Raw genomic sequence first — 55886 nt, 5'->3', positions numbered from 1 at the left:
CTGGGTCAGGAAATCGGCCATCGTGCGGGGGGCAAGGCCGCCGATGGGTGGGTTGCGGTCAAGGTTGGTCGGGAAGGGATAGCCCTCGGCTGTGGCGGCGATGACATTCGCGACATCGATCCCCTTCCCGCCCTGGCGCAGGACGGCGAAGACGGCGCGGCTCATCCTGGCGCGGTCAACCGATTCCATCGCCCGTCCGAAGGCCGAAGAAACCTGGAGGAGGTTGACCATCCGGAAGCGGTCCGTCGTGCGGTTGGTCCCTGCCCCGTGCATGACGGCCGGGTTGAAGAACAAGGCATCGCCTTTCGACAGCGGCAGCTGGACATGGTGCTTTGCGAAGTGGTCCTGAAATTCGGGCCGCGAGAAGGCGAGGTAGCCTTCGTGGAACTGTTGCGAAAACGGCAGCAGCATCGTCGGCCCGGTTTCCACCGGCATGTCGCAATGCGCCACGGCCCCTTGCAGGGTCAGGACCGGCGAGATCGAATGGATATGGGCGGGGAATCGCGCCATCTGTTCGGGCGACATGAAGCCCAGGTGGTAGTCGCGATGCGGGACCTGCGCCGCGCCGCCGGGGTTCACCCGGTTGACCTGTGCGGTCATCTGGTACGCCGGGCCAAGCCAGGCCTCGGACGCCAGCGCAAGTGCATTGGCGCTGTAGTAGGCGGCAAAGTTGGCGGGGTCGGCCAGGCAGTGCTTTTCCAGCGAGTTCCAGATCCTGTCGTTCGCCCCGGGTTTCGCGAAATGGTCACCGCCGCCGAGGTTGGCGGCCTTTTCTTCGGCAATGATCGTCTCGAAGATCGCGGAGGCGCGGTCGACCACGGCCGCATCGGGAAGAGCGTCGCGGATCACGACGATGCCGGGGCCGTCCGAGAAAGCCCAGGCCCATTCGGTGGTCAGCGCGCGGCAGGCCTGCGGATCGCGGGCCGCGCTGGCGACGGCTTCGCCGGTGTAGATCGGGATGTTCTGCACCACCTCGGCGGCCTGGTGCACATCTTCGGGCGCGGTCCGTTGTGCGACCTGGGCCTTGAACTGGTGGAAATCGCCGCTGTCGGCGCTGATCCAGACCGGGCGGCGGGCGGGGCGGGAGGGGGCGTTCATGGCTGCGGTCCTTTGTCGGGGCTTTGCAGCACACTGCCCTTCGCAGGATGTTTCGCACAGTTGCGATTCACCTCAAAATCACCTCAACTGCAGGGATGACCCGCCGCTTCGGCATCAAGGAAATCGCGTTTCAGGCGGGCCTCAGCCCGGCGACGGTCGACCGCGCGCTGCACGGTCGGGACCATGTCCGCAGCCTGACGCGGGAAAGGGTCGCGGCGGCGCTGGCCGAACTGGAGAGCCAGCATGCCGCCAGCCTGGCGCAGGGCCGCCGGTTCACCATCGACATCTTCATCCAGTCGCCCGACCGGTTCTCCACCGCCGTCCGCGCGGCCTTCGAGGCGGAACTACCGCTGGTCCGGCCCGTGGCCTTTCGCGCGCGGTTCCACCTGGCCGAAGTGATGGAGGAACGCGAGATCGTCGCGCGCCTGACTGCCATAGCCCGGCGGGGCAGCCACGGGATCGTGCTGAAGGTCCCTGCCACACCGGCAATCGAGGCGTGCCTGGCCGCAATCAAGGCGCGGGGCATCCCGGTCGTGACCTACGTCACCGACATCGCCACGCCCTTGCGGCTGGCCTATGTGGGGATGGAGAACCGCCGTGCAGGGGCGACGGCCGCCTATCTGCTGCAACGGATGCAGCGGCAGGAAGGGGCGCGGGTGCTGGTCACCCTGTCCTCGCAGATGTTCCGGGGCGAGGATGAACGGCGGATCGGTTTTCTTGACCATCTGGCGCGCCACGGCCCGGTGCTGCCGACGCTGACGGTCTCGGAAGGGTTGGGGGTGGACCGCACGACGCGGCAGTTGGTGCTGGAGGCGCTGCGGCGGCATCCCGATATCGGCAGCGTCTATTCCATCGGGGGCGGCAACCGCGCCATACTTGACGCCTTTGCCGAGGCGGGGCGCGGGATCGACGTCTTTGTCGCGCACGACCTTGACCGGACCAATCGCCAGCTTCTGGCCGAGGGCAAGCTGACCCTGGTCCTGCACCACGATTTTCGCCAGGACGCGCGGCAGGTCTCGCTGCATTTCCTGCGCTTTCATCGGCTGGTCCCGCCTGATGCAGCAGTCAATCCGACCGACATCCTAATCGCCTGTCCGACCGATCTTTAGCCATTTGCCCGGGCGGCGGCGCGCAAAGGCTTCCGCCCCGGGGCTTTGCGGCCTAGATAGGGGGCATGTCCCTTGGCCTGACCATTGCCGAACGCCTGACCCGCGCCCGTGGCGATCTGCGCATGGGGGTTCCCGTGGTGCTGTGCGGGGCGGGTGAGGCGGTGCTGGTGGCGGCTGTCGAGACGCTGGATGCCGCCCGTCTGGCCGACCTGCGCGGGTTTGGCGCGCCCGTTCTGGCGATCACCGAACGGCGCGCGACGACGCTGAAGGCGCGGGCCTATGACGGCGACCTTGCACGGATCGTTCCTCCGTCAGACGCCGATCTTGGCTGGCTGCGGTCGGTGGCAGACCCGGCGGATGACCTGCGGATGCCGATGAAGGGCCCCCTGCAATCGCTGCGTGACGGCCAGGCCGATCTGGCGCGGGCTGCGCTGGGGCTGGCGAAGTCGGCGCATCTTCTGCCAGCCGCCCTGATGGTGCCGGTCGAGAACGCGCTGGCGCTGGCAGGGTCACATGGCCTGACACTGTTGGCGCTGGACGAGATTGCCCCCGCTTTGGCCGCTTTGCCGCCGATGGAAGAGGTCGTCTCGGCCCGGGTGCCGCTGGTGGCAGCGGCTGCGGGCCGGGTGCATGTGTTCCGCCCCGATGACGGCGGCGAGGAGCATTACGCCATCGAGATCGGCCGCCCGGATCGCGACCAACCGGTGCTGGCGCGGCTGCATTCGGCCTGCTTTACCGGCGATGTCCTTGGGTCGCTGAAATGCGATTGCGGGCCGCAACTGCGCGCCGCACTGGCGCAGATGGGCGAAGCGGGCGCGGGCGTGCTTTTGTACCTGAACCAGGAAGGCCGCGGGATCGGTCTGGCGAACAAGATGCGGGCCTATTCCCTGCAGGATCAGGGCTTTGACACGGTCGAGGCGAACCATCGCCTGGGGTTCGAGGACGACGAGCGTGACTTCCGCATCGGGGCGGAAATCCTGCGCAAGCTGGGGTTCCGGTCCGTGCGGCTGTTGACCAACAACCCGAAGAAGCTGGCGATGATGGAAGGCTGCGGCCTTCAGGTGACAGAGCGTGTGCCGCTGCGGGTGGGCGAGACGGTCGAGAACCGGGCCTACCTTGCGACCAAGGCCGCGAAGTCCGGGCACCTTCTGTAGGTCATTCGAACCGCGGCTCCTCCAGCCTGCGCTTGCGGACATGGATTTCCGGCGCGGTGCCGCCGCCTTGGGGCGGACGAGCGTTGAAATAGTGCTTCTGCCAGCCCTGCCGCAGGGTTTCGGGGTTCTTCTCGGCGTGCAGTTTCAGGAACGTATCGCGCGCCCCGCGCCAGGCGTCGTATTCGGCCTTCAGGTCCGGGGCGTCCTCCAGCTTGCGGATCACCGGCTCGACCGCATCAAGTTCGTAGTGCTGGATCAGGGTGATGAAGCAGAACGGCTCGCCCTTCTTGAACCGCGCGCGCCCGGGCCGCGTCATCCGCCAGTTCATCGTGAAGGGAAACGGGAGCCAGTCGGTCTCGATCAGGCCGGTCAGCGGCTGGATGGCGTCCTTGACGTGGTTCGGCGCGCCTGTGGCCCAGATCGCCCAGCCGGGGGGCGTGCGGAACAGGTAGCCGGGGTGAAAGGTCAGGACGCCGCCGCCGAAATGCGACAGGGCCAGACCTTGCGCCTCTTCTGACACCTTCAGCGCGTCGATGCTGGGGCTTCCGTCCCATTCGACCTGAAAATCGGCGGTGCAGCGGATTTCCCAGCCCGAGGTGTTGGCCATGGCCAAGGGCAGGCAGCGATAGGGGAACCGCTGGTTGAAGGCATCCATCCAGTCGCGATCGGGAACCCCCGGCACCAGCGGTGGTGGCGAAGGCTTCACCATGTAGCAGTCCAGACGCATGCGCTTGCCTCCTGCAACCCGGGCGTGTTGAAGCGAGCTTATGGGATAGCAATTGACCGCACCACCGTTTCGAATAGATCACCGGCATGACATCGCTTGACCTGGTCATCACGCCGATGGGCGCCCTGTTTCGCGGTCGCCGCTTTGCCTGCAGCGTGGGGCGTGGTGGCATCGTCCCCGCGTCGTTGAAGCGCGAGGGGGATGGGGCCACGCCCGCGGGGAAACACAGGCTGGTCGGGATGCTGTATCGCCCCGACCGGCTGACCCGGCCCGCCGACTGGGCGCTGCCGATCGGGCCTTTGGATTTGTGGTCGGATGACCCGGAGGACGAGGACTACAACCTGATGGTCCGCGCTCCGCACCAGTTCAGCCATGAACGGTTGCGGCGGGCTGATCCGATGTATGACCTTGTCATCATCACCGACTGGAACTGGCCCTATGCTGAACCGGGCCGGGGCTCGGCGATCTTCATCCACCAGTGGCGCAGGCCCGGCGCGCAGACGGCGGGCTGCATCGGCCTGTCGCGCCGCGACCTGCACTGGATCGCCCCGCGCATCACGCATCAGACGCGGTTGATCGTGCAGGGCTGACCCCTTCCCAAAACGCTTTGACCTGCATAAACTGCGGCAAGTTTGGGGGGAAGCCATGGCCAGAACGACCAGCGCAGACGATCAACTTTTCGAATTGCGGCTGGCCCGGTCCGCACCCGACCTGTTCCCGATGCTGGAGGCGCTGTATGGCGCGCGGCCGGACTATCCAGTGTTCCGCGACAAGCTGGTGAAAGCCCTGCGCAAGGGTTGGGGCGACCGGCCAGAGGATCTGAAGCGGCTGGATCTGCAGCGCGATCTGGAGCCGGACTGGTTCCAGCGCCCCGGCATGGCGGGCTATGTCTTCTACATCGACCGCTTCAACGGCACGCTGGAGGGCGTACTGGACCGGCTGGACTATCTGGAAGACCTGGGGATCACCTATGTCCACCTGATGCCCTGCCTCAAGCCGCGCCCCGGTGACAGTGACGGCGGCTATTCGGTGATGGACTACCGCCAGATCAACCCGGCCTTCGGGACGATGGCGGAGTTTGAGGCGGTCAGCGCCGCCCTGCGCACCCGGGGGATGTCGCTGTGCGTCGACCTGGTGCTGAACCACACGGCGAAGGAGCATGCCTGGGCGAAGAAGGCGGCGAAGGGGGATGCGACCTATCAGGACTACTACCTGATGTTCGACACGCCCGACATGCCGCGCCTTTATGAACAGACGCTGGTCGAGGTCTTCCCCGACAATGCTCCTGGCAACTTCACCCATTACCCCGAGATCGGAAAATGGGTCTGGACCACCTTCAACGAACACCAGTGGGACCTGAACTGGGCCAATCCGGCGGTGTTCCTGGAAATCGTCGAGGTCATGCTGTTCCTTGCAAACAAGGGCGTCGACGTGCTGCGGCTGGATGCGGTGGCCTTCATGTGGAAGCGGCTTGGCACGCGCTGCCAGTCGGAACCCGAGGTCCACATGATCCTGCAGGCGCTGCGGGCCTGTTCGCGCATCGCCTCGGCTGCGGTCATCCATTTGGAGGAGGCGATCGTCTCGCCGTCCGAGATGCTTCCCTACCTTGGCCGGGGCAAGCATGACGGCAAGGAGGGCAACCTTGCCTACCACAACAGCCTGATGGTGCAGTTCTGGTCCGCACTTGCGACGCGCGACACCCGGTTGATGACCCATGTGCTGGCCACGCATTTCCCCGACCGGCTGACCAATGCGACCTATGCCAACTACATCCGCTGCCATGACGACATCGGCTGGGCGGTGACGGATGAGGACGCGGCGGCGGTCGGTCTGTCGGGGCACTCGCACCGCAATTTCCTGTCGGATTTCTATGAGGGGACTTTCCCCGGAACCTTTGCCAAAGGCGCGCTGTTCCAGGTCAACGAGCTGACTGGCGACAAGCGGATTTCCGGCAGCTTCGCCTCTCTGGCCGGGATCGCGCAGGACCCGGAGCTTGCCGTCCAGCGCATCCTTATGGGCCACGCGCTGATCGCGGCCTGGGGCGGGATCCCGCTGATCTACATGGGCGATGAACTCGCCCTGCCGAACGACGAGGGTTATCTGGCGAACCCCGACCACGCGCATGACAGCCGCTGGATTCACCGGCCCCGGATGGACTGGGCGCTGGCAGATGCACGACATCAGGGCGACACGCCCGCGGCCCGGGTGTTCCGGGGGACGAAGGCCATCCTGGCCCGTCGCGCGGCGACCCCGGCCCTGCACGCTGCGGTGCCGGTGCGGGTCGTGGCCGCGGGAAACGACGCGGTTCTGGCCTTCCAGCGGCTGGCGCCGACCGGGACGCTTCTGGGCCTGTTCAACTTTACCGAACACTGGCAGCACCTGCCCGAGGCCGTCGTCCGCTCGCTGGGGGTCAGCGCATTCCACGACGAGCTTTCCGATGCCCATGTCGAGGCGCACCACGGCCAGATCGCCCTGCCGCCCTATGCAAGGGTCTGGTTGACCTGACGCCCCCCGCGTCCGGAAAAGCCGACTGGACCGGCCACGGGGAACGGAACATTCTGTGCGCGGGACAAATGAAGGGTGCCATATGGCGCTGACAAGACGAGCCGCGCTGGTCGGCGCGGGGGCTGCAGTGGGCGCTTTGGGCGGCCGTTGGATGGGGGCATCCCTGCCCTCGCTGGATGGGGTGACGGTGATCTCGCCTGTGGGCGGGGAGACCATGTTGAACGACGCCTCACAGCTGTCGGAAACGCCGATCTTCAAGCATGTCATCGTGAAGGAGCCGCCCGGCGATGCGCTGGTGGCCGCGTTGCGGGCAGAGCTGAAAGAGGCCGAGGCCGCCGGTCGCCCGGTCAATCTGGCCGCCGCCCGACATTCGATGGGTGGGCAGGCGATCCCGCGCGATGGTCACGCGATAACCTTCGACTATCCCTTCGTCAGTTTCGAGCCGGGGGCCGAGACCTATACCGTGCAGGCCGGGACGCGCTGGCATCAGGTGATCTCGGCGCTGGACCCCTTCGGGATGTCGCCCAAGGTCATGCAGTCGAACGCCGATTTCGGGGTGGCTTCCACCTTCTCTGTCGGCGCGCATGGTTGGCCGATGCCCTTTGGGCCGATGGGGTCCACGGTGCGGTCGGTGAAGATGGTGCTCGCGGATGGCAGTCTGGTGACCGCCTCGCGCAGCGAAAACGCCGACCTGTTCGCGGCAGCGATGGGCGGCTACGGCCTGATCGGCCTGATCACCGAGCTGGAGGTGGAGGCGGTGCCGAACCAGCTTCTGGAGCCCACCTTCCAAACCCTGCCCGCCACCGATTTCGCCACCGCTTTCGTGGCCACGGCCAGCGGTGACGTGCCGATGGCCTATGGCCGGTTGAACATCGACCGCGAAGGGTTCTTCGACGACGCGCTCCTCGTCACTTACCGGCCGGTTGAGGGCGAGATTCCTCCTGCCGCCGGGTCCGGGTTCCTGTCCAAGGCCTCCCGCGCGATCTTCCGGGCGCAGCCGGGCAACGAATGGGTGAAACGCCGCCGCTGGGGGATCGAGACTGGGGTCGGCGCGATGCTGGCGGGGGCTTCCAGCCGGTCGTCCCTGATGAACGAGCCGGTGATCACGCTGGACGACCGCGATCCGACCCGGACGGACATCCTGCACGAATACTTCGTGGCCCCGGACCGCTTCAACGATTTCATCGCTGCCGCCAAGGCGATCATCCCGGGCAGCTATCAGGAGCTTCTGAACATCACCCTGCGCTGGGTGGCGCAGGACCCGACTGCTATGCTGTCCTATGCCCCGCAAGGGCAGCGCATCGCCTCGGTGCTGCTGTTCAGCCAGGAGATGACGGCGCGGGCCGAGGCTGACATGGCCCGGATGACGCAAGAGATGATCGAGGCGGTGCTGGCCATTGGCGGCAGCTACTATCTGCCCTACCGGCCGCATGCGACGCTGGACCAGTTCCGCCGCTGCTTTGCCCGGTCGGCGGAATTCGTCGCGCTGAAGCGGCAGGTCGATCCTGGCCTGCGGCTGCGCAATGCCCTTTGGGACAAGTACATGGTGGAGGCCTGAGATGGTGCTGCAACGGAAAGTGGCCTTTGCCTATGCGGTGATCCTCGCGCTGGTGGCCAGTCTGAACTACCTCCCTATCCCCGGGATCGTGGACGCTGAGGGCCGGACCTTCGGCATCTTCGCGCTGGATATTTTCGACGATGCGCTGCACCTTGCCTCGGCGCTTTGGGCGCTGGCGGCGGCGGTGATCTCGGCCCGGGCCAGCCGGATGTTCCTGATCCTGTTCGGAACGCTGTATTTCCTGGACGGGATCCTCGGTTGCTTTGCCGGGTCGGGGTTCCTGGACCTTGGCATCTTCACCTGGGGCTGGCTGGACATTCCCGTGACGCTGAAAATCCTGTCTTCGGTACCGCATTTGGTGCTGGGCGGGATCGCGCTTGCCGTGGGGTTGCGGCGGTGAGGGTCCTCTTCCGCCTTTTCAAGCGGCTGGTCCTGCTGCTGGTCGTTGTGGTCCTGGGCCTTCTGTTGCCCGTGGCTTACATCGAAACCATGTGTCGGCCCGAAGGCGCGCTGGTGGCGCATGACCCGCTGGTCGGGGCCGACTGGCAGCGGCCCGAGGGGCGGACGTTGCTGACTTACCCGGAATGGCACATCGTGCATGTCTATGGCGATTATGGCGAGGTGATCCGCACCGGCGACCCACATGGCTATGGCTTCCTGTCGGCCATCGGCGGCTTCTGGTCCTCGACCTGCGCGCTGTCGCAGGCGTCGGGGCCGCATGGCGGCTTCCCGTGGGAAACCAAGCAAATGGTCTATACCATCGGCGTCAGTTTTACTGCCGAACTGCTGGCGAAAGCCGCCTATGAGGAAACCGTGGGGCGTGTTGTCGTCGCTCTGCGTGGGGCAGATCGTGCGCCACTGGACGACCTGTCGGCGCGGCAGGCGGCGGACTACGCGGTCTTCCTGCAGCAGGTGCCGTGGTACAAATGGGACTTTACTCGCGATGCCGAGGCGCTTGCGGCCGCCGCAACCGACGCCCAGCGGGACCGGGAACGCCTCTTTGCACTTGGCCTCGAATACCGGGCGAAGGCGGCCTATGCCAAGGTGATCGAGGCTGCCGTGGCCGCCGTCGGTGCCGATCAGCTGCGGCTGCGGGCGGTGGTTGGCGGGCTGTCGGCCGAGGCTCTGGCTGCCCTGCCCGACGTGCAGGTGATCGAGACCTTGCCCGACGGCGTGGTGATCGAGGCCCCGCGCTATCGCGCCTTCACCCGGCTGGCCGAACAGATCGTGGCGGACGGCGGCAGTTTCGTCGAGATCGCCGGGAACGACGACATCCTCTTTACCGCCATCACTCCCGAGGCCACGTTCCCCGGGGCGATCCATTCCTTCGCGCGACAGGGCAATTCCGGTTTCCGGCATCTGGTGCTGGTCCCGGTGGCCGACCTGGACGCGGTGTTGCGCGACCTGCCCCGGGAAGCTCTGGAACATATCCATGACTACTGACCTTGGCCGCTGGCTGATCGCCGTGCCACTGGTGCTGGCAGGATGGGTCGTGGTCCTGGCCCTGGTGGCCTGGCTGGGGGGCGAGGCCCCTGCCCTTCTCGTGCTGTTCCCGCCCGACAACCTTATCGCCACCTTGCCCGACGGGGTGGCCGTGGTCGGACGGGGGCCGGTCAGCCTGACGGTCAGCGGCGGGAGTGACCTTGCGGCGCAGCTGTACCGGCTTGGGGCGCCGCTGGTGCTTCCGGCCGGTTTGCAGGGTTGCCTGCCACAGGGGTAACCTCACGCGCGGGGCGCGTAGCTCCGGGCCCCGAAGATCGCGCTGCCGACGCGGATATGGGTCGCGCCGTGGGCGATGGCGGTCTCGAAATCGCTGCTCATTCCCATCGACAGGCCCGTGAGCCCGTGGTCCGCGGCCATCTGGGCCAGCATCGCGAAATGCGGGGTGGCGTCCTGATCCTCGGGCGGGATGCACATCAGGCCCACAGGTGACAGGTCCATCGCCCGGCAGTCCTTCAGGAACCCCGCAAGATCTGCAGGCAGGACGCCCGCCTTCTGCGGCTCTTCCCCCGTGTTCACCTGCACGAACAGCTGCGGCAGCGCCCCGCGGGCCTGCCCGAGACTGGCCAGCTTCTGCGCCAGCGAGGGGCGGTCCAGCGTGTGGATCGCATCGAACAGATCGACCGCCAGCTTGGCCTTGTTGGTCTGCAGGGGGCCGATCATGTGCAATTCCACCAGCCCGAAGCGTTCGCGCCAGGCGGGCCATTTTCCGGCGGCCTCTTGCACATAGTTCTCGCCAAAGACCCGGTGCCCTTCGGCCAGCACCGCCTCCACCCTTTCAGGCGGTTGCACCTTGGACACGGCGATCAGCCGGACCGAGCCTTCCGCCCGCCCCGCCGCACGTTCCGCCGCGCGCACCCGCGCCTGGATGTCTGCCAGTCCCATGACTTCCCCCGTTTGCAGGGCAACCTAACCGGGTGGGGCGAAAAGAAAAGAGCGGGCAGTGCCCGCTCTTTCCGTATCGTCTGTCCGATTGGATCAGAACGAGAAGGTCAGACCCAGATCGTAGGCCGTGTCTTCCACAGAAGCGGCCGCGCCGATGGTTTCATCCAGGCGAACAACACCGCCCGAGACTGCAGCACCGCCGCCCAGGTCATAGGACGCGCCCAGGCCGAGCGCATCGACCGAGTAGACGTTCCCGGTGCCGTCAAGCGAGCCATCCTTGGACGAGGCATAGGCCGTAAGCGAGAGGGCATCTGCCGTGTAGGTGCCGGACAGCGCCCACTGGTCAAGTTCGTAGGCGAGCACGTTGCTGTCGTTCAGGTCAGCTTGCGAATAGCGCGCCTTGACGGTGACGGCACCGAAGCCCGCGTCCGCACCGACAACCCAGTTCTTGGCGTCGATGAACAGCGGCCCGCCGCCAACAGCATCGAAGTCCAGCTTTTCATAGCCGAGCGAGAACTTGTAGGTGTCGATCGTGTAGGCGCCAGCGACCGAGTAGGCCTGTGCGTCAAAGCCACCACCAAGCGGCGCGACATAGTCAAGCTGCGTCGACGAGGCGTAGATCGAGACCGGACCGGTGGAGTATTCGTACAGGACCGAGGTGTCGGTCGAGTAGTCCACGCTCGGGAACGGAGGCAGCGGGCCGTTGAAGTTCACCCCGCCGGTGGCGATGTAGGTGATCTCGTTGTGGTCGGACAGGCCGGTGTAGCCGACGCCGTCAACCTGGCCGACCGCTGCCGCTGCGGCGCCGTCGACGTCGCCCATGGTCAGCTTGCCGAACGCGCCCGAGATGAAGACGGTGTTGTCGCCGTTCAGGTAGCCGTCGCCCGGAGCATCGTCCTGGTCGTGACGCACCGAAGCGCCGAAGGCCAGGCCGGTATCGGTTTCGCCGGAAGCGGTGAACACGATGCGGACACGGCTGGAGAATTGTGCGTCGGTATCGCCGAAGTCACTGACGATACCCATCCGGGCCGAACCGGAGAGAGCGATCTCGGCCGAGGCTGCGCCTGCGCAGAATGCGAGGATCGCGGTAGATGCAAGGAGCTGCTTCATTTTGGTTTTTCCTGTTGCAAACCTGATTGTGACAGCACCAGAACCGGCGGGTCTTGGCAAGAATCCGCGCATCGGTGTTGCACAATTGGCAGGAGCAGTGTTCCGGACGCCACAGCCCTGCTGCAGAAAAGAAAAGAGCGGGCAATGCCCGCTCTTTCCGTATCGTCTGATCCCGAAGGATTAGAACGAGAACTTCAGGCCGAGGTCGGCACCCATGGCGTCGTCGATGCCATCGTTCTGCTGCGAGATGATCGAGCCAGCAACGGTAGCGCCGCCGCCCAGGTCATAGGCAATACCGATGCCGATGTGCTGGGTGTCGGTCGAAGCCGGGTCGACAAGGTCGTTTGCGTTGAACGTGGTGACGTTCTCGACGTTGCCGTAATCGGTGTAGAAGGCGGTGAAGGTCGTCGCACCGGCCGTGTAGTCCACCGAGAGAGCGTACATCACGTCGGTGTCAGCGCCAGCGACGTCCAGATCAGAAACGCGGGCTTTCACCGTAGCAGCGCCGAAGGTCGCCGAAGCGCCCAGCGACACCATGTCGTTGTCGTTCACGCCGTCATCTTCGTTTTCCCAAGCCAGGGCAACCGAGTAGCCGTCAGCAGCATACTTCACGCCAACGTTCAGCGTGTCACGAGCGGTTTCCTGCTGGCCAGCGCCCAGACCGAAGGTGAACGCGCCCGAGGAGTACTCGTAGTACACTGCGGTCTTGTTGGTGCCGATGAAGTTGATCTCCTGAGCGGCATCCAGCGGGCCGTAGCCGACGCCCGACACTTGGCCAACGAGAGCATCAGCAGCGCCCGAAACGTCGCCCATGGTCAGCTTGCCGAAAGCGCCCGAGATGAACACGGTGTTGTCGCCGTTGCAGTAGCCGTCGCACGGAGCATCGTCCTGGTCATGACGCACCGAAGCGCCGAACGACAGACCGGTGTCGGTTTCGCCCGAAGCGGTGAACACGATCCGAACGCGCGAGTTGAACGTGGTGGACGAGTCGGCACCATCATCGAAGTACACCAGACCCATGCGGGCCGAACCCGACAGGGCGATTTCCGCGGAGGCAGCGCCAGCCATCAGAGCGAACGCGCTGGTCGCGAGAAGAATCTTTTTCATGTTTCCCTCTTTCTTCAAGGTAAGCCCGCCGCAGGGGAATCCGCAGGGGAATGGATCGTATTTCCACCGTGACGCCCCCGATTGCAACGACTGGGAGCAGAAAGGGCGAAATCCCCGGAAAGTTGGTGCAGCTATGCCACAGGTTCCGGACAACCCCTGTCGCCACGGTCGCTGCACACGCGCAAGGCAGGCGCGAAAGGCCTTGGCAGGCCCCGGAGGCTCGGCTAGACAGCAGGCAAGGGTACGAAGGATGGCCGGATGATCTTGCATCAACTCAGCAAAGCGGCGCTGGTAACAGGGCTCGCCTTCACGCTCTCTGCCTGTGGCGGCGGAATTGGCAGCGGCAACCTGTTCGGCAAGCGCGGTTCCATCCCGACCGAAGACCAGATGACCCGCAAGGAACGTGCCGATGCCCAGCGCGCGGCCAACGCGGCGGCGAACCCCGACCGCGAGGAGAAGGGGTCGACGATCTGGGACCTGTTCTCGGCGTCCGACAACCCGAACACCACGGTCGAGGTCAACAAGTACATCTGGCAGGCCAGCCTGGAAGTGCTGAACTTCCTGCCCATCGAATCGGTCGACCCGTTCACCGGCGTCATCGTGACCGGCTATGGTCGGCCTCCGGGGGGCGGTCGGGCCTATCGCGCGACGATCTATGTGCAGGACCCGGCGCTGGATGCCCGCAGCCTGAAGGTTGCGGTGCAGGGCCAGGGCGGCAGTTCGGTCGCGCCGGAAACCGTGCGGGCCATCGAGGACGCGATCCTGACCCGCGCCCGGCAGCTTCGCATCCGCGACAGCAAGCTTTAAGGGCACCCGGTCCCTTTTCCAGTCAATCGCAAGCCGGGAAGGGGTGGACCTTTCCCGGCTTAAATGTGTAATTCCGCGCGGAAATCCGCACGAGGCCCCTGATGTCCCGCTATGACCCTTCGGTGATTGAACCCAAATGGCAAGCTGCCTGGGAGGCGGCGGGGACGTTCACGGCGAAGCGCGACCCGTTGAAGCCCAAGTACTATGTGCTTGAGATGTTTCCCTATCCCTCGGGCCGCATCCACATGGGGCATGTGCGCAACTACACGATGGGCGACGTCGTGGCGCGGACCAAGGCGGCGCAGGGCTATTCGGTGCTGCATCCGATGGGCTGGGACGCCTTCGGGATGCCGGCCGAGAACGCGGCGATGGAGCGGGGGGGCCATCCGAAGGACTGGACCTACGGCAACATCGCGGACATGAAGGCCCAGATGAAGCCGCTGGGCCTGTCCATCGACTGGTCGCGCGAGCTTGCGACCTGCGACCCGGAATATTACGGCCAGCAGCAGGCGATGTTCATCGACATGATGGAGGCCGGGCTGGTCTACCGGAAGGCCGCCGTGGTGAACTGGGACCCGGTCGACATGACGGTTCTGGCGAACGAGCAGGTGATCGACGGCAAGGGCTGGCGGTCGGGCGCTGCCGTGGAACGGCGGGAACTCACGCAGTGGTTCTTCAAGATCTCGGATTACTCCGAGGAGTTGCTGTCGGCCCTGGACGGGCTGACCAACTGGCCCGAGAAGGTGCGCCTGATGCAGGCGAACTGGATTGGAAAGTCGCGCGGGTTGCAGTTTGCGTTTGAAACGGTCGGCGCGCCGGAAGGCTTTGAAAAGCTGGAGGTCTATACGACCCGCCCCGACACGCTGATGGGCGCGTCATTTGCCGCGATCAGCCCGGACCATCCGCTGGCCAAGGCTTTGGAGTCCGATCCGAATGTGGCCGAGTTCGTGGCGCTCTGCCGCAAGGGCGGCACCAGCGCCGAGGAGATCGAGACGGCCGAGAAGATCGGTTACGACACCGGCATCCGAGTGAAGCATCCGCTTGATCCGGCTTGGGAACTGCCAGTCTGGATCGCCAACTTCATCCTGATGGACTATGGCACCGGCGCGATTTTCGGCTGCCCGGCGCACGACCAGCGCGACTTCGACTTTGCGACCAAGTATCGCCTGCCGATCAAGCCGGTGTTCACTGCCGATGGCTCCGATGCCGCGCTGGCCGAGGCCTTCGTGCCCATGAAGTCGGAAAAGGTCCACTACATTCGCGGCTTTGCCGGGGAGAAGGTGCAGACCGGCGAAGAGGGCGTTGCCACGGCCATCGCCCATGCCGAAACGCAGGGCTATGGCAAGGGCGTGACCAAGTTCCGCCTGCGCGACTGGGGGGTCTCCCGCCAGCGCTATTGGGGCTGCCCGATCCCGGTGATCCACTGTGCGACCTGCGGCGTGGTGCCGGAAGACAAGAAGAACCTGCCCATCGAGCTGCCTTATGACGTCAGCTTTGACGTCCCCGGCAACCCCTTGGACCGTCACCCGACCTGGCGCGACTGCACATGCCCGAAATGCGGCGCGAAGGCCCGGCGCGAGACGGACACGATGGACACCTTCGTCGATTCGTCCTGGTACTACGCCCGCTTTACCGCGCCCCGCGCGACGACTCCCACGGTGCTGGAAGATGCCGATTACTGGATGAACGTCGACCAGTACATCGGCGGGATCGAGCATGCGATCCTGCACCTGCTGTATTCCCGGTTCTTTGCCCGGGCGATGCAGAAGACGGGGCATCTGCCGCAGAAGGCCATCGAGCCGTTCAACGCGCTGTTCACCCAAGGGATGGTGACGCACGAAATCTACAAGACCACCGACGCGCAGGGCCGCCCGGTCTATCACCTGCCCGAGGACGTGACCGTCTTCACCGTGGCTGACCGCCGGATCGTCGTGCTGGGCGATGTGCCGCCGCCGGTGGACATGATCGACGACGTCGACGCCTTCATCCGCGCCCTGAGCGACGAGGGAATTCTGGTCGAGGTCATCCCCTCGGCCAAGATGTCGAAATCGAAGAAGAATGTCGTCGACCCGATGAACATCATCGCCCAGTTCGGCGCGGACACCGCGCGCTGGTTCGTGATGTCGGATTCCCCCCCCGAACGCGACGTGGAATGGACCTCCGCCGGGGCCGAGGCCGCGTTCAAGCACCTTTCCCGGGTCTGGGGCCTGTGCGACCGCATTAGCCAGATGCCCGCCGACCATCAGGGCGAAGGGGACGCAGCACTAGTAAAGGCCACGGCCAAGGCGATCGACGAAGTCACGAAGGGAATCGAGGGCTTTGCCTTCAACAAGGCCATCGCCGCTCTGTATGGGTTCACCAACACCATCGCGAAGGCAAATGCCTCGACGCCGGTGATGCGCGAGGCGATCCGGACGCTGGCCCGGCTGATGTCGCCGATGACACCGCATCTGTCCGAGGAAATCTGGGTGCTGCAAGGTGGTGCGGGCCTGTGCGCGCAAGCCGCCTGGCCCAAAGCGGACCCGGCTTTGCTGGTCGATGACACCGTGATCCTGCCGATCCAGATCAACGGCAAGCGCCGGGCGGAAATCAGCGTGCCGAAGGATATGCCCGCGGCAGAGGTTGAAAAGCTGGCGCTGGCGGATGAGGATGTGGTCAGGTTCCTTGCCGGTCAGCCGGTGAAGAAGATCATCGTCGTGCCGGGCCGCATCATCAATGTCGTCGTCTGATCGAAAAGACCGCATCACCGATCGCTTCCCTGCCCAGGAACGGGCGGTGAGCCGTCGGTTCGTCGTCCTTGCCCCGCTGGCCCTTGCCGCCTGCGGCTTTACCCCGGCACTGGCACCGAACGGCCCGGCGACGGCCCTTCTGGAAACCGTCTATGTCCAGGACCCGTCCGACAAGAACGGCTTTGACCTGGTCGAACGGCTGGAAGAACGGCTCGGCCGCCCGGAGAACCCGAAGTACGATCTCGCCTATACCATCACCACGGAAACCGTGGGCGTCGGCATCACCGCCGACAACAAGATCACGCGCTACAATGTGAAAGGCGTCGTCGATTATGCTCTGACCGACCGCACGTCGGGCACCCGGGTGACCGGCGGACGAGTCCAAAGCTTCACCGCCTATTCCGCCACCGGGTCCACCGTTGCCGGGCTTGCCGCCGAGGAAGACGCCGCTTACCGGCTGATGCGCATCCTGGCTGACCAGATCGTTGCTCGGCTGATCGCCGCTTCCGCCAGCCTGCCATGATCCTGAAGGGGGTCGAGGCCGCCCGGTATTGCGCAAAGCCCGATCCAGGCCGCGCCGGGCTGCTGATCTTCGGGGCCGATGCCATGCGGGTGGCGCTGAAACGGCAGGACGCCATTGCCGCGCTGGTCGGGCCGGAGGGCGAGGCCGAAATGCGCCTGACCCGGATGTCCGGGGGTGATCTGCGCAAGGACGCAAGCCTCCTCCTGGATGCAATCAAGGCCGTGGGCTTCTTCCCCGGCCCGCGCGTGGCCTTTGTCGAGGATGCGACGGACGGTCTCTCTGACACCATCGCCACCGCGCTGAAGGAATGGAAACCGGGCGATGCGGTGATCGTCATCACGGCAGGGGGTCTGACCGGCAAATCCGCGCTGAAGACGCTGTTCGAAAAGCACCCGAATGCGGTCAGCATCGGGCTTTACGACGATCCGCCCAGCCGGGAAGAGATCGAGGAGGCGCTGAGGAAGGCGGGTCTGCGCGACATTGACCGCGAAGCGATGAACGATCTGAACACCCTCGCGCGGGCACTTGACCCCGGTGACTTCCGCCAGACGCTGGAGAAGATCGCGCTGTACAAGTGGGGCGACCCCACGCCCCTGACCCCCGCCGACGTTGCCGCCATGGCCCCGGCGACGATCGAGGCCGAGGTCGACGACCTGATCGACGCCGTGGCCGAGGCCCGCAGCGCCGCCATTGGCCCCTTGTTCCGGCGGCTGGAGGGTCAGGGCGTGCTGCCGGTCACCATCTGCATCGGCGCGCTGCGGCATTTCCGCATCCTGCACGCCGCCGCAACCGACCCGCAGGGGCCGGGTGTCGGCATCCAGAAGGCCCGCGTGAACTTCAAGCAGAAGGACGCGATGGGTCGGCAGGCCGGACAATGGGGCACCCGCGCGCTGGAATCTGCCGTGGCGGTGCTGGTCGAGACCGACCTGATGCTGCGCTCTACCAGCAAGGCACCCGGTATGGCCGTTATGGAACGCGCGCTGATCCGCATCGCGATGACCCGGCGCTAGGCCCCGATTTCTTCGAAGAAATCGGCGCCTCACGCCCGGCGGATGGTCCCGGTCAAGGGGACGGCGGCGGATAGAGTGTTCGAGATTGTCCCGTATTTCAGGATGTTGCGATGCAGAAGGTCAAGCCGCGCATCGCTTTCGGGCGTGTCGACCGTAATCTCATACCGAATCGCCGTCAGCTTTGGCGGCGCATCCTGCCGGTCGGCCTGCAAGGCCACGCGCATCCCGTTCAGCTGGAACTTCAGCGTCGGCAGCACCCGCTCCGCCCCCTTGATCATGCAGGCGGCCAGCGCCGAGAGCAAAAGCTCCACCGGGTTCAGCGCGTCCTTGCGGCCTTCCAGGTCGGTCGCCAACGAAACCTCGGCGCCGTGGCTGGTGGCCAGACTCCCCGTCGCATCTACCCGCCGTGCGCTGACTTCGTATTGCAAGACGTCCCCCGCATTGACACTGCCTGACTTGAACCGAGAATACCCGCACGCATTTCACCCGCCTTGATCAGGCGCAATTCCGGAGCCGGGCCTTGACCGCAATCACCGACCTTCACGCCCGCTGCGCCGCGTTGGGCACCCGGCTGTTCACCGTGACCAGGCTGGAGGAGGAGAAGGCGCTGTTCGCGCGGGTCTTCACCTCGCATCCGAAGGAATACCCGGTGTCGGGGACCAAGCCGATGGAAAAGGATGGCTGGTACGACACCACCATTGCCGGACGGCGGACCTTTGTCGCGAATACCCCGCCGGAATTCGCCAAGTATTTCTTCGATCACGCGCTGATCGTCTCCCTTGGCCTTGGCTCCTGCATCAACGTGCCGGTAGTGGATGGGGACCGGGTGCTGGGAACCGTGAACATCCTGGCCGAAGCCGGTCATTTCACGCCCGAGAAGCTTGCCGCCTATGAGGCACTGGTGGCCGCCGCCGCACCGGCGCTGGCGGCCGAGTTGCGCTGATGGCGAAGGAAATGACCCCGGTCGAGGCCTTCCTTGCCCCGCTGGCGAAGATCATCCGCAAGCATCGCGACGTTGAGGCCCTGGTGTTCTGGGGCGGGGTGGACGGCTGGGACTCCTCTCCGTCCGAGGCGCTGGAGGCCGAAGAGATCGTGTTCTACGCCGAGGGACTGTTGATCGACGGGTTCCACATGGACTGGACGCTCGTCGCCGAGGGTGAGGCTGTCGAGCACCTGCGGCTGTGCTTCTGGCAAGACGGTGCGCCGCCGCCGCCGATTGCCGCGCCGTGGAGGGTCGAGGCGGAGGGGCGCTGGCTGGCCGCCTAGGCCCACGACAGAATCAGCCCGGCCATCACCAGCCCGGCAGCGGCGATCCGGGTCGGCGTGATCTCGCGCGCGGTGACGCCAAGCGCGCCGGTCGCGTCGATCACCATCGCCGCGGTCATCTGGCCTAGGATCAGCGCCGCGACCATTGTCAGCACGCCAAGCTGCGAAACGCCCCAGACTGCGCTCAGGACATACCAGGCACCGAAGCAGCCGCCGATCAGCGTCCATGCCGGGACCTGCGGCAGTTTCAGGAAGGTCGCACCCTGCCCTTGTGCCATCGCGATCACGAAAAGGACGACGAACCCCACGCCAAAGGACACGGCTGCAGCAGGGACCGGGCCGCCGAGTTCGCGCGCCAGCGCAGCATTGACCGGCGCCTGCAAGGCAATGGCCACGCCACCCAGCACAACTGCCAACAATACCCAGAACATCCCCGCCTCCGTTTCGTTTTTCGCCACAAAGCCACAGCGGGAAGGACACCGCAACCCTTGCCATGTATCCATCTATCGGTCAGATAGTATCCTTGATCCTATCGTGGTTTCCGATGGCATTCACTCTGCGCCAGCTTCAATTCTTCGTCGGCGCCGCCGAGGCCGGGTCGGTGTCGGGGGCCGCGCGGGCCCTGTCGATCAGCCAGTCCTCGGTGACCGAGGCGATTCGCGGGCTGGAGGACGATCTGGGCGTGGTCCTGTTCGACCGGCAGGCGCGGGGCATCATGCTGACGCACAAGGGGTCAGCCTTCCTGCGCCATGCCCGGCAGATCCTGGCCGATGTGGCCACGGCGCGCACCACGTTCCAGACCGAGGCCGAAACCGCAAAGGGCCGCCTGTCGCTGGGGGTGACCAGCCTTGTCGCGGGATATGTGCTGTCGGACATCCTGCAACGCTATCGCCGCGCCTATCCCCAGGTCGAATTGACCGTGATCGAGGACAGCGGCGACTATCTGCAGCATCTGCTGATCGGTGGAGAGCTGGACGTGGCGGTCCTGCTGACCTCATCGGTCCACGACCGGATGGCGCTCAACGTGGAAACCCTGCTGGTATCGCCTTACCGGCTGTGGCTTCCCCTTGGCCATCCGCTCGCGCAGCAGGAAAGCATTGCGCTGGAAGAACTTGCAGGGTCGCCGATGATCCAGCTGATGGTGGACGAGATCGAGGAATCCACCCGCCGCCTGACCGCGGCCCTGCCGGTGAAGCCGCAGATCGCCTTCCGGACCCGCAGCGTCGAGGCGGTGCGGTCGCTGGTGGCGACCGGCGCGGGGCTAGCGATCCTGCCCAGCCTCGTCTACCGGCCCTGGAGCCTTGAAGGCGACCGGATCGAGATCCGGGATGTCTCGGGCGATCTGCCGTCGGTGCAGGTGGGTCTGGCCTGGCGCAAAGGGGCGCCACTGACCGTGCCGGCGTCGAACTTCATCCGGTCGGCGCAAAGCACCGCGGTGGTGCGGCCGGGGTAAGGCTACTTGGTGATCCGGAGATCGCAGCGAAAGCGTTGCTCGGTGCCGGTCCAAAGCGCCGGATCTGCAATCAGGAACAGGCCCTTGTCGCGGTCGGGGGACAGGGGCTGGTCTTCGGGATCGACATTGCGTCGCGGGCCGCTGTCGGCAAAGAGGCAGGCCTGTCCCACCGTCACGATGGTGTCGCCGCCCGGCACATCCGACAGCGTTCCATCGCCGTCGACCCCAGAGACCGGCGTGCCGCAGCCCTGGCCCAGCGTCCAGCCCCCACTTTTCGCCTTGTACAGAAAACCGCATGGCCCGGTGGCGAAGATCGGTGTCGGATCGCCTTCCCGCAGGCCGACGGCCGTGAGGGAAAGTGTGACGTTGCAGCCTTCGCTACACAACTGTTCCAGCGCCTTCTGGTCTATGCGTTTTTCCATCGCTGCCTGCCGTGACCGCGCATCAAGTGAAATGACAGCCCGCACCAAGGCGCCACTGCCCGATCGCGTGACCCGGCCGTTAGTGTCGGTCATCTCGCCCGGAAGGCCGGAGATCAGCTTTTCCAGACTGTCGATCCGGTCCTGCAGCTGGGCTTTTTCCTTCTCAAGCCCTGCCAGCCGCTTGTTGACACATTCCGCAAAGGCAACCAGCCCCTTCGGCACTTTGTTTTCGACCGTTGGTTCCTTGCAATCCTCGGCCCGGGCCGCGCCCGCTGCCAGCATCAGGAGGACAAGCATAACGCGCATCACTCAGTCCTCCCGCAAGGGCGACACTGACAGGCGTCCGGCGTCCGAAACCGACCTACCCAGACGCAGCCAGCCCCTTCGACGGTAATGGTCGGCCCGCGATTCGGGCAAGATGCTCCATCCGGCGTTGGAATTCCGGCAAGAAGCCATGGGCGCGCGAAAAAACCAGCGCATTGCGGCTGGCTGCAATGATGGCCGCCGGATCGCGCGCCAGATCGGCGATGCGGTCCGCCAGTGCCTTCGGATCGCCCAGCGGGGTGCCCCAGCCGGCCTTGGCTTCACCGTTCAGTCGTTCCCACATCCGGTTGTCATAGCTGACAACTGCCACCCCGCAGCCCATCGCCTCGATATAGGTGCAGGACGGGTCGGACTGCCGGTGACAACCGACGAAGATGTCCGCCTGAGTGCGGGTGAAAGGGACCAGTTCGGTTTCAAAGTCGATGGCTCCGTGCAGCCGGACGCGGCCCGGCTCCTTCAGCCGCTGGATGCCTGCCGCGATCTCGCCCTGCAACGCACCGGTGCCGAAGACGTCCAGGGTGAAGTCCACGCCCCGCTCGATCAGCCGCCGCGCCACCGGCAGCAGGTCCTGCGCGCCCTTCATCGGCTCCAGCCGGCCCGAGAAGATCAGCCGCAACGGCCCGTCAGCGGCACGCCATGCCTCACGCGCGGTCATTTCGGCTTCGGTCGCGAAAAGCTCGGGCGTCATGCGCCCGTCAAGATATAGCAGCGTGTCCGGGCACATCGGCGCATAAGTGTCATAGGCCGGATAGCCGTTTGCTTGCAGGGCAACAGCCGCCCGGAACGCCCGTTCGCGCCGCTTTTCCTGCTGCCGCAGCCAAAGCCCACCCTTCAGCCGCCCGAGCATCCCGCGACTGCGGTCCAGGCCAAGGATCTGCATCCGGGTTTCGAATGTGTATTCGATGACATAGACGATCTTCTGGCCGGGCTTCAGGTGATCCGTCAGGCCGAGGCAGCGGAAGTCGTCCCCGCCCGCATAAATCAGGTCGAACCCCTCCATATGCCGGGCGGTCAGTTCTTCGTCGGGGTCGAGAAGAACCAGGTCGAACGGCAACTCGCTTCGGTCATAGTCGCGCCCGAACGGGATCGCTGGCGCACCGCGCCGCAGGGCGACGGTGATGCGGGTTGACCAAAGAGCCTGCTGGACACGCATGCCTTCGACGAACTTTACGTCCAGACGCAGCCTGTTGCCGGTTTCGATCACCGGCGCGGGCGCGATCATCAACATGCTGGCCATCCACATTCTACAGGATCTTCCAAGTAACTAAGCAGCGTTCCAGCCCGCACAAGCAAGAAATCTCGAAACAATCCCGACTCGGAACCACACATCGGTAATGCCGATATCTGGCTTCAGTTTTTTGTTATTGTGAAAGTTTCGTGGCGACTTACGGTTTTTTCAAGTCCGCGAGAACGGACTCTCTGCGCATGCAAGAGACACACCAACGGGAGCCTGACATGAAACACCTCAGACTGATGGGAACAACGACCCTTGCGCTTATGACCGGACTGTCCCCGGTCCTGGCCCAGGTCACCGAAATCGGTGCGCCCGAGGGACAGGTGAACATCGTCGCCTGGCCGGGCTATATCGAGCGCGGCGAGACGGACAAGGCCTTTGACTGGGTCACCAAGTTCGAGGCCGCCTCGGGCTGCAAGGTCAACGTCAAAACAGCGAACACCTCGGATGAAATGGTCGCCCTGATGAACGAAGGCGGCTTCGACCTTGTCACTGCGTCGGGCGACGCCAGCCTGCGTCTGGTCGCTGGCGACCGGGTCCAGCCGATCAACATCGACCTGATCCCGTCCTGGTCCACGGTCGATGACCGTCTGAAGGATGCCCCCTGGCACACGGTCGACGGTGTGCACTACGGCGTGCCCTACATGTGGGGGCCGAACGTGCTGATGTACAACACGGAGGTTTTCAAGGAACCGCCGACCTCATGGAACGTGGTGTTCGAGGAAATGACCCTGCCCGACGGTCAGTCGAACAAGGGCCGGGTGCAGGCCTATGACGGCCCGATCCACGTCGCCGATGCGGCGCAGTACCTGATGTTCCACAAGCCGGAGCTGGGCATCACCTCGCCCTACGAGCTGAACGAAGACCAGTACAAGGCCGCGCTGGACCTTCTGCGCCAGCAGCGTGAGCTGACCAGCCGCTACTGGCACGACGCGTTCATCCAGATGGATGACTTCAAGAACGAAGGTGTCGTCGCCTCGGGGTCCTGGCCGTTCCAGGTGAACCTGCTGAAAGCTGAAGGCCTGCCGATCGCGTCCACGATCCCGCAGGAGGGTGCCACCGGCTGGGCCGACACGACGATGATGCATGTCGATGCGGCAAACCCGAACTGCGCCTACCTGTGGATGGAACATTCGCTGGCCTCGAACCTGCAGGCTGACCTGTCGGTCTGGTTCGGCGCGAACCCGTCGGTCCCGGCAGCCTGCACCGATGGCCGCGGGATGGCCACGGCGGAAAGCTGCACGGCGAACGGGCTGGACGATTTCGAGAAGATCCGGTTCTGGACCACGCCGGTGTCGAACTGCAGCCAGGGCGAAGGAGCTTGTGTGCCCTACTACCGCTGGGTGTCCGACTACATCGGCGTGATCGGCGGGCGGTAATCGCCCGTAAAAGGCCCCCGCTTCGCGGCGGGGGCATCTTCCTTTCTATGGTGGGGTTCGACCCCACCTTCTGCGCAAACGGTGGGGTGAAACCCCACCCTACGGATGTGTCATGACCGCTGCCGTCGAATTCCTATCCGTGTCCCGCCATTTCGGCCCGGTGAAAGCCGTCGATGGCGTCGACCTGACCATCGCCGAGGGCTCGTTCTTCGCCATGCTCGGGCCGTCCGGCTCGGGCAAGACCACCTGTCTGCGGCTGATCTCGGGGTTTGAAAAGCCAACGGGCGGCACGATCCGGATCTTCGGCGAGGATGTCTCGAACACCCCGCCACACCTGCGCAACGTGAACACCGTCTTTCAGGACTACGCGCTGTTCCCGCACATGAACGTGCGCGACAATGTGGCCTACGGGTTGATGGTCAAGGGCATGGGCCGCGCCCAGCGCCATGCGAAAGCGGAAGAGATGCTGGCGCTGGTCAAACTGGACGCCTACGGGGACCGCAAGCCTGCGCAACTCTCTGGCGGGCAGCGCCAGCGGGTCGCCCTTGCCCGCGCTCTGGTGAACGAACCCCGCGTGCTGCTGCTGGACGAGCCCCTCGGCGCGCTGGACCTGAAACTGCGCGAGGCGATGCAGGACGAGCTGAAGGCCTTGCAAAAGCGTCTTGGCCTGACCTTCGTCTTCGTCACCCACGACCAGCACGAGGCGCTGTCGATGGCCGACAGTCTGGCGGTGTTCAACGAGGGAAAGATCGCCCAGATCGGCACCCCGCAAGACATCTACGACCGCCCGGCAACCCGCTTCGTGGCGGATTTCGTCGGATCGTCGAATGTCCTCCCCCCCGATCTGACCCGCGCCCTCGGCGGCCCGGCGGAATGGGCGTCTCTCCGCCCCGAGGCTACCCGCCTTTCGGCCACTGGCCCGGTCAGCGGACCGGTCAAGGCGCTGCGCTACCTCGGTTCGGGCACCCGCGTGGTGATCGACGCGCACGGAACCGAGATCGCCGCCCTTGTCCCGGCGGGCCAGCCGGTTCCGGCGGAAGGCACGACCACCGCCTTTGCGTTTGAGCCTTCGGCCCTTCACCTGATGGGGACGAAGTGAGCTCGTCGCCCGCGATACTGCCCGCCAAGGGCCCTGCCGACCGGCTGACCGCCCTGTTCTGGCGGCACCCACGGGTGCTTCTGGCTATTCTCCTCACGCCGCCGCTCCTGTGGCTGGGCGTCGTCTACCTCGGCTCTCTTGCAGCGCTTCTTCTGCAGTCGTTCTACTCGATCGACGAATTCTCCGGGGTGGTGAAGGAAGAGTTCACCCTCAAGACCTATGCCGAGCTCTTGCGCCCGTCGAACTTCGACATCCTGCTGCGCACGGTCCTGATGGCTGCCGCCGTGACCCTGGCCTGCGCGGCGCTGGCCTTCCCCATCGCCTATTATGCCGCCCGCTATGCCAAGGGGCACTGGAAGGCCGCCTTCTACCTTGGCGTCATGCTGCCCCTGTGGTCCAGCTACCTGGTCAAGGTCTACGCCTGGAAGCTGATCCTTGCGAAAGAGGGCATCATCGGCTGGGCGGCTGAGCAGACGCATACCTCCTGGATCATCGACGGGCTGCTGTCGATCCCCGGGATGGAAGGGTCATCGCTGTCCACCTCGCCCCTCGGGACATTCATGGTCTTCGTCTACATCTGGCTGCCCTATATGATCCTGCCGATGCAGGCCTCGCTGGAAAGGGTGCCGAACTCGATGCTCGAGGCATCGGCCGACCTTGGTGCCAGCAGGGGACAGACGTTCCGCACCGTCATCCTGCCATTGGCCCTGCCGGGGGTGATCGCGGGGTCGATCTTCACCTTCTCGCTGACCCTGGGCGACTACATCATCCCGCAAATCATCGGCAATTCGGCCAATTTCATCGGCATGGCCGTCTACCAATTGCAAGGGACCGCCGGGAACATCCCGTTGGCCGCCGCCTTTGCCGTGGTGCCGATCCTCATCATGCTGATCTACCTCGCCATCGCGCGCCGCATGGGGGCTTTCGATGCTCTCTGACCGCTCGCCCCTCTCTCTTCGCGCTGCAGCGATCGGAGGCCTTCTGTTCCTCCATCTGCCGATCCTTTTGATCTTCCTCTACGCCTTCACGACCGAGGAACGCAGCTTTCAGTTCCCGCCCCCCGGCCTGACGACCCAATGGTTCGGCGTCGCCTGGAACGACCGGCCCGACATCTGGCCGCCCCTGTGGCTGTCGCTGAAGGTCGCCACCATCGCCACCGCAATCGCTTTGGTCCTCGGTACGCTTGTCGCCGCCGCGATGACCCGCACGGCGTTTTTCGGGCGCGACCAGATCAGCCTCTTGATCCTGCTGCCCATCGCCCTGCCCGGAGTGATCACCGGCATGGCGCTGCGGTCCGCCTTCGGGGTCATGGACATTCCCTTCAGCGTCTGGACCATCGTCCTGGGCCACGCGACCTTCTGCATTGTCATCGTCTACAACAACGCCGTCGCCCGCCTGCGCCGCCTGTCCGGCGGGATCATGGAGGCGTCGGCCGACCTTGGCGCCAACGCTTTCCAGACCTTCCGCCACGTCCTGCTGCCCAACATGGGCTCCGCCCTTCTCGCCGGGGGAATGCTCGCCTTTGCGCTCAGCTTCGACGAGGTCATCGTCACCATCTTCACCGCAGGCTCGGGCACTGAGTCGAAGACCCTTCCGATCTGGATGCTTGACGAGTTGATCCGTCCGCGTCAGCGCCCCGTCACCAACGTCGTCGCCATCGTCGTCTTCGCGGCCACGTTACTTCCCATTCTCGCAGCCTACTACCTCACCCGCGGCGGGTCCGAGACCGCCGGCATGGGCAAATAGGGAGACCCCCATGGACACACTTTCCAGCATCGACACCGCACTTCTTATCGGGTCCGCCTTCGAGGCCGGCCAGGAAACGAAGGAAGCCATCCTGAACCCCCGCACCGGCGGGCTGATCCTTGAGGTCCCCGAGGCCTCCACCGCCCAGGTCGACCGCGCCGTCGCCGCCGCCCGCAAGGCGTTCGAGGGCTGGTCCCGCACCACCCCCGCCGAACGTTCGGCTGCGCTTCTGACCATTGCGGACCGGATCGAAGCCGAAGCCGACGCTTTTGCACGGCTGGAAGCCCTGAATTGCGGCAAGCCGATCAACGCCGCAAGGAACGACGAAATCCCCGCCATCGTCGACTGCTTCCGCTACTTCGCGGGCGCCGTCCGCTGCATGACCGGCACTGTCGCAGGCGAATACCTCTCCGGCCACACCAGCATGATCCGCCGCGATCCTGTGGGCGTCGTCGCCTCCATCGCGCCGTGGAACTATCCCCTGATGATGATGGCCTGGAAGCTTGGCCCCGCCATCGGGGGCGGGAACACCGTGGTGTTCAAGCCCAGTGAGCAGACCCCGCTGACCGCGCTGAAACTGGCGCATATCCTGGCCGATGTCCTGCCCGAAGGCGTGGTAAACGTCATCGCGGGCCGCGGCCAGACGGTCGGCAGCTACCTAATCAACCACCCGCAGGTCGACATGATCTCGCTGACCGGGGATGTCGCGACCGGCAAGAAGATGCTGGATGCCGCCGCAAAGACGGTAAAGCGGACGCACCTCGAACTTGGCGGCAAGGCCCCGGTGATCGTGTTCGACGATGCCGACATCTCGGAAGTCGTCGAAGGCCTGCGCGCGTTTTCCTTCTACAACGCCGGTCAGGACTGCACCGCCGCCTGTCGGGTCTATGCCGGAAAGAAGATCTACGACAACCTCGTCGCGGACCTGACCTCCGCCGCTGCCTCGATCACCTTGGCCGCCGAGGACGACACCGCCAACGAAATCGGCCCCCTGATCAGCCAGCGCCAGCGCGACCGGGTCGCCAGCTTCGTCAACCGCGCGCGGGAGCTGAACCATGTGCAGGTGACGACGGGCGGCGAGGCGATGGACCAGGGCTTCTACTACAAGCCCACCGTCGTCGCCGGGGCCAAGCAGGACGACGAAATCGTCCGCCGCGAGGTCTTCGGGCCGGTTGTCTCCGTCACCCCGTTCACGGATGTGGACGAGGCGGTCAGCTGGGCCAACGACAGCGACTACGGCCTTGCCTCATCGGTCTGGACCCGCGACGTGGGCCGGGCAATGGCGACGGCGGCGCGACTGCGGTACGGCTGCACCTGGATCAACACGCACTTCATGCTGACCAACGAAATGCCGCACGGCGGGTTGAAGCAGAGCGGCTACGGCAAAGACATGAGCGCCTATGCGCTGGAGGACTACACTGTGGTCCGCCATGTGATGGTCAAGCACGGCTGACGCCTTCTCGTTCGACTTCGTCTCCTCGTCGGTTGACCCCGGCGAGGAGAGACGAGGTCATCGACGAGCATCCCAAGCGAGTTGGTCGCCGCCTACTCCGCCGCCTCTCTCCGCCCCTGTCCCTGCAACAGCGCCGCCAGCTCCGGGCGGCAGGACCCGCAGTTGGCCCCTGCGCCAAGAGCAGTGCCGAGGGCCTCTACGCTCAGGATGCCACGGTTGTGGATTGCGTCCAGGATGGTGTTCAACCCGACGTTCAGGCAGGCGCAGACGGTCGGGCCGGGGTCGGGACGGTCGGCTCCGGGCCTACCCGCCAGAGCATCCGCCGCGCCACGGCCCAGCAGATCGGCCAGGTGGCCGCGGGACAGTCGCACCGGGTCGGGCGAGACGAACAGCGCCCCGGTCAGCTGGCCGCCCTCGGTGAAGGCAAAGCGGTGGACGCCGCGCGCAGGGTCGGACAGTGCCATCGCGGGGGCGGTGCCGCCGAACAGGGCGCTGGCCCAGGCGGACCAATCCTCGGGCAGGCTGGACCCGGCGAGTTCCACCTGCAGGCCGCCCGCAACCCGACCCTTGGCCCAATAGTCGCAGTCCGGGGTCAGATCCTCCCGCGCCACGGCAAAACCGTACCAGCGCGCGGGAAAGGGGCGAATTGCCACGGCGGCGGACTTGCTGGCGGGCTGGCCCGAGACCGGATCGCACAGCCCCGGCACCAGCGCGTCGATCCGGCCGGTGGGCGCGGTCTGCCCGGTCCAATGCATCGGCGCGAAGGGATGGCCGGGGGCAACACGGTCGCTCACCAGAACCCGCAGGATGGCGCGACCCTGCGGGCTTTCCACCTCGGCCAGGGTTGCGGAGGCAAGGCCCAGGCGCTGGGCGTCCTTGGGATGGAGTTCCAGATAGGGTTCGGCAAGGTGCTGCGACAGCCGGGGGGCAAGGCCGGTGCGGGTCATCGTGTGCCACTGGTCGCGGATGCGGCCGGTGTTCAGGCGGAAGGGATGGGCCTCGGTCGCGTGGGCGGGCAGGCGGGCCGAGATTGGGATCATCCGGCCCCTTCCATCCGGGGTGTGAAAGCGGCCATCCCCGAAGAACCGGCGCCGCGTGCTGCGCCCGTGCGGCCAGGTCACTGGCGGAAGCGTGTCATACTCCGCCCCCGCAAGCCCAGAAATGTCGAAATCGCTGCCCTGCTCGGCGGCAACGGCAGAGAGCCGCGCATACTCGTCAAAAATCTCACCTGGCCCCGCCCAGTCGAACCCCTGGAACCCCATCCGCTGCGCGACCTGTGCCAGTTGCCACCAGTCGGGCCGCGCCAGCCCCGGCGCTGGCAGGAAGGCGCGCTGGCGGCTTATCATCCGTTCGGAATTGGTGACGGTGCCGTCTTTTTCGCCCCAGCCAGTGGCCGGGAGCAGGACATGCGCCAGCCGCGCCGTATCGGTGTCGGGCCAGATGTCGCTGGCCGCCACGAAGTCGCAGGCGGCGATGGCACGGGCCACTCGGTCCGCTTCGGGCATGGTGACGGCAGGGTTCGTGTGCAATATCCACAGCGCCTTGATCCGCCCCTCTTCCACCGCGCGGAACATGTCGACCGCCTTGAGGCCCGGCCTGTCGGCCATCCGAGGCGAGGCCCAGAAGCCCTGCACAGCCGCGCGATGGCCGGGGTTCTCCAGCTCCAGATGGCAGGCGAGCATGTTGACCAGACCGCCAACCTCGCGCCCGCCCATCGCGTTGGGCTGGCCGGTGACCGAGAACGGCCCCATCCCCGGCCGCCCGATCCGACCGGTCGCCAGATGGCAGTTGAGGATCGCGTTGACCTTGTCGGTGCCGGTGTCGGACTGGTTGATGCCCTGGGAATAGACGGTGACGACCTTCTGGGTCCCGGCCCAGAGCTCCAGGAAACGGTCCAGATCGGCGGGGGATAGCCCGGTGTCTTCGGCTCGGCTGGTCCGGGCAGCGGCGACAGCGGCATCGGCCCCGGTCAGGCGCGGCAGGAACTCCGCGCTGAAGCGGCCATGGTCGAACAGGTGGCACAGAAGAAGGTTGAACAGATGCCCATCCGCCCCCGGGGCCAGCGCCAGATGCAGGTCCGCCCCTTCGCAGGTCGCGGTCCGGCGCGGGTCGATGACGACTATCTTCGTCCCCCGCGCCGCCTTTGCCGCCAGAAGGCGCTGGTGCAGGACCGGATGGCACCAGGCGAGGTTGCTGCCGACCAGCACCACAAGGTCGGCCTCTTCCAGGTCCTCATACTGACCCGGCACCGTGTCCGACCCAAAGGCCCGCCGATGCCCCGCCACGCTGGACGCCATGCAGAGCCTTGAATTGGTGTCGATATTCGCGCTGCCGATGAAGCCCTTCATCAGTTTGTTGGCGACGTAGTAGTCCTCGGTCAGCAGCTGACCCGATACATAGAGCGCCACGGAGTCCGGCCCATGCGCCGCGATGGTTTCCGAAAACCGCGCGGCGATCAGGTCTAGCGCGCGGTCCCAACTGACCTCACGCCCCCCGACCCGAGGCGCAAGCAAACGACCATCATTCCCCAGTGTCTCCCCCAGCGCCGCACCCTTCACACACAGCCGCCCCCGGTTCGCCGGATGGTCCGGATCGCCCGCAATGTGCACCCGGCCCGCAGCATCCCGCGAGGCCAGCACTCCGCAGCCGACACCGCAATAGGGACAGGTGGTGCGGACGGCAGCGGTCATGCAGCCGACCGCCGGGCAAGGAAAGCCGCGTCCAGCAATACCCGCCCGCCTTCCACCCGCACTGCATGGGTTTTCACCTGCCAGTCGTCCGTGCCTTGCCCGGTCGTGAGATCAAACACCGCTGCATGCAAAGGGCAGGTGACGGAGGTGCCATGCACGATCCCCTCGGACAGCGGGCCGCCTTTGTGGGGGCAGCGGTCGTCGATGGCAAAAACCTGATCATCGGCGGTGCGAAAGACCGCGATACAGCCACCTTGGGTTTTCACCACCCGCGCGCCTTGGCGGGGGATGTCGTCGAGGGCTGCGATGTCGATGAAGTGGCTCATTCGGCGGCCCTCAAGGTCAGGTCTGCAATCGGAGCCCAATCCGCCGGGGTGGCGGCATGTTCGGCCCAGGGGTCGGTCTGGTAGACGGACTGGCTGAGTATGAAGCGGTCGTACAAGGCGCGCCGCGTCACCGGGTCAGCGACCTGCTCCTGGCACCAATCCAGCCCGACCTTCGCCACCCATTTGTAGATCCGGTGCAGGTAGCGCGCGTTCTCACGGTACAGTTGAGTGAACGCCGCCACCACTTCCAGCACCTCGGCCTCGGTCGAGGCCTTGCGCAGGAACTCGGTCTCCTTCACGTCCATGCCCGCCGCCCCCGCCACGCTGATCTCATAGCCGCTGTCCACACAGACCACCCCGATGTCCTTGCAGGTCGCCTCGGCGCAGTTCCTCGGACAGCCCGACACCCCCAGCTTCACCTTGGCCGGAGTCCATGAGCCCCACAGAAGCTTCTCCAGCTGGATGCCCAGCCCCGTCGAATCCTGCGTGCCAAAGCGGCAGAACTCCGATCCCACGCAGGTCTTCACTGTCCGCAGACCCTTGGCATAGGCATGACCCGACACCATCCCCACTGCGTTGAAGTCGGACCAGATCGCCGGAAGGTCCTCTTTCCGCACGCCCAGCAGGTCGATCCGCTGCCCCCCGGTGACCTTGATCATCGGCACCGCATAGCGGTCCGCCGCATCGGCAATCGCCCGCAGTTCGGCGGCGGTCGTGACACCCCCCCACATCCGGGGTACGACCGAATAGGTCCCGTCCTTCTGGATGTTGGCGTGGTTGCGTTCGTTGACGAACCGCGACTGGCGGTCGTCGCGGTACTCCAAGGGCCAGTCGGACAGCAGGTAATAGTTCAGCGCGGGACGGCACGAGGCGCAGCCGCCCACCGTCTTCCAGCCCAGCTCCTGCATCACCGCGGGGATCGACTTCAACCCCTGCGACTTGATCAGCCGCCGCACGTCCTCATGCGTGTGGTCGGTGCATTTGCACATCGGCGGATTGGCATTGGCAGTGAACCCGTCGCCCAGAGTCAGCGCCATGACCTGCTCCACCAGCCCGGTGCAGGTGCCGCACGAGGCACTGGCCTTGGTCTGCGCCCGCACCAGATCCAGCGTCACAGCCCCGCCCTCGATGGCATTGACGATCTTGCCCTTGCAGACGCCGTTGCAGCCACAGATTTCCGCCTCAGGCGGCAAGGCTGCAACGGCTGCCAAAGGGTTTGCGGATGCCCCCCCGGCAAAGGCAGGGCCGAAGATCAGCGTGTCGCGGATGTCAGACACATCCTTCTTCTGCTTGATCAGGTCAAAGAACCACGACCCGTCGGCGGTGTCGCCGTACATGACAGCGCCGATCAGATGCTCGCCTTCCAGGATCAGCCGCTTGTAGACCCCGCGCCCCGGATCGCGGAACACGATGTCCTCGCGCCCCGGGCCTTCGGCAAAGTCGCCCGCGCTGAACAGGTCGACGCCGGTGACCTTCAGCTTGGTCGCGGTCTGCACCGGCTTGAACGCAGTCTCTTGCCCCAAAAGGGTCGCGGCCAGGACCTTGGCCTGATCGTAGAGGGGGGCGACGAGGCCGAAGAGCTGCTTGTCATGTTCGACACATTCGCCCAGCGCGAAGATCGCCGGGTCAGACGTGCGCAGCTGCTCGTCCACCGTGATGCCACGCCCGACCTCCAGATGCGCGTCATTGGCAAGGCGCACTTCGGGCCGGATGCCGACGGCCATGCAGACGAGGTCGGCGTCGTAGACCGTCCCGTCCTCCAGCAGCACCGCCTCGACGTGATCCTTGCCAAGGATCGCCTTGGTCGCGCCCTTGCAATGGACACGGATGCCCCGCGCCTCCAGGTCCTTCTGCAAGAGATACCCAGCCGCCGGGTCCAGTTGACGTTCCATCAGATGGCCCATCAGGTGGATCACTGTGACCTCTGCCCCGCGCGCCGCCATGCCCGCCGCGGCTTCCAGCCCCAGAAGGCCGCCGCCGATCACCACGGCCTTGGCACCCGGACGGCTGGCCGCGATCATCGCGTTGGTGTCTTCCAGGTCGCGGTAGGTGCAGACGCCTTTCAGGTCTTTCCCCGGCACCGGGATGATGAACGGGGCCGAGCCCGTGGCGATGACCAGCGCGTCGTAGGGGACTCCACCTTCAGCCGAATAGACCACCCGGTTTTCCCGGTCGATCTTGACCACCGACTCGCCAAAGCGGCAGTCGACGCCGTGGCTTTCGTACCATGCCGCGTCATGGGTGACGATCTGCTCATAGGTCTTTTCGCCCGACAACACCGGCGACAGCATCAGCCGGTTGTAGTTGCCGCGCGGTTCGGCGTTGAACAGGGTGACATCAAAATCGCCGCCCGCGTCAAAGATCTGCTCCAGCATCCTGCCCGAGGCCATGCCCGCGCCGATCACCACAAGTCTCTGTTTCATATCACTTACTCCGCCGCTTCGACGAAACGGTGACGTTCGTACAGGAACCGCAGCACCGCCTCGCGGGCGCGGACGTAGTCGGGGTGGCTGGCCAAGGCGATCCGGTCGCGCGGGCGGGGGATGGCGACGGGGAGCACCTCTCCGATGGATGCGGCGGGTCCGTTGGTCATCATCACGATGCGGTCGGCCAGAAGCACGGCTTCGTCAACGTCATGGGTGATCATGATCATCGTGTTCTTCAGCCGAGCATGGATATCCATCACCGCGTCCTGCAGATGCGCCCGGGTCAAGGCATCCAGTGCGCCGAAGGGTTCGTCCAACAAGAGGATCTTCGGTTCCATCGCCAGCGCGCGGGCGATGCCCACCCGCTGCCGCATCCCGCCCGAGATTTCGCCGGGCCGCTTGTCGGCGGCATGGGTCATCTGCACCAGGTCCAGGTTCTGCATGATCCAGTCGTGCCGTTCCGCCTTGGTCTTCGTCGCGCCAAAGACCTTGGTCACCGCCAGCTTGACGTTGTCATAGACCGACAGCCAGGGCAGCAGACTATGGTTCTGGAACACTACCGCGCGGTCGGGGCCAGGAGCATTGACTTCCCGCCCTTCCAGCTTGATCGCGCCCGTGGTGACGTCGGTCAGCCCGGCGACCAGGTTCAAAAGCGTGGACTTGCCGCAGCCGGAATGGCCGATGATCGACACGAACTCACCCTTGTCGATGGTCAGCCGGATATCGGCCAGAACCTCGGTCGTCTTCGCGCCCTTCGAGAAGCTTTTGAAGACGCGGTCGATCTTGAGATAGCTTTGATCCATGGCCCCTACTCCGCCGTTCCGCGCGACACGACGCGCCCGATCCAGCCGACCAGCCGGTCCAGGATGAACCCGGTCACCCCGATGTAGACCAGTGCGACGATGATGTCGGTCAGGCGGCTGGAGTTCCACGCGTCCCAGATGAAGAACCCGATGCCGACGCCGCCGGTCAGCATTTCTGCCGCGACGATGGCAAGCCAGGAGAGGCCGACCCCGATGCGCAGCCCCGAAAAGATGTAAGGCGCGGCCGAGGGGACCATGATCTTCCAGAAGAACTCGATCTGGTTCAGCCGGAGGACAGCGGCCACGTTCCGGTAATCCTGCGGAATGGCGCGCACCCCGGCGGCGGTGTTGATGATGATCGGCCAGATCGCGGTGATGAAGATCACGAAGATCGCCGAGGGGCGGCTGTCCATGAACGCCGCCAGGCTGATTGGCAACCAGGCCAGGGGCGGCACCGTGCGCAGGACCTGGAAGATCGGGTCGAACCCCCGCATCATCAGCGCCGACTGACCCAGCACCGCACCGACCAGCACGCCGACCACCGCCGCCAGCCCAAACCCGTACGCCACCCGTTCCAGCGAGGTCAGCACCCGCCAGCCCAGGCCTATGTCCTGGGACCCGTAGACGAAGAACGGGTCGAGGATAAGCTCGCGGCTCTGCTCCCATACATCGGTGGGGGCAGGGAGACCCGAACCTCCACCTGAAAAGGCGACCTGCCAGATCACCAGAAGCAGGGTCATCACCACCACCGGCGGGGCGACCCGTTCCGCAAGGAGGCGGCCCAGACCGGCCAGCCGCAGCTTTGGCCGGGCGACCACGGGCAGGGGCAGGACCTGTCCCGCCGATGGCGCAGTAGGAACCTCGCGGGGTTTCAGCGCAGTCACAGACATCGCCCCGCCCCCTTATGCCATTGCCTTGATCGACAGGCTGTCGAGGTAGGCATCGGGGTTCGCCGGATCGAAACTCTTGCCGTCGAAGAAGGTCTCTACCCCCCGGCTGTCCCCAAACCCCGCCGTGTCGATCCCCAACCCAGCCGCCGCCAGCAGCCACAGATCGCTGCGGTTCGTCGCGTCGACCAAAGCCTTGGTGTCCAGATCGCCCGGCAGATACCCCCAGCGCTTGTTCTCGGTGATGAACCAGCTGTCCAGCGACTTCCACGGGAACGAGGTCGCCCCGCCCCGCCAGAACTTCATCGCCAGCGACGGGTCCGACACCATGCGCCCGTTGCCATAGTTGATGTCGCCCTTGATCCGCCCGATGATGTCGGCGACCGGCACGTTGTACCACTGACGCCGCCCGACGATTTCGGCCATCTCGTCCTTGTTTGCCGCGTCATCGCACCAGATCTGCGCCTCCATCACCGCCATCATCAGCGCGACGGTCGCATTGGGGTTCGCATCCACCCAGTCCGCCCGCATCCCCAGCACCTTTTCCGGATGCAGCTTCCACAGCTCACCCGTCGTCGCTGCGGTGAACCCGATGCCCTGGTTGACCAGCTGCTCGTTCCACGGCTCGCCGACACAGAAGGCCTCCATGTTGCCGACCTTCATGTTGGCCACCATCTGCGGCGGAGGCACCACGATCAGGTCGACATCCTTGGTCGGGTCGATCCCGCCCGCCGCCAGCCAGTAGCGCATCCACAGATCATGCGTGCCGCCCGGGAAGGTCATCGCCACCGGCACTTCGGCACCCGCAGCTTTCTTGGCCGCAAACACCTCTTTCAGGGGCGAGCTGTCCAGCCCCACCCCGGTCTCGGCATGGGCCTGCGCGACCGACAGACCCTGACAATCCTCGTTCAGGTTCAACAGCGTGTACATCGGCAAGGGCTGGTTGTTCTGCATCACGCTGCCGGTCGCATAAAGATGCACCTTGGGCCGCAGGATATGCCCGCCGTCGATCCCGCCATTGGCCGCGCCCAGCGCCATGTTGTCGCGCGTGGCCCCCCAGCTGGCCTGCTTTTCCACCAGCACATCCGGCATGCCGTGCTTGGCGAACAGGCCCTTCTCTGACGCGATGATCAGAGGCGCGCTGTCGGTCAGGGCGATGTAGCCCAGCTTGCAGCCGGTCACTTCGGGCGTGGCCGTTGCCGCCCAGGCGCCGCCCGGCAAGGCGAGTTTTGCGGCGGCGACAGTGGCGGCCAGATTGGCGGCGGATTTCAGGAAGGTGCGGCGTGAGGGAAGGGTCAGGGTCATCGATCAGGTCCTCTGGCAAGCCCCGGCAAAAGGGGGAGACGGCTGGGTTGAACGGCAAAAAGCCACCGCAATCGCCGACAGGTGTCGGGATCGGTGGCGTCGTTGCCATAGCGGGGAACCGCATCCTTGCGGTGATCGGCACGGAAGGACCTCGTTGCCCTTCGCTTGGGTTCAGAGTGCCGTCCCGCACCGCGCCCCGTCAAGCGCTGCAATGCAGTATCGCAGTTGCAGCATCAGATTTCCGCAGTTCGGACCGCCGCCGCCCAAAACTTCAGCGCCCGACAAACGGCGGCTCGAACGTCTCGCCGTCGAAGAACGCATCCGACCCCAGAATCATCTGCCCTTTTTCCGAGGCAACGGCGGTCGGATGCGCCATCGCCCCCTCGATCTTGGCCGAGGCTCCGGGCAAATCCGCCCCCGCCGACCGCAGATGCTGGCGGTAAAGATCGGTCCGGAAACAGGCCATCGCCGCTTCCATCGCCGTTGCCTCGTCCAGCCCGTGCAACCCAGCAATCCGGCGCGCGTACAGCGCCGCCAGACTGCGCCATGGGAAATTCGCCGCCCCCGCATGAAACCGGATGAATCCGGGATATTGCCGCACCTCGCCCTGCGCGCTGACATGCAGGCGGTCCATCAAGCCGCGCTCGCTCAGTTCCGGTGGCAAGTTCAGATACTCCGCCCGCGACAGGATTTCCGCCGCCGTTGTCCTATTCTCTGGCACATCCAGCCAGCGGCAGGCCCGCCAGACCGCGCGCATCAACCGCCCGGTCTCCTCGGGTCGGCCTTCGGCAAAGTCACGGGTCAGGACCAGCCCCTTTTCCGGCGGCGAGGCCCAGATTGACCGCCCCGCCAGCACCAGCGCCCCCACACCTCGTTCCACGGCATAGGACGCCCACGGCTCACCCACGCAGAAGGCATCGACCTCGCCTGTCGCCAGTGCATCGGCCATCAAGGGCGGCGGCACCGTATGTATTGAAAAGCGCCGGTCCAGATCGCTGCCCGCCAGCCAGCGCCGCACCAACTCGGCCTGCGTCGAAAACGGGAAGGGAACACCGACGCGCAACATGCCGGGCACCACCGCCGCAAGCGCCTGCCGCGCCGCAACCGGGTCGCCAAAGCCGAACCCGTGCCCCCCGGCCCGCATCGCCTCGGCCAGCGCCGCGCTGACTGCGATGGCCTGACCGCCGACCGACAGCACCATCACAAGCTCGAACCGCGGGTAGTCCGGGCCCAACCTCAAAGCCTGCGCAATCGGCAACGGCACCAACATATGCGCCGCGTCGATCGCGCCCAAGCCTAGCATGTCGCGGCTTTGCGCCCAGCTTTGTAGGCGGATCAGGTCCAGCGACAGACCTTCCTCGGCCGCAAAGCCCAGTTCGGCCGCCACGATCAGCGGGGCGGCATCGGTCAGCGGCACATAGCCCAGGCGAAGCGGCGTCAAGCTCATGTCAAAAGCCCCGCCGCCATCACCAGCTGTTGCGCAATGTCGGCCATCCGGCGGTTCTGGTCCATCGCCGTCTTGCGCAGCAGCGCATAGGCCGCCTCTTCGTCAATCCCCCGCGCCTTCATCAGGATCGCCTTGGCCCGGTCGATGATCTTGCGTTCCTCCAGCGCGGCCTTGGTCGCCGCCAGCTCGGCCCGCATCTTGTGGAACATGTGAAACCGGGCAATCGCCGCGTCGAGGATCGGCTTGATCCGGTCCGGCTGCAGCCCATCCACGACATAGGCCGACACCCCGGCCTCGATCGCCGCCCGGGTCATCTGCTCATCCGACCGGTCGACGAACATCGCGACGGGCCGCTCCATCGGGCCGGACACCAGCGCCAGGTCCTCCAGCACATCGCGCGACGGGTCGGCCACGTCGATCAGCACGATGTCGGGGTTGTGCTCGGCAATGCGCCGTGCCAGGCCGGTCGCTTCTGAAATCACCGTTATTTCGTGATCGCCCGAGGCGCGCAGGCCGTCCACGATGCGCAGGGCGCGCTCGCGGTCCGGTTCGACGACGATGATGGCAAGTGGTTTCATGGCAGCCGGTCACTTGGGTCGACCGAGTTGGTGAGGGAACGCAGGTCGACGAAAGGCAGAAGCGTTTTCCGGGTCGGGTGAACCGACAGTGACGCACAACGCCGCCCAAGATTTGATCGGACAGCCCGTTTTTCGGGCGACACGAAAAAGGGAAGAAGGCAGCGCTCCATGCCCGGGATAAGTCTTGTTTCGTTCTTCCCCGACTCGGAGCCGCCTGCTACAGATGGGGGCATGACCCTTCACACCCCCAAGATAACGGGCGCACAAGGCCGTCCGGTGATCCGGCAACTGGACGAAGCCGCGATCAACCGCATTGCGGCGGGTGAGGTGGTGGAACGCCCCGCCAGCGCCGTTAAGGAACTGGTGGAAAACGCGCTGGATGCGGGCGCCAGCCGCATACAGGTCGACATCGCCGATGGCGGCAAGACGCTGATCCGGGTGACGGACGACGGCTGCGGCATGACGGCCGAGGATCTGCCGCTGGCCCTGTCGCGCCATGCCACGTCGAAGATCGACGGGTCGGACCTGCTGGACATCCGCAGCTTTGGCTTCCGGGGTGAGGCTTTGCCGTCCCTGGGCGCGGTGGGCCGGCTGACCATCACCTCCCGCGCCGAGGGGGACGCCGCGCAGATCGCCTGTGAAGCCAGCCGCCTGTCCCCGGTCCGTCCTGCCGCCCTGACCCGCGGGACCGTGGTGGAACTGCGCGACCTGTTCTTCGCCACGCCGGCGCGGCTGAAATTTCTCCGGTCCGACCGCGCCGAACTGCAGGCGGTGACCGAGGTGGTCCGCCGTCTGGCGATGGCTGAACCCCAAGTGGGCCTCACCCTGCGCGACGTGACAGGGGGCGAGGCGCGCATCCTGTTCCGCGCCGACCCGGCCAATGGTGACCTGTTCGACGCGCTTGGGTCGCGTCTGGCGAGCGTGATCGGCCGCGACTTCACTGACAACGCGCTGCGCATCGACGCCGAACGCGAAGGCCTGCGCCTGCAAGGCTACGCCGCGCTGCCAACCTATTCGCGGGGCTCCTCGGCGCAGCAGTACCTGTTTGTCAACGGCCGCCCGGTGCTGGACCGGATGCTCTACGGCGCGCTGCGGGCGGCTTACTTCGACGTTCTCTCCCGCGACCGCCACCCCGCCGCTGTGCTGAACCTGATCGCCGACCCACAGCGCGTTGACGTCAACGTCCACCCTGCAAAGGCCGAAGTCCGCTTCCGTGAACCCGACGCGGCGCGGTCGCTCATCATCACCGCGCTGAAGTCGGCGCTGACCGGGGCAGGCCACCGCGCGTCGTCCACCGTTGGCGCGGCCACGCTCGACGCCTTCCGGCCTGAACCGCGCGTCTACCAGATGGACCGCTCCAGCCAACCGGCCATTGCCCGCGCCTTTGCCTTCCAGTCCCCCGGCTTTGCCGAAGCCCCCCAGGCCCCCGCCTTTGCGCCGCCCAGCGAGGAGGAGGCGCAGCCGCACGAGGAGCATCCCCTGGGCGCCGCCCGCGCGCAGTTGCACGAGAACTACATCGTCGCCCAGACCGCCAAAGGCATCGTCATCGTCGACCAGCACGCGGCCCATGAACGGCTGGTCTACGAACGCCTGAAGCGCCAGCTGGCCGAGACCGGCATTCGCGCCCAGGCGCTCCTGATTCCGGAAATCGTGGACCTTTCGCCGACCGACGCCGCCCGCCTTCTCGACGCCGCCCCAGCGCTGGCCGAGGTCGGGCTGGTGATCGAGCCCTTCGGCGGCAATGCCGTGGCCATCCGCGAAACCCCCGCCGTCCTTGGCCCCGTCAACGGCGCTGCGCTGATCTGGGACATTCTCGACGAACTGGCCGACAAAGGCGACAGCCAGCTGGTCCGCGCCAGGATCGACGCGATCCTTTCCCGTATGGCCTGCCACGGCTCGGTCCGCTCTGGGCGCCAGATGCGACCCGAGGAGATGAACGCCCTTCTGCGCGAGATGGAGGCGACGCCGCTTTCGGGCCAGTGCAACCACGGGCGGCCGACCTATGTGGAACTGTCGCTCCACGACGTTGAACGCCTGTTCGGCCGCCGATGATTACGCTCTTCGGCCAGACCTATGCGTGGAACGACCCCGAGATCCTGCTTCTCGGCGGGGTTGCCCTGGCGCTTCTCGCGCTTCTCCTCCTCATCCTGCGCAGCGTGAGCCGGTCGGCGACAGCGGCGGAACCTCTTATGCGGGAAATCGGCTGGCTTTCCTCCCGCATTCAGCAGTTGGGTGACGGCCAAGAGCGGCTGGCCGGAGGCTTGCACCACGTCTCGGAAACCCAGGCCGTCAGCCAGACCGCGATGCTGCAGGTGATGGAACAGCGCCTCGCCGAAGTGCAGAGGCATATGACTGAAGCGCTGCACGGGACCTCGACCCGTACGGCGCGATCCTTGGGCGAGTTGCAGACCCGGCTGGAGACCATCGACAAGGCCCAGGCCAATATCGAGAAACTGTCGGGAAACGTCCTGTCGCTGCAGGACATCCTGTCGAACAAGCAGACGCGCGGGGCGTTTGGGGAAATCCAGCTCAACGACATCGTGCAGAAGGCCCTGCCCAAGGACGCCTATTCGATGCAGGCCACGCTGTCGAACGGCCGCCGCGCCGACTGCCTGATCCACCTGCCCAATCCCCCCGGCCCCATCGTCATCGATGCCAAGTTCCCGCTGGAGGCCTACGAGGCGCTGCGCCGCGCCGATACACCCCGCCTGCAACAGGAAGCCGCGCAACTGATGCGCACCGCCGTCCGCGCCCATATCCGTGCGATCAGCGAGAAATACATCCTGGAGGGCGAGACCGCCGACGGCGCGCTGATGTTCCTGCCCTCGGAAGCGGTCTATGCCGAGCTGCACGCCAACTTCCCCGACCTCGTCCGCGAAGGGTTCACGGCTAAGGTCTGGATCGTGTCGCCTACCACCTGCATGGCAACGCTGAACACGATGCGGGCCGTGCTGAAGGACGCACGGATGCGCGAACAGGCGGGCGCGATCCGGCGCGAACTCTCGCTTCTCTATTCCGACGTCGAACGCCTTGGCGCGCGGGTGGAAAACCTGGATCGCCATTTCGGCCAGGCCGCGAAGGACATCGAGGAGATCAAGATCTCCTCTGACAAGGCCACCAAGCGGGCGCGCAGGCTGGACAACTTCGATTTCGAGGAACTGGCCCCCGACGATCCGGTCAAGGTCATCGGCCCGACTGCCGCCGAATGATGCGCCACCTCACCCCCGCAGACTACACACGCCAGCCGTGGAAGAACGGGCGCGGAACCACCACAGAGCTTTGGCGACTGGAGCGCGATGGACAGCTTCTGGTGCGCCTGTCGAAGGCGGCGGTGGTAGAGGACGGTCCGTTCTCGCTGTTTCCGGGCATCGAGCGGAACCTGACCGTACTCTCAGGCCCCGGCTTCCGGCTGACAGGCCCCAACCTGGACCTGCGTTGCGAGCCCTTGGTTCCCGTGGCTTTCCCCGGCGACGTCGAAGTGACAGCTACCGAAACCAACGGTCAGCAGTCCGACGATTTCAACGTGATGACGGCGCGCAGCCTGCCGAAACCGCAAGTTTTCGTCGCTCAGAACGACAGCCTGACCTCGGGCGGAACCCTGGCACTCTATGCGCTTGGTCCGTGCCTGGTGAACGGGCATGCCGTCAATCGCGACGATATGATCCTGACTGAAGGCCCCGCCCGCCTGCAGGGAGACTGGCCGGTCATCGCTGTCAGGCTCGGTGGGCTGTAAGCCGGGCTTCAGACCGGTACCGCGTCAGATCCGCAGCAATGGCTGCGCCAGCCGCGGGATCAGCCCCCGGAACCGCAAGGGCGCATCCGTCGCCGCCAGACAGATGCAATCCTCCCCGGCCAAGGCGACCGGGGTATGCTCCATCTCTTCGTCGGCAATTTCGATGTCGCCGCGACCGAAACGGTCGTTCTCGTCGGCGAAGGCACCCTGCAGGACCAGCGTCAGCTCCATCCCCCGGTGGCCATGGTCCGGCACCGCCGTCCCCGCCGGGATGTACAGAAGCCGGACGGAGGCATCCTTGGCCGTGGGCAGGATGGCCTGCTTCACCCCGCCGCCGACCTTGCGCCAGCGCACCGCCGACAGGTCGCCGCCAATGTAATCCGCCAGCGGCGCCGGGAAGATGCCCGCCGGTTTCAGCGGTTCAGACCGGGTGGCCTGGGCAAGGCCCTCGATCCGCTCCAGCGCCTTTGCCAGGGCATCCTCGCCCATCGCAATTTCATCGGCCTCTTCCAGAAGCGTGCCCCCGACTGCGTCGAAGCTGCCTGCCCGCGCCCTGCATTCATCGCACAGCGACACATGCGTCGCCACGACCAGGTTGAAAGCCTCGGGCAACTGACCGGCCGCATAGGCCATCAGCAGCTGATCCGAAAGATGGTGGCGTATCGTCGTCATGTCCGTCTCAGTCCCTTAGCCGCTTGGCCCTTAACCCATCTGATGGCGCAGTTTCTCCAGCGCCAGCCGTATCCGCGATTTGATCGTCCCCAGGGGAAGCCCCGTCTCGGCTGCGATCTCTGAGTGCGAGAGATCGCCGTAGAAGGCGCGTTCGATCAGTGTCCTTTGCGGTGCAGGCAACGCCGCAAGGGCGCGTCCCAACCGTTCCGTCTCTTGCTGGGCCTCCATCACCTCGGCCTGGTCAGGCTCGGGCTCGGGTCCCCAATCCAGTTCCTCCGGCTCTGCCCGGCGCGCCTTGCGCAGCGCGTCGATCCGCCGGTTGCGGGCGATGGTATAGACCCAGGTCGCCACGGAAGCCCGCGTGGGGTCGAAGAGATGCGCCTTCTGCCAGAGCGTCGCCATGACGTCCTGAGCGCATTCCTCGGCCAGCGCGGCCCCTGCGCCCGACTTCATCAGGAAGGCCTTCACCCTTGGGGCAAAGTGCCGGAACAAGGCCGCGAAGGCCGCCCGGTCCTGATGGTCGCGCACCTTCACCAGAAGGGCGGCCCAGTCTGTATCGTCCGTCGTCGCCAACGACCCAACCCTTTTCTGGCGCGAACCGGCACCTGCACCCACGCCCGAAGGCAGCGGCGACAAGGCCTGCTCCGTCATAGCGGCTCTCGTGGCGTCTAGCATCATGTTGCTTCTACGCCGGTAACACGCAGTCGGATCATTTTTCAGCGAACTGGAGCGTGCGGGCCACAAGTCAAGACTTCCTGTCAACTTCGTTTGACAGATTTTTCGCATTAGGTGCGTATAGGGAACCTGACACGAAACTTTCTTCGCTGCGGCCCGGTAGGTGCATCGAAGGGTGATCCGATCGGGCACCCGTTGCGTAAGCACCTAAAAGCAAATCAAGGGAAGTCCCGGAATGCCGTTCGAACAGTTTGGTCAGGCCCCCCGTCGCGTCGCCGTGATCGGGGGGGGGATTTCCGGCATGGCCGCCGCCCATCTCCTTGCCGACCGGAACTCTGTCGTCCTGTTCGAAGCCGAGCCGCGTCTGGGCGGCCATGCGCGGACCGTGATCGCGGGCAAGCGCAAGGATCAGCCGGTCGATACAGGGTTCATTGTCTTCAACCATGTGAACTACCCGCATCTGGTGCGGCTCTTCGACAAACTTGGCGTTCCGACCTGCGAAAGCAGCATGTCCTTCGGCGCCTCGATCCGGGGTGGGGCCATCGAATACGGTCTGGCCTCGATGGACACGATCTTCGCCCAGCGCCGCAACGCCCTGAACCCGCGGTTCCTGCGGATGCTGACCGACATCCTGCACTTCAACCGCAATGCCGAAGCGGTGGCAAACGATCCCACGATGAGCATCGGCGAGCTTCTGGGCCGCCTGGGCACCGGCGACTACTTCCGGGACCACTACATCACTCCGTTTTCGGGCGCGATCTGGTCCACGCCCACCGCGGGCATCCTCGACTTCCCGGCCCAGGCGCTGGTGCGCTTCTTCCGCAACCATGCGCTGATGGATTTCGATGGCCAGCACCAGTGGTATACCGTCAAGGGCGGCTCCGTCGAATATGTCCGCCGCCTGCAATCCGCCATGACAGCCCAGGGCGTGGACATCCGCACGGCGACCCCCGTCGCATCGGTCCGGCGCGAGGCCGGATCGGTCTTCGTCCGCTCGGTGGGCGGCGAACCAGAGCTTTTCGATGACGTGGTCTTCGCGACCCATTCCGACATCACCCTGAAGCTCCTGTCCGACGGCACGCCCGAAGAAACCGGCGCGCTGGCGGCGATCCGCTATCAGCCGAACGAGGCGGTCCTGCATTCCGACGCCGCGCTGATGCCGCGGTCACGCAAGGTCTGGTCCTCCTGGTCCTATGTCGAGCCCAAGTCCGGCCCGGGCGACCGCATCGACCTGACCTACTGGATGAACTCACTGCAACCGATCCCGCAGGACGACCCGCTGTTCGTCACGCTGAACACGACGCGGCCGATCCGGGATGAGCTGATCCACGACGTGAACACCTTCCACCACCCGGTGTTCGACGTCGCCGCCTTTGCCGCGCAGGAACGGCTCCGCACGATGAACGGCACCCGGAACACCTGGTTCTGTGGGGCCTGGATGCGGAACGGCTTCCACGAAGACGGCTTCGCCTCGGCTGTCGACGTGGTGCAGGCGATGGCCGAGCGTCAGGCCTTCCGGCTGGTCGCATGACGGACGTGCAGCGCATCCCGGCCGAGACCTTCCACGGGCGCAAGGGCGCAGTGAAGAATGCCTTCCGTTACTCTGTGGACTACCTTCTGCTGGACCCCGTGAAGGCCAGGGGACCCGCCCTGTTCTCCCGGAACCAGGGCAACCTGATGTCGGTCCACGACGCCGACCACGGCGGCGCGCCGGGGCAGGGGACCGGCGTGCAATGGGCGCGCGAGCAGTTGACGCAGCACGGCCTGGCCGCCGACCGCGTCCTCCTCCTTGCCCAGCCGCGCCTTCTGGGTCATGTCTTCAACCCGGTCGCCTTCTGGCTGGCCTATGACCACCTCGGCCACCTCCGCGCTGTCATCGCCGAGGTGACGAACACCTATGGCGACCGGCATTCCTACCTCTGCCATCGCGAGGACCGCGCGCCCATCACGCGCGAGGACACGATCCAGGCGCAGAAGATCTTCCACGTCTCGCCCTTCCAGCCCGTCGCTGGCACTTACACCTTCCGCTTCGACATCCGGCCAGACCGCATCGGCATCTGGATCGACTACACCACTCCGGGCGGCGGCCTGTTCACCAACCTGATCGGCCCACGCCAAAAGCTGACCAACGCCGGCATCCTCGCCTCCGCCCTCCGCCGCCCCTTCGGCTCGCGCCGGGTGCTGGCACTGATCCACTGGCAGGCGCTGAAGCTGTGGCTCAAGCGCGTCAAGTTCAACCACCGCCCCACGCCCCCCGCCGAAGACATCTCCCGATGACCCACCGCTTCGGGGTGACCTTGCGTCTTTCCCTTCGCCAAATAGCCCCGCCCGAGGCCCTTCATCCGAGCCGGTTGCGCGCTCTTCGCGCGCAGAGGCGAGACAAGAGGCTTGCGCCGCAAGGCGCTCGATTTCGTAACCGCCGATGACCAACCGCCTCCCCGCCTGGTCGCTTTTTGCCGCCCTGATCGCGATGGCGGGCCTGCCGATCTACATTCATGCGCCGAAGTTCTACGTCGACAGCTACGGCACCTCCCTCGCTGCGATGGGCCTGACGCTGGCCGCGCTCCGACTGGTCGATGTCGTCCAGGACCCCCTCCTGGGCTGGCTGGCCGAGGCGACGCGGCCCCGCCGCCGCCTGACCATCGCCATCGCCACCATGCTGATGTCCGCAGCACTTTACGCGCTTTTCGCCATCACGCCCCCGACCCAGCCGCTCCTCTGGTTCGCCCTTACCCTAACCGTCCTCTTTTCCGCCTTCTCCTACCTGACCATCTGCTTCTACGCCGAGGGCGTGACCAAGGCGCAGACCCTCGGCCCCCAGGGCCACATCCGCCTGGCGGGTTGGCGTGAGGGCGGCTCGCTTCTCGGCGTCTGCCTTGCCGCGACCGCCCCCGTGGCCCTCGCTCCCCTGACCGACACCCCATTCACCGCCTTCGCCCTGATCTTCGCCGCCGTAGCCCTTGCCGCCACCCTCGCCATGCGCCGCGAATGGCAAGGCACCTCGGGGGAACAAGTCGCCCACCCCTGGGACCTCTTCCGCCCCGCGCTTGCCGACCCACTCGCCCGCCGCCTCCTCCTCATCGCGCTCCTCAACGCCGCCCCCGTCGCCGTGACCTCCACCCTCTTCCTTTTCTTCGTGGAATCCCGCCTCCAACTCCCCGGCTCCGAAGGCCCCCTCCTCCTCCTCTTCTTCCTCGCCGCCGCAGCCTCGACCCCGGTCTGGAGCCTTCTCGCCCGCCGCCATGCCCCGAAACCCACCCTCCTCGCCGCCATGGTCCTCGCCATCGCCAGCTTCCTCTGGACTCTCACCCTCGGCGCCGAGGACCTGATCCCCTTCGCCCTGATCTGCGCCGCCTCCGGGGCTGCCTTGGGCGCGGACCTCACCCTCCTCCCTGCCATCTTCGCCCAGCGCCTTGCCCAGACCGGCACACCCGAGGCGGCGGCCTTCGGGTTGTGGAACTTTGTCTCGAAGCTTTCCCTCGCGCTGGCCGCCCTGACGATCCTCCCCGCGCTGCAGGCTGCAGGCTTCCAGCCGGGCACGCAGAACACGGAATCGGCACTGGGAACGCTCACATTGATCTACGCGGGCCTGCCTTGCGTATTGAAGGTCATAGCAATCGCACTTCTGGCCCGGACGACCCTAGACATGCCCTTCAAGGACGCCCCACGATGACCACGATCCTCTCCGCCCTCCTTGGCGCGCTGATCGTCGTTGCCCTGATCGCGCTCCGCGCCCGCTATGCCTCCTTCGTGGCTCAGGCGCCCTCGGACTATGCGGGAAAGGGTCCCGCCTTCGACTTGCGTCGCCACCTCTCCGGCCCCCTCACCTGCGAAGGCGTTATCTTCGGCCCGACTGGCCGCGTCACCTCGCGCTTTGTCGCCGACATGACCGGAACCTGGGATGGCACCACCGGCACCCTGGCCGAGGTCTTCCGCTATGACAGCGGCACCGTGCAGCACCGCGCCTGGACCTTGGTGCTTGGGCAGGACGGTCAGATCACCGCAACTGCCCCCGACGTCGAGGGCAAGGGTCAGGGTCGCGTCGAGGGCCCTGGCGTCCTTCTCCGGTATCGCATCCGCCTGACGCCCGAAGCCGGCGGCCATGTCCTCGACGTGACCGACTGGATGTATCTCCTCGACAACGGGTCTATCATAAACCGGTCGCAGTTCCGCAAGTTCGGGATTAAAGTGGCCGAGTTGGTCGCCACCATCCGTCCGGTAGAGGCGCAGGCCCTCCAACTGGCCGCCGCGGAATGAGGGACTTCAAGGGCAAGCGCTACTGGCTGGTCGGCGCATCGGAAGGTCTGGGCCTTGCCCTTGCCCAGAAACTCAGTGCCGCCGGGGCTGAGCTGATCCTTTCCGCCAGGAACGCCGAGACCCTTCAGAAGGCCGCCGCCACCCTGCCCGGTCCAACAACCATCCTGCCTGTTGACGTCAGTTCCAGCGACAGCGTTCAAGCCGCCGCAGCCGAACTCCCCGACCTTGATGGCATGGTCTTCCTTGCGGGCGTCTACTGGCCGATGCGCGCGCAGGACTGGAACGCCGAACAGGCGGAAGCGATGGCCAACATCAACTTCACCGGCTGCATGCGTATCGTCGGCGCAGCGCTTCCGCCCATGGTCGCGAAGAACAAGGGCCACATCGTCATCACCGGCTCTCTCTCCGGTTTCCGCGGCCTGCCCGGCGCGATCGGCTATGCCGCCGCCAAGGCCGGAACCATGGTGCTGGCGGAATCGCTCTATGCCGACCTGCGCAAGACGGGCGTTACGGTGCAGCTTGCGAACCCAGGCTTCATCCGCACCCGGCTGACGGCGAAAAACGATTTCACCATGCCCTTCATTATGGAGCCGGAAGCCGCCGCGGCAATCATGTTCCGGCACATGCAAAGCGGCGGCTTCAAGATCAGCTTCCCGACGGTGTTCAGCTGGCTGTTCCGCGGCGGCAACTTCCTGCCGGACTGGCTGTACTACCGCGTCTTCCCGCCCAAAGGTTGACCACCCGTCAGGGTGCCGGGCCCGCCTTCTCTTGTGATCAAGGCCGACGAAACGCGGGCAACACCGATTGACGGTTGCTGCCCCGCACGACCACACTCTCTTGCGACAGCATGGTTGACAGCGCCGGGCCAGATATTTAACAAAGCAAGTAAGAGAGGAGGATGCCGTGCCGCATATCCAGATCGACTATTCCTCCAATCTGGAAGCGCGGCTGGACATCGCGGGTCTCTGCCGCACCCTGCGCGATGCCGCCGTGGCGACGGGGATCCTGCCACTGGCTGGCATCAGGGTACGAGCCACGGCCTGCACCCATGTCGTGATTGCCGACGGCAACCCGGACCATGCCTTCCTCGACATCTCGCTGCGCCTGCGCGGCGGTCGCAGCGACAAGGCCAAGGCCGATGCCACCGCCCGGATCTTCGCCACGGCCGAGGCCTATTGCGCCGAGGTGCTCGACACCTCGTCCTTCATGCTGTCCTTCGAAATGCGCGACATCGACCCTGACCTGTCGCCCAAGACCTCCTCCATCCGCCGCTACCTGCCGGGAGACGCCCAGTGACCGACCTTGCGACCCATCTGGCACGGCTTGACGACCATCTGGCCCGGTTCAAGGCCAATGGCATCCTGAACCTGATCGCCGGGCAGGATGTCCCGGGAACGGAGTGGTTCGAGACGCACTCGCCAGTCGATGAAAGCCTGATCGCCCGCGCGGCGCTGGGGACGGCAGATACGGTCGATCAGGCGGCAAAGGCGGCAAAGGCGGCGTTTCCGGCCTGGGCCGCGCTGCCCGGCGACAAACGCAAGGCGATCCTCCACCGCATCGCCGATCTGATCGAGGCGCGGGCCGAGGAGATCGCCCTGTGCGAATGCTGGGACACCGGCCAAGCCTGGCGCTTCATGTCCAAGGCCGCCCTGCGCGGGGCGGAGAACTTCCGCTTCTTCGCCGACCTCGCCCCCGGCGCGCGGGACGGAAAAAGCCTGCCGACGAAGGATCATCTGAACGTCACCAGCCGCCACCCCATCGGCCCGGTTGGGGTCATCACGCCCTGGAACACGCCCTTCATGCTGTCGACCTGGAAGATTGCCCCGGCCTTGGCAGCAGGCTGCACGGTCGTTCACAAACCGGCCGAGTTCTCGCCCCTCACCGCGCGGCTGCTGGCCGAAATTTGCCATGAGGCCGGCCTGCCCCCCGGCGTGTTGAACCTGGTGAACGGGATGGGCGAAGGCGCAGGGAAGGCGCTCACCGAACACCCCGACATCAAGGCGATCGCCTTTGTCGGAGAGTCGCGCACTGGCTCCATGATCATGAAGCAAGGCGCCGACACGCTGAAGCGGGTGCATTTCGAGCTTGGCGGCAAGAACCCGGTCATCGTGTTTGACGACGCCGATTTGGACCGAGCGCTGGATGCGGTGATCTTCATGATCTACTCGCTGAACGGCGAACGCTGCACGTCATCGAGCCGCCTGCTGGTGCAGGACAGCATCGCGGACAGGTTTCATAAAATGCTGGTCAGCCGGGTGAACAACATCAAGGTCGGCCACCCGCTGGACCCCACAACCGAGATGGGGCCACTGATCCACCGGACGCATTTCGACAAGGTCACCTCCTATGTCGGCATCGGCCAACAGGACGGCGCAACCCTTGCCGCTGGTGGCACTCGGGTCGGTGAGACGGGCTGGTTCATCCGCCCGACTCTGTTCACGAACGCGCGTTCGGAAATGCGGATCGCGCAGGAAGAGGTCTTCGGCCCGTTCCTCACCTCGATCACCTTCAAGGACGAAGACGAGGCACTGCGCATCGCCAACGACGTGGCCTACGGTCTGACCGGCTATCTCTGGACCAACGACCTGACCCGCGCCCTGCGGTTCTCTGACAGGCTGGAGGCCGGGATGATCTGGGTGAACAGCGAAAACGTCCGCCACTTGCCCACCCCCTTCGGCGGGATGAAAGCCAGCGGCATCGGGCGCGATGGCGGGGACTGGTCGTTCGAGTTCTACATGGAACAGAAGAACGTGGCCTTCGCGCTTGGCCAGCACAAGATCCAGCGCCTGGGAGCCTGACGATGCCCATCCCCGCCCCGAACCTGAACCCGCCCTTCAACATCGTCCGCCTGTCTCATGTCGAGCTGAAGGTCACCGACCTCGCCTGGTCGCGCGCCTACTACGTCGACACGCTGGGCCTGCAGGTGACGCATGAAGACGCGACCTGCATCTACCTGCGCGCGATGGAAGAACGCGGGCACCATTGCATGATCCTGCGCCAGTCAGCCGAGCCTTCGGTGGGTGTCTTGGGCTTCAAGGTCTGGTCGGAAAACGACCTTGACCGCGCCGCGCAATGGTTCACCTCGCGCGGGTTGCCGGTCGCGTGGATCGAACGCCGCTTCATGGGCCGCGTTCTGGCCACCCGCGATCCCTGGGGCGTGCCGTTGGAGTTCTACGCGCAGATGGACCGCCTGGCCCCGATCCACCAGCAGTACAAGCTGTACCGGGGGGTCAAGCCGCTGCGGATCGACCACTTCAACCTGTTCTCGTCCAACGTGGACCGGGCGGTGGAGTTCTACGGCGACATGGGCTTCCGCGTGACGGAATACACCGCCGATGAGGAAACCGGCCGCACCTGGGCCGCCTGGATGCATAGGAAGGGCGGCGTCCACGACATCGCCTTCACCAACGGCACCGGCCCGCGCCTGCACCACACGGCCTTCTGGGTACCAACACCCCTGAACATCATCGACCTTCTCGACCTGATGTCGACCACCGGGTACTTGGCCAACATCGAACGCGGCCCCGGCCGCCACGGGATTTCCAACGCCTTCTTCCTGTATATCCGCGATCAGGACGGCCACCGGACCGAGATCTATTGTTCCGACTACCAGACCTGCGACCCGGATCTTGAGCCGATCAAGTGGGACCTAAAGGACCCGCAACGCCAGACCCTATGGGGTTCGCCCGCCCCGCGCAGCTGGTTCGAACTGGGCTCGACCTTCGACGGTGCCGCTCTGGCCGACAGCGACCTGAAAGCAACCCCGATCATCGCGCCATGAACCTTGTCACCTTCACCGCCGCGGGCCGTCAGCACTGGGGCGTCACCGCTTCGGGGGGTGTTCTGGCGCTGTCTGGCGAGTTTCCGCAGTGGCGCACCCTGCGCAATGTGATCGAGGCCGGGGCGATCCCGCAGGTCCTTGCGGCGTGGCGGGGCCGCACAGCCAGTCACCCGGACGGCACATTCACCCATGACATCCCGATCCCCGACCCGGAAAAGATCATCTGCGTCGGCGTGAACTTCCCCGACCGCAATGCCGAATACAAGGATGGCCAGGACGCACCACCCTTCATGTCCCTGTTCCCCCGCTTTGCGCGCAGCTTCACTGGCCACGGGGCACCACTGATCCGGCCACCCGAGTCGCATCAGCTGGACTACGAAGGCGAGATCGCCATCATCATCGGCAAGGGCGGCCGCCGCATCCCGGAGGCTGACGCCCATTCCCACATCGCCGCCCTGACGCTCTGCAACGAAGGCACGATCCGCGACTGGGTGCGCCACGCCAAGTTCAACGTCACGCAAGGCAAGAACTGGGACCGCTCCGGCGCGATGGGCCCCTGGGCCGTGCCCTTTACCGATCCCGCGCAGATCACCGACGTCGCGCTGGAAACCCGCGTGAACGGAGAGCTTCGCCAAAGCGACCGCACCGGCCGGATGCTGTTCCCCGTGGCGCGGCAAATCGCCTATATCTCGACCTTCACCACGCTCGTCCCCGGCGACATCATCGTCACCGGCACCCCCACCGGAGCAGGTGCGCGGTTCGATCCGCCGATCTGGCTGAAACCCGGAGACGTCATCGAAGTCAGCGCCGAAGGCATCGGCACGCTGCGGAACGGGGTGGCGGACGAATGACCCCCGACCAGATCACCGCCGCCGCTGAAATGCTTTTTCAGGCCGAACGGACGGGCGTGCAATGCGGGCTTCTGTCCCTGATACATCCCGAGATGACGCTCGACGACGCCTATGCCGTGCAGGCAGCGCTTGTCGCCCGCAAACGGGCAAACGGCGCACAGGGCATCGGCTGGAAGATCGGCCTGACCAGCCGCGCCATGCAACAGGCGCTGAATATCACCACCCCGGACTCGGGCGTCCTTCTGGACGACATGCTCTTCCCCGACGGAGCCAAAGTGCCCAAAGGCCGCTTCATCCAGCCAAGGATCGAAGCCGAGATCGCCTTTGTGCTGAAGGCGCCCTTGCAGGGCCGCCAGATCACCCGCGACGAGGTGCTTGCAGCCATCGACTACGTCGCCCCCGGCCTTGAAATCCTCGACACCCGCATCCTCCGGGCCGACCCGGCAACGGGCCGCGCACGGATCATCACCGACACGATCAGCGACAACGCCGCAAATGCCGGGATCGTGCTGGGTGCCCAGCGTCACGCGGTGAATGCCTTCGACCTGCGTTGGGTCGGCGCCATCGTGACCCGCGACGGCGTGGTCGAAGAGACGGGCCTTGGCGCTGGTGTCCTGAACGACCCGGTGACCGGCATCCTGTGGCTGGTGCACCGGCTGGCGGACTACGGAATGGGCATCGCGGCAGGCGAGGTTCTGCTTTCGGGCAGCTTCATCCGCCCGATTGAGGCGCCCCCCGGCAGCCGCTTTCACGCCGACTTCGGCCCGTTCGGCACGGTCTCGCTGACCTTCGCCTGACGCCCGCCTGCGTCAGCTGCCCCGCACCCGCGCTGCGAAATCCCGGGCCTCGGCCTCGGCCGTCCCCATCCCGCGCGCGGCCAGCGCCGCTGCCCAGTCGGTGCCGGGAAAGTCACGCGCTGCAAGGGCAGTCAGGTCAGTGCCGGTCGCCCTCGCTTCGTCACACAACGCCGTGACCCGCGCTGCCGCCTCCGGGCGCGGCAAGGTCTCGGCCAGAGCGAAGGTCAGGGCTTCGGCGTGGATCAGGCCCTGCCCGTCCTCCAGAAGCTGAGCCATTGCGTCGGGATCGGGGCGCAGGCTTTCGACCACCTCAGCCGCCAGTGTCAGCATGCGCCCAGTCGAAAGACACAACTGCGGCAGCGCAAGCCATTCGCCGAACCAGGCCGCCCCGTCCCGTTGCTGCCGATGCAGGGCGCTGCCCTGCACCAGACCTGCCAGCCCGATCACATGCCGCGCCAGCGCCACCAGGGCCGAGGCCGCCACCGGGTTCTGCTTTTGCGGCATGGTCGAGGACCCGCCGCCACCGGAACTGACCTCGGACAGGCCAGACTGCGACAGCGCCAGGACATCCTCACCCAGCTTGCCCAGCGATCCGGCCAGCCCGGCGGCAAACCCGGCCAGCTCTGCCACCGACGACCGGTCGCTGTGCCAGCTGTGCCCCGGATCGGCCAGACCCAGCGCTGCGGCAAGGTCTGCCCTGACCCGCGGCCCCAACGGACCCATCGCCGACAAGGTGCCCGCCGCGCCCGATAGCGACACCGTCAGGACCGCAGTCCGCAGCGGTCCAATCCGCGATTTCCAGTCCAGAAGCGGCCAGCCCCACCCTGCGACCACCGCGCCAAAGCTGGTCGGTGTCGCGAACTGGCCGTAAGTGCGCGCGGCCATCGGTTGCGCGGCATGCGCCTCGGCCAGATCGGCCAAGCGGGCCAACAGCGCGCCCAGCCGCCCGTCCCACAGCGCCAGCATCGGGCGCAGCCGGAGGGCCAGCCCGGTGTCCATGATGTCCTGACTGGTCGCGCCCCAGTGCAGGTATTGCATCGGCTCGGGCGCACCGGCTGCCTTGCGGAAGGCGGCGAGCAGACCCGGGACCGGCACCCCGTTCCGCCCGGTTTCCGCAGCCAGGGCAGAGGGGTCAATCTGAACCTCTTGCGACGACCGGTCGATGAAGGCCGCAGCCTCGGCCGGGATCAGGCCCAGCGCCCCCTGCACACGCGCCAAAGCGCCCTCGACCAGCAGCATGGCGCGGATTTCCGCCGTGTCGGAAAACAGCCGCGCGGTGTCCGGGTCTCCGAAGAGCGAGCCATAGAGGGCGGAATCGGCCGGCGCTGCGGGCATCGGCTAGCCCGGCATCCGCAGGCCAAGGATCGACCGCGCCGTGCGCCAGTCGGCGACGGGGCGTTCGTACTTGTCGCACAGGTCGACAACCCGCCGCACCAGCGCCGCGTTCGAAGGCGCAAGCGTCGTCTTGTCCAGCCGCACGTTATCCTCCAACCCGGTCCGCGCATGGCCGCCGGACGACACCGCCCAGTCGTTCAGCACGATCTGGCTTGGCCCGATCCCGGCGGCGCACCACTGTGCATTCGCGCCAAACAACCGATGCACCGTCTTGATGTAATAGTCGAACACCTCGCGATCGGCGGGCATCGCGTTCTTCACGCCCATCACGAACTGCACATAGGGCCGGTCGGCGATCTGGCCCTTGTCCCACATCTCCTTGGCTTTCAGGATATGGCTAAGGTCGAACGCCTCAATCTCGGGCTTCACGCCATAGGTGACCATCTCGGCCGCCAGCCAGTCGACCAGATCCGGCGGGTTCTCGTAGACCCGCGTCGGAAAGTTGTTCGACCCGACCGAAAGCGAGGCCATGTCCGGCCGGAGTGGCAGCATGCCGCCCCGGGTCTGGCCCGCACCCGAGCGTCCGCCGGTGGACAGTTGCACGATCATCCCGGGGCAGTGCTTCTCCAGCCCCTCCTTCAACGCCGCAAACTTCTCGGGGTCCGAGGACGGCGTCTCGTCCGCGTTGCGCACATGGCAATGCGCGATGGTCGCGCCTGCCTCGAACGCCTCCTGCGTGCTTTCGATCTGTTCGGACACCGTGATCGGCACCGCGGGATTGTCGGCCTTGCGCGGCAGCGATCCGGTGATCGCCACGCAGATGATGCAGGGTTTGCCAGCAACTTCGGTCATCGGTCACACATCCAGAAAGACAGTTTCCCCTTCGCCCTGCAGGCGAATGTCAAAGCGATAATGACCGGGCGCCAGCTTGCGCGCCAGCAGGGTCTGACGCCGGTCGACCTGTTCGATCAGGTTCAGCACCGGATCGGCGGCGTTGTCCTCGTCCTCGAAATACATCCGTGTCTGCAGGCCAAGGTTGATCCCTCGCGCCACGATCCACAGGTTCAGATGCGGCGCCATCCGACGCCCGTTCCGGCCCATGACCGAACCCGGCTTGACCGTCTC

General features: G+C 65.8%; 55 protein-coding genes (2 of these 55 running past the window's edge). 33 read left to right on the top strand and 22 right to left on the bottom strand.

What is annotated here, in order from left to right:
* A protein-coding gene (locus E8M84_RS02770) for a phytanoyl-CoA dioxygenase family protein (protein WP_137109643.1) crosses the window boundary here: on the bottom strand, positions 1-1098 show its 5' portion. It extends 75 nt beyond the left edge of the window; 1098 of the gene's 1173 nt are visible here — the first part of the coding sequence; it begins with the start codon at positions 1096-1098; the stop codon falls past the left edge of the window.
* Positions 1099-1193: 95 nt separating this feature from the next.
* On the opposite strand from E8M84_RS02770, the gene E8M84_RS02765 reads away from it, so the two are divergent.
* A complete protein-coding gene (locus tag E8M84_RS02765) occupies positions 1194-2207 on the top strand; it encodes a LacI family DNA-binding transcriptional regulator (RefSeq protein ID WP_137109642.1) in 1014 nt (337 codons plus the stop codon).
* A gap of 65 nt (positions 2208-2272) precedes the next feature.
* Complete coding sequence (ribA, locus tag E8M84_RS02760; RefSeq protein ID WP_137109641.1) at positions 2273-3361, top strand: GTP cyclohydrolase II; 1089 nt, start codon at positions 2273-2275, stop codon at positions 3359-3361.
* Between the two features lies 1 nt (position 3362).
* On the opposite strand, the gene E8M84_RS02755 is transcribed toward ribA, so the two are convergent.
* Entirely contained in the window at positions 3363-4088 is a 726-nt protein-coding gene (locus E8M84_RS02755) for a DUF6065 family protein (protein WP_137109640.1), read from the bottom strand.
* Between the two features lie 86 nt (positions 4089-4174).
* Between E8M84_RS02755 and E8M84_RS02750 the strand changes: the two genes are divergently transcribed.
* The 6 genes from E8M84_RS02750 (at position 4175) to E8M84_RS02725 (ending at position 9871) form a co-directional block, all read left to right on the top strand.
* Complete coding sequence (locus E8M84_RS02750) at positions 4175-4678, top strand: L,D-transpeptidase (RefSeq protein WP_137109639.1); 504 nt, start codon at positions 4175-4177, stop codon at positions 4676-4678.
* A gap of 55 nt (positions 4679-4733) precedes the next feature.
* On the top strand, positions 4734-6593 hold the full coding sequence (locus E8M84_RS02745; protein ID WP_137109638.1) for an alpha-amylase family protein: 1860 nt from the start codon (positions 4734-4736) through the stop codon (positions 6591-6593).
* An 82-nt stretch (positions 6594-6675) separates the two neighbouring features.
* Entirely contained in the window at positions 6676-8151 is a 1476-nt protein-coding gene (locus tag E8M84_RS02740; RefSeq protein ID WP_137109637.1) for an FAD-binding protein, read from the top strand.
* Position 8152: 1 nt separating this feature from the next.
* Positions 8153-8551 carry a hypothetical protein gene (locus E8M84_RS02735; RefSeq protein ID WP_170971830.1) on the top strand — a complete coding sequence of 133 codons (399 nt, stop codon included), beginning with the start codon at positions 8153-8155 and terminating at the stop codon, positions 8549-8551.
* The gene (locus E8M84_RS02730; RefSeq protein ID WP_137109636.1) at positions 8548-9594 is read left to right on the top strand and encodes a hypothetical protein; all 1047 of its coding nucleotides are present in this window, start codon (positions 8548-8550) and stop codon (positions 9592-9594) included. Before E8M84_RS02735 ends, E8M84_RS02730 begins: the two co-directional genes overlap by 4 nt.
* On the top strand, positions 9584-9871 hold the full coding sequence (locus E8M84_RS02725; RefSeq protein ID WP_137109635.1) for a hypothetical protein: 288 nt from the start codon (positions 9584-9586) through the stop codon (positions 9869-9871). Before E8M84_RS02730 ends, E8M84_RS02725 begins: the two co-directional genes overlap by 11 nt.
* Before the next feature lie 2 nt (positions 9872-9873).
* Here the strand turns inward: E8M84_RS02725 and E8M84_RS02720 are convergent, their stop codons facing one another.
* From E8M84_RS02720 to E8M84_RS02710, 3 genes are all read right to left on the bottom strand, one after another.
* Positions 9874-10536 carry a YggS family pyridoxal phosphate-dependent enzyme gene (locus E8M84_RS02720; protein ID WP_137109634.1) on the bottom strand — a complete coding sequence of 221 codons (663 nt, stop codon included), beginning with the start codon at positions 10534-10536 and terminating at the stop codon, positions 9874-9876.
* Positions 10537-10629: 93 nt separating this feature from the next.
* Positions 10630-11646 (bottom strand): porin, encoded by a 1017-nt coding sequence (locus E8M84_RS02715; protein WP_170971829.1) that lies wholly within the window; start codon positions 11644-11646, stop codon positions 10630-10632.
* Between the two features lie 180 nt (positions 11647-11826).
* Positions 11827-12753 carry a porin gene (locus E8M84_RS02710; RefSeq protein ID WP_170971828.1) on the bottom strand — a complete coding sequence of 309 codons (927 nt, stop codon included), beginning with the start codon at positions 12751-12753 and terminating at the stop codon, positions 11827-11829.
* A gap of 258 nt (positions 12754-13011) precedes the next feature.
* Between E8M84_RS02710 and E8M84_RS02705 the strand changes: the two genes are divergently transcribed.
* From E8M84_RS02705 to holA, 4 genes are all read left to right on the top strand, one after another.
* Entirely contained in the window at positions 13012-13560 is a 549-nt protein-coding gene (locus tag E8M84_RS02705) for a DUF3576 domain-containing protein (RefSeq protein WP_137109631.1), read from the top strand.
* Positions 13561-13661: 101 nt separating this feature from the next.
* Positions 13662-16289 (top strand): leucine--tRNA ligase, encoded by a 2628-nt coding sequence (gene leuS, locus E8M84_RS02700; protein ID WP_137109630.1) that lies wholly within the window; start codon positions 13662-13664, stop codon positions 16287-16289.
* A gap of 46 nt (positions 16290-16335) precedes the next feature.
* Entirely contained in the window at positions 16336-16812 is a 477-nt protein-coding gene (gene lptE / locus E8M84_RS02695) for an LPS assembly lipoprotein LptE (RefSeq protein WP_240790268.1), read from the top strand.
* Positions 16809-17822, top strand: coding sequence for a DNA polymerase III subunit delta (holA, locus tag E8M84_RS02690; RefSeq protein ID WP_137109628.1), 1014 nt, complete (start codon positions 16809-16811; stop codon positions 17820-17822). The genes lptE and holA overlap by 4 nt, the downstream gene beginning before the upstream one ends.
* Before the next feature lie 29 nt (positions 17823-17851).
* Here holA and E8M84_RS02685 read toward each other — a convergent pair whose 3' ends face one another.
* A complete protein-coding gene (locus tag E8M84_RS02685; protein WP_137109627.1) occupies positions 17852-18250 on the bottom strand; it encodes an OsmC family protein in 399 nt (132 codons plus the stop codon).
* 92 nt (positions 18251-18342) lie between these two features.
* Between E8M84_RS02685 and E8M84_RS02680 the strand changes: the two genes are divergently transcribed.
* Positions 18343-18765 carry a GAF domain-containing protein gene (locus tag E8M84_RS02680; RefSeq protein WP_137109626.1) on the top strand — a complete coding sequence of 141 codons (423 nt, stop codon included), beginning with the start codon at positions 18343-18345 and terminating at the stop codon, positions 18763-18765.
* A complete protein-coding gene (locus E8M84_RS02675) occupies positions 18765-19088 on the top strand; it encodes a hypothetical protein (protein ID WP_137109625.1) in 324 nt (107 codons plus the stop codon). The genes E8M84_RS02680 and E8M84_RS02675 overlap by 1 nt, the downstream gene beginning before the upstream one ends.
* Here E8M84_RS02675 and E8M84_RS02670 read toward each other — a convergent pair.
* Positions 19085-19519: a DMT family transporter gene (locus E8M84_RS02670; protein ID WP_137109624.1), complete on the bottom strand. Its 435-nt coding sequence runs from the start codon at positions 19517-19519 to the stop codon at positions 19085-19087. The genes E8M84_RS02675 and E8M84_RS02670 overlap by 4 nt on opposite strands.
* Before the next feature lie 113 nt (positions 19520-19632).
* Between E8M84_RS02670 and E8M84_RS02665 the strand changes: the two genes are divergently transcribed.
* Positions 19633-20541, top strand: a complete 909-nt coding sequence (locus E8M84_RS02665) for a LysR family transcriptional regulator (RefSeq protein ID WP_137109623.1) — start codon at positions 19633-19635, stop codon at positions 20539-20541.
* A gap of 2 nt (positions 20542-20543) precedes the next feature.
* Here E8M84_RS02665 and E8M84_RS02660 read toward each other — a convergent pair whose 3' ends face one another.
* On the bottom strand, positions 20544-21269 hold the full coding sequence (locus tag E8M84_RS02660) for a hypothetical protein (RefSeq protein ID WP_137109622.1): 726 nt from the start codon (positions 21267-21269) through the stop codon (positions 20544-20546).
* A gap of 55 nt (positions 21270-21324) precedes the next feature.
* Positions 21325-22515: a glycosyltransferase gene (locus tag E8M84_RS02655; protein WP_170971827.1), complete on the bottom strand. Its 1191-nt coding sequence runs from the start codon at positions 22513-22515 to the stop codon at positions 21325-21327.
* A gap of 227 nt (positions 22516-22742) precedes the next feature.
* Here E8M84_RS02655 and E8M84_RS02650 point away from each other — a divergent pair, with 227 nt between their 5' ends.
* The 5 genes from E8M84_RS02650 to E8M84_RS02630 all read left to right on the top strand — a co-directional run bounded on the left by E8M84_RS02650 (position 22743) and on the right by E8M84_RS02630 (position 28198).
* Positions 22743-23900 (top strand): ABC transporter substrate-binding protein, encoded by a 1158-nt coding sequence (locus tag E8M84_RS02650; protein ID WP_137109620.1) that lies wholly within the window; start codon positions 22743-22745, stop codon positions 23898-23900.
* Between the two features lie 112 nt (positions 23901-24012).
* Positions 24013-24999 carry an ABC transporter ATP-binding protein gene (locus E8M84_RS02645; RefSeq protein ID WP_137109619.1) on the top strand — a complete coding sequence of 329 codons (987 nt, stop codon included), beginning with the start codon at positions 24013-24015 and terminating at the stop codon, positions 24997-24999.
* The gene (locus E8M84_RS02640; RefSeq protein ID WP_137109618.1) at positions 24996-25937 is read left to right on the top strand and encodes an ABC transporter permease; all 942 of its coding nucleotides are present in this window, start codon (positions 24996-24998) and stop codon (positions 25935-25937) included. Before E8M84_RS02645 ends, E8M84_RS02640 begins: the two co-directional genes overlap by 4 nt.
* The gene (locus E8M84_RS02635) at positions 25927-26745 is read left to right on the top strand and encodes an ABC transporter permease (RefSeq protein ID WP_137109617.1); all 819 of its coding nucleotides are present in this window, start codon (positions 25927-25929) and stop codon (positions 26743-26745) included. Before E8M84_RS02640 ends, E8M84_RS02635 begins: the two co-directional genes overlap by 11 nt.
* 28 nt (positions 26746-26773) lie before the next feature.
* Complete coding sequence (locus E8M84_RS02630; RefSeq protein ID WP_137110808.1) at positions 26774-28198, top strand: gamma-aminobutyraldehyde dehydrogenase; 1425 nt, start codon at positions 26774-26776, stop codon at positions 28196-28198.
* Between the two features lie 92 nt (positions 28199-28290).
* On the opposite strand, the gene E8M84_RS02625 is transcribed toward E8M84_RS02630, so the two are convergent.
* The 8 genes from E8M84_RS02625 to E8M84_RS02590 form a co-directional block, all read right to left on the bottom strand.
* On the bottom strand, positions 28291-30888 hold the full coding sequence (locus E8M84_RS02625; RefSeq protein ID WP_137109616.1) for a nitrate reductase: 2598 nt from the start codon (positions 30886-30888) through the stop codon (positions 28291-28293).
* Positions 30885-31214 carry a nitrite reductase small subunit NirD gene (nirD, locus tag E8M84_RS02620; RefSeq protein ID WP_137109615.1) on the bottom strand — a complete coding sequence of 110 codons (330 nt, stop codon included), beginning with the start codon at positions 31212-31214 and terminating at the stop codon, positions 30885-30887. The genes E8M84_RS02625 and nirD overlap by 4 nt, the downstream gene beginning before the upstream one ends.
* On the bottom strand, positions 31211-33637 hold the full coding sequence (gene nirB / locus E8M84_RS02615) for a nitrite reductase large subunit NirB (RefSeq protein ID WP_137109614.1): 2427 nt from the start codon (positions 33635-33637) through the stop codon (positions 31211-31213). The genes nirD and nirB overlap by 4 nt, the downstream gene beginning before the upstream one ends.
* A 5-nt stretch (positions 33638-33642) precedes the next feature.
* Positions 33643-34443, bottom strand: coding sequence for an ABC transporter ATP-binding protein (locus tag E8M84_RS02610; protein ID WP_137109613.1), 801 nt, complete (start codon positions 34441-34443; stop codon positions 33643-33645).
* Positions 34444-34448: 5 nt separating this feature from the next.
* Positions 34449-35333: a nitrate ABC transporter permease gene (ntrB, locus tag E8M84_RS02605; protein WP_137109612.1), complete on the bottom strand. Its 885-nt coding sequence runs from the start codon at positions 35331-35333 to the stop codon at positions 34449-34451.
* 12 nt (positions 35334-35345) lie between these two features.
* The gene (locus tag E8M84_RS02600; RefSeq protein WP_137109611.1) at positions 35346-36635 is read right to left on the bottom strand and encodes a CmpA/NrtA family ABC transporter substrate-binding protein; all 1290 of its coding nucleotides are present in this window, start codon (positions 36633-36635) and stop codon (positions 35346-35348) included.
* 271 nt (positions 36636-36906) lie between these two features.
* On the bottom strand, positions 36907-38082 hold the full coding sequence (locus tag E8M84_RS02595; protein ID WP_137109610.1) for an ABC transporter substrate-binding protein: 1176 nt from the start codon (positions 38080-38082) through the stop codon (positions 36907-36909).
* Positions 38079-38660 carry an ANTAR domain-containing response regulator gene (locus E8M84_RS02590; RefSeq protein ID WP_137109609.1) on the bottom strand — a complete coding sequence of 194 codons (582 nt, stop codon included), beginning with the start codon at positions 38658-38660 and terminating at the stop codon, positions 38079-38081. The genes E8M84_RS02595 and E8M84_RS02590 overlap by 4 nt, the downstream gene beginning before the upstream one ends.
* Positions 38661-38891: 231 nt before the next feature.
* Between E8M84_RS02590 and mutL the strand changes: the two genes are divergently transcribed.
* From mutL to E8M84_RS02575, 3 genes are read left to right on the top strand one after another with little or no spacing between them, the layout of a single operon-like run.
* Positions 38892-40712: a DNA mismatch repair endonuclease MutL gene (mutL, locus tag E8M84_RS02585; RefSeq protein ID WP_137109608.1), complete on the top strand. Its 1821-nt coding sequence runs from the start codon at positions 38892-38894 to the stop codon at positions 40710-40712.
* Positions 40709-41869: a DNA recombination protein RmuC gene (locus tag E8M84_RS02580; RefSeq protein ID WP_137109607.1), complete on the top strand. Its 1161-nt coding sequence runs from the start codon at positions 40709-40711 to the stop codon at positions 41867-41869. The genes mutL and E8M84_RS02580 overlap by 4 nt, the downstream gene beginning before the upstream one ends.
* Positions 41869-42393, top strand: coding sequence for a HutD family protein (locus tag E8M84_RS02575; protein WP_170971826.1), 525 nt, complete (start codon positions 41869-41871; stop codon positions 42391-42393). Before E8M84_RS02580 ends, E8M84_RS02575 begins: the two co-directional genes overlap by 1 nt.
* A 24-nt stretch (positions 42394-42417) precedes the next feature.
* On the opposite strand, the gene E8M84_RS02570 is transcribed toward E8M84_RS02575, so the two are convergent.
* The gene (locus tag E8M84_RS02570) at positions 42418-43065 is read right to left on the bottom strand and encodes a ChrR family anti-sigma-E factor (RefSeq protein WP_137109605.1); all 648 of its coding nucleotides are present in this window, start codon (positions 43063-43065) and stop codon (positions 42418-42420) included.
* A 30-nt stretch (positions 43066-43095) separates the two neighbouring features.
* Positions 43096-43716: a sigma-70 family RNA polymerase sigma factor gene (locus E8M84_RS02565; protein ID WP_205914557.1), complete on the bottom strand. Its 621-nt coding sequence runs from the start codon at positions 43714-43716 to the stop codon at positions 43096-43098.
* 259 nt (positions 43717-43975) lie between these two features.
* On the opposite strand from E8M84_RS02565, the gene E8M84_RS02560 reads away from it, so the two are divergent.
* From E8M84_RS02560 to hpaH, 10 genes are all read left to right on the top strand, one after another.
* On the top strand, positions 43976-45271 hold the full coding sequence (locus tag E8M84_RS02560) for an NAD(P)/FAD-dependent oxidoreductase (RefSeq protein WP_137109603.1): 1296 nt from the start codon (positions 43976-43978) through the stop codon (positions 45269-45271).
* Entirely contained in the window at positions 45268-46017 is a 750-nt protein-coding gene (locus tag E8M84_RS02555) for a DUF1365 domain-containing protein (protein WP_137109602.1), read from the top strand. Before E8M84_RS02560 ends, E8M84_RS02555 begins: the two co-directional genes overlap by 4 nt.
* A gap of 145 nt (positions 46018-46162) precedes the next feature.
* Complete coding sequence (locus E8M84_RS02550; protein ID WP_137109601.1) at positions 46163-47413, top strand: MFS transporter; 1251 nt, start codon at positions 46163-46165, stop codon at positions 47411-47413.
* A complete protein-coding gene (locus E8M84_RS02545) occupies positions 47410-47997 on the top strand; it encodes a DUF3833 family protein (RefSeq protein ID WP_137109600.1) in 588 nt (195 codons plus the stop codon). The genes E8M84_RS02550 and E8M84_RS02545 overlap by 4 nt, the downstream gene beginning before the upstream one ends.
* A complete protein-coding gene (locus E8M84_RS02540; protein ID WP_137109599.1) occupies positions 47994-48734 on the top strand; it encodes an SDR family oxidoreductase in 741 nt (246 codons plus the stop codon). The genes E8M84_RS02545 and E8M84_RS02540 overlap by 4 nt, the downstream gene beginning before the upstream one ends.
* Positions 48735-48900: 166 nt before the next feature.
* Positions 48901-49293 carry a 5-carboxymethyl-2-hydroxymuconate Delta-isomerase gene (locus tag E8M84_RS02535; protein ID WP_137109598.1) on the top strand — a complete coding sequence of 131 codons (393 nt, stop codon included), beginning with the start codon at positions 48901-48903 and terminating at the stop codon, positions 49291-49293.
* Positions 49290-50795 carry a 5-carboxymethyl-2-hydroxymuconate semialdehyde dehydrogenase gene (gene hpaE, locus E8M84_RS02530; protein WP_137109597.1) on the top strand — a complete coding sequence of 502 codons (1506 nt, stop codon included), beginning with the start codon at positions 49290-49292 and terminating at the stop codon, positions 50793-50795. Before E8M84_RS02535 ends, hpaE begins: the two co-directional genes overlap by 4 nt.
* Positions 50796-50797: 2 nt before the next feature.
* Positions 50798-51778, top strand: coding sequence for a 3,4-dihydroxyphenylacetate 2,3-dioxygenase (hpaD, locus tag E8M84_RS02525; RefSeq protein WP_137109596.1), 981 nt, complete (start codon positions 50798-50800; stop codon positions 51776-51778).
* A complete protein-coding gene (locus E8M84_RS02520; protein ID WP_137109595.1) occupies positions 51775-52629 on the top strand; it encodes a fumarylacetoacetate hydrolase family protein in 855 nt (284 codons plus the stop codon). The genes hpaD and E8M84_RS02520 overlap by 4 nt, the downstream gene beginning before the upstream one ends.
* The gene (hpaH, locus tag E8M84_RS02515; protein WP_137109594.1) at positions 52626-53426 is read left to right on the top strand and encodes a 2-oxo-hept-4-ene-1,7-dioate hydratase; all 801 of its coding nucleotides are present in this window, start codon (positions 52626-52628) and stop codon (positions 53424-53426) included. Before E8M84_RS02520 ends, hpaH begins: the two co-directional genes overlap by 4 nt.
* A gap of 12 nt (positions 53427-53438) precedes the next feature.
* Here the strand turns inward: hpaH and E8M84_RS02510 are convergent, their stop codons facing one another.
* The 3 genes in view from E8M84_RS02510 to pcaG are tightly spaced (at most 3 nt apart) and all read right to left on the bottom strand, a layout consistent with a single transcriptional unit that may run on beyond the window.
* Positions 53439-54761, bottom strand: a complete 1323-nt coding sequence (locus E8M84_RS02510) for a lyase family protein (protein WP_137109593.1) — start codon at positions 54759-54761, stop codon at positions 53439-53441.
* 3 nt (positions 54762-54764) lie between these two features.
* A complete protein-coding gene (locus E8M84_RS02505; protein ID WP_137109592.1) occupies positions 54765-55613 on the bottom strand; it encodes a 3-keto-5-aminohexanoate cleavage protein in 849 nt (282 codons plus the stop codon).
* 3 nt (positions 55614-55616) lie between these two features.
* On the bottom strand, positions 55617-55886 hold the 3' end of the coding sequence (gene pcaG, locus E8M84_RS02500; protein WP_137109591.1) for a protocatechuate 3,4-dioxygenase subunit alpha. The gene runs 342 nt beyond the window's last position; only the last 270 of its 612 coding nucleotides appear in the window; its start codon lies off the right edge, out of view; it ends in the stop codon at positions 55617-55619.

Origin of the sequence: Rhodobacter sp. SY28-1 (genome assembly GCF_005222785.1) — a bacterium.
Taxonomy (GTDB): Bacteria; Pseudomonadota; Alphaproteobacteria; order Rhodobacterales; family Rhodobacteraceae; genus Tabrizicola.
Note: the sequence above shows the minus strand (reverse complement) of the source record. Positions and strands in the feature narration are given on the sequence as shown.

What these genes read in the sequence shown, in the direction of transcription:
- E8M84_RS02555 (WP_137109602.1), top strand. Translation starts at nt 45,268, where the DNA reads ATGACGGACGTGCAGCGCATCCCGGCCGAGACCTTCCACGGGCGCAAG.
- E8M84_RS02590 (WP_137109609.1), bottom strand. Translation starts at nt 38,660, where the DNA reads ATGAAACCACTTGCCATCATCGTCGTCGAACCGGACCGCGAGCGCGCC.
- E8M84_RS02655 (WP_170971827.1), bottom strand. Translation starts at nt 22,515, where the DNA reads ATGTTGATGATCGCGCCCGCGCCGGTGATCGAAACCGGCAACAGGCTG.
- E8M84_RS02575 (WP_170971826.1), top strand. Translation starts at nt 41,869, where the DNA reads ATGCGCCACCTCACCCCCGCAGACTACACACGCCAGCCGTGGAAGAAC.
- E8M84_RS02645 (WP_137109619.1), top strand. Translation starts at nt 24,013, where the DNA reads ATGACCGCTGCCGTCGAATTCCTATCCGTGTCCCGCCATTTCGGCCCG.
- E8M84_RS02670 (WP_137109624.1), bottom strand. Translation starts at nt 19,519, where the DNA reads ATGTTCTGGGTATTGTTGGCAGTTGTGCTGGGTGGCGTGGCCATTGCC.
- nirD (WP_137109615.1), bottom strand. Translation starts at nt 31,214, where the DNA reads ATGAGCCACTTCATCGACATCGCAGCCCTCGACGACATCCCCCGCCAA.
- E8M84_RS02720 (WP_137109634.1), bottom strand. Translation starts at nt 10,536, where the DNA reads ATGGGACTGGCAGACATCCAGGCGCGGGTGCGCGCGGCGGAACGTGCG.
- E8M84_RS02745 (WP_137109638.1), top strand. Translation starts at nt 4,734, where the DNA reads ATGGCCAGAACGACCAGCGCAGACGATCAACTTTTCGAATTGCGGCTG.
- E8M84_RS02610 (WP_137109613.1), bottom strand. Translation starts at nt 34,443, where the DNA reads ATGGATCAAAGCTATCTCAAGATCGACCGCGTCTTCAAAAGCTTCTCG.
- hpaH (WP_137109594.1), top strand. Translation starts at nt 52,626, where the DNA reads ATGACCCCCGACCAGATCACCGCCGCCGCTGAAATGCTTTTTCAGGCC.
- E8M84_RS02650 (WP_137109620.1), top strand. Translation starts at nt 22,743, where the DNA reads ATGAAACACCTCAGACTGATGGGAACAACGACCCTTGCGCTTATGACC.
- holA (WP_137109628.1), top strand. Translation starts at nt 16,809, where the DNA reads ATGATCCTGAAGGGGGTCGAGGCCGCCCGGTATTGCGCAAAGCCCGAT.
- E8M84_RS02545 (WP_137109600.1), top strand. Translation starts at nt 47,410, where the DNA reads ATGACCACGATCCTCTCCGCCCTCCTTGGCGCGCTGATCGTCGTTGCC.
- leuS (WP_137109630.1), top strand. Translation starts at nt 13,662, where the DNA reads ATGTCCCGCTATGACCCTTCGGTGATTGAACCCAAATGGCAAGCTGCC.
- E8M84_RS02705 (WP_137109631.1), top strand. Translation starts at nt 13,012, where the DNA reads ATGATCTTGCATCAACTCAGCAAAGCGGCGCTGGTAACAGGGCTCGCC.
- E8M84_RS02510 (WP_137109593.1), bottom strand. Translation starts at nt 54,761, where the DNA reads ATGCCCGCAGCGCCGGCCGATTCCGCCCTCTATGGCTCGCTCTTCGGA.
- E8M84_RS02735 (WP_170971830.1), top strand. Translation starts at nt 8,153, where the DNA reads ATGGTGCTGCAACGGAAAGTGGCCTTTGCCTATGCGGTGATCCTCGCG.
- E8M84_RS02540 (WP_137109599.1), top strand. Translation starts at nt 47,994, where the DNA reads ATGAGGGACTTCAAGGGCAAGCGCTACTGGCTGGTCGGCGCATCGGAA.
- E8M84_RS02505 (WP_137109592.1), bottom strand. Translation starts at nt 55,613, where the DNA reads ATGACCGAAGTTGCTGGCAAACCCTGCATCATCTGCGTGGCGATCACC.
- E8M84_RS02725 (WP_137109635.1), top strand. Translation starts at nt 9,584, where the DNA reads ATGACTACTGACCTTGGCCGCTGGCTGATCGCCGTGCCACTGGTGCTG.
- E8M84_RS02595 (WP_137109610.1), bottom strand. Translation starts at nt 38,082, where the DNA reads ATGAGCTTGACGCCGCTTCGCCTGGGCTATGTGCCGCTGACCGATGCC.
- nirB (WP_137109614.1), bottom strand. Translation starts at nt 33,637, where the DNA reads ATGAAACAGAGACTTGTGGTGATCGGCGCGGGCATGGCCTCGGGCAGG.
- E8M84_RS02755 (WP_137109640.1), bottom strand. Translation starts at nt 4,088, where the DNA reads ATGCGTCTGGACTGCTACATGGTGAAGCCTTCGCCACCACCGCTGGTG.
- ribA (WP_137109641.1), top strand. Translation starts at nt 2,273, where the DNA reads ATGTCCCTTGGCCTGACCATTGCCGAACGCCTGACCCGCGCCCGTGGC.
- E8M84_RS02765 (WP_137109642.1), top strand. Translation starts at nt 1,194, where the DNA reads ATGACCCGCCGCTTCGGCATCAAGGAAATCGCGTTTCAGGCGGGCCTC.
- hpaD (WP_137109596.1), top strand. Translation starts at nt 50,798, where the DNA reads ATGCCCATCCCCGCCCCGAACCTGAACCCGCCCTTCAACATCGTCCGC.
- E8M84_RS02715 (WP_170971829.1), bottom strand. Translation starts at nt 11,646, where the DNA reads ATGAAGCAGCTCCTTGCATCTACCGCGATCCTCGCATTCTGCGCAGGC.
- E8M84_RS02750 (WP_137109639.1), top strand. Translation starts at nt 4,175, where the DNA reads ATGACATCGCTTGACCTGGTCATCACGCCGATGGGCGCCCTGTTTCGC.
- E8M84_RS02675 (WP_137109625.1), top strand. Translation starts at nt 18,765, where the DNA reads ATGGCGAAGGAAATGACCCCGGTCGAGGCCTTCCTTGCCCCGCTGGCG.
- E8M84_RS02740 (WP_137109637.1), top strand. Translation starts at nt 6,676, where the DNA reads ATGGCGCTGACAAGACGAGCCGCGCTGGTCGGCGCGGGGGCTGCAGTG.
- E8M84_RS02660 (WP_137109622.1), bottom strand. Translation starts at nt 21,269, where the DNA reads ATGCGCGTTATGCTTGTCCTCCTGATGCTGGCAGCGGGCGCGGCCCGG.
- E8M84_RS02520 (WP_137109595.1), top strand. Translation starts at nt 51,775, where the DNA reads ATGAACCTTGTCACCTTCACCGCCGCGGGCCGTCAGCACTGGGGCGTC.
- E8M84_RS02665 (WP_137109623.1), top strand. Translation starts at nt 19,633, where the DNA reads ATGGCATTCACTCTGCGCCAGCTTCAATTCTTCGTCGGCGCCGCCGAG.
- E8M84_RS02710 (WP_170971828.1), bottom strand. Translation starts at nt 12,753, where the DNA reads ATGAAAAAGATTCTTCTCGCGACCAGCGCGTTCGCTCTGATGGCTGGC.
- E8M84_RS02580 (WP_137109607.1), top strand. Translation starts at nt 40,709, where the DNA reads ATGATTACGCTCTTCGGCCAGACCTATGCGTGGAACGACCCCGAGATC.
- mutL (WP_137109608.1), top strand. Translation starts at nt 38,892, where the DNA reads ATGACCCTTCACACCCCCAAGATAACGGGCGCACAAGGCCGTCCGGTG.
- E8M84_RS02635 (WP_137109617.1), top strand. Translation starts at nt 25,927, where the DNA reads ATGCTCTCTGACCGCTCGCCCCTCTCTCTTCGCGCTGCAGCGATCGGA.
- E8M84_RS02565 (WP_205914557.1), bottom strand. Translation starts at nt 43,716, where the DNA reads ATGACGGAGCAGGCCTTGTCGCCGCTGCCTTCGGGCGTGGGTGCAGGT.
- E8M84_RS02570 (WP_137109605.1), bottom strand. Translation starts at nt 43,065, where the DNA reads ATGACGACGATACGCCACCATCTTTCGGATCAGCTGCTGATGGCCTAT.
- ntrB (WP_137109612.1), bottom strand. Translation starts at nt 35,333, where the DNA reads ATGTCTGTGACTGCGCTGAAACCCCGCGAGGTTCCTACTGCGCCATCG.
- E8M84_RS02625 (WP_137109616.1), bottom strand. Translation starts at nt 30,888, where the DNA reads ATGACCGCTGCCGTCCGCACCACCTGTCCCTATTGCGGTGTCGGCTGC.
- E8M84_RS02600 (WP_137109611.1), bottom strand. Translation starts at nt 36,635, where the DNA reads ATGACCCTGACCCTTCCCTCACGCCGCACCTTCCTGAAATCCGCCGCC.
- E8M84_RS02550 (WP_137109601.1), top strand. Translation starts at nt 46,163, where the DNA reads ATGACCAACCGCCTCCCCGCCTGGTCGCTTTTTGCCGCCCTGATCGCG.
- E8M84_RS02560 (WP_137109603.1), top strand. Translation starts at nt 43,976, where the DNA reads ATGCCGTTCGAACAGTTTGGTCAGGCCCCCCGTCGCGTCGCCGTGATC.